The following is a 57671-nucleotide window of genomic DNA, read 5'->3' as shown; positions in this document are numbered from 1 at the left end:
CGCCGACCACATCCGGCAGCTCGGCGCCTGGGAGCCGGCCGCCGACCCCAGCGTGGAGATCCAGTTCACCCCGGCGCGGGTGCTGATGCAGGACTTCACCGGCGTACCCTGCGTGGTCGACCTGGCCACCATGCGTGAGGCCGTGCGGGACCTGGGCGGCGACCCGACCAAGGTCAACCCACTCGCCCCGGCCGAGTTGGTCATCGACCACTCCGTCATCGCCGACCTGTTCGGCCGCGAGGACGCCTTCCAACGCAACGTGGAGCTGGAGTACGAGCGCAACAAGGAGCGCTACCAGTTCCTGCGCTGGGGTCAGACCGCCTTCAACGAGTTCAAGGTCGTCCCGCCGGGCACCGGCATCGTGCACCAGGTCAACATCGAATACCTCGCCCGTACGGTGATGGAGCGCAACGGCCAGGCCTACCCGGACACGGTGGTCGGCACCGACTCGCACACCACGATGGTCAACGGCCTCGGCGTGCTCGGCTGGGGCGTCGGCGGCATCGAGGCCGAGGCGGCGATGCTCGGCCAGCCGGTCAGCATGCTCATCCCGCGGGTCGTCGGATTCAAGCTCTCCGGGGAGATGCCGGCCGGCACCACCGCCACCGACCTGGTCCTGACCATCACCGAAATGCTGCGCAAGCACGGTGTGGTCGGCAAGTTCGTCGAGTTCTACGGCCCCGGCGTCAGCGCGGTGCCACTGGCCAACCGGGCCACCATCGGCAACATGTCCCCGGAGTACGGCTCCACCGTCGCGATCTTCCCGATCGACGCCGAAACCGTGCGCTACCTGGAGCTGACCGGGCGCGACCCGCAGCAGGTCGCGCTCGTCGAGGCGTACGCGAAGGAACAGGGCCTCTGGCACGACCCGGCCACGGAGCCGAACTACTCGGAGCGGCTGGAGCTGGACCTCAGCAGCATCGAGCCGTCGCTCGCCGGCCCGAAGCGGCCCCAGGACCGGGTGCCGCTGGGCAACGCCAAGACCTTGTTCCGGGCCGCCCTCACCGACTACGTCGCCGTGAACGCTGCCGGTGGCGAGCCGGAGCAGGGCATCAGCGGCCCCGCCGACGAGGCCAGCGCCGAGTCCTTCCCGGCCAGCGACGCCCCCGCCAACGAGGTCACTGACCCCGCTGACGCCCCGCGCGACCTGGTGACCGCCGCGGTGGGCTCCGGCGGCCGGGCCACCAACCCGATCCGGGTTACCGGCGCCGATGGCACCGAGTTCGAGCTGGACCACGGCGCGGTGGTGATCGCCGCCATCACCTCCTGCACCAACACCTCCAACCCGCAGGTGATGATCGGCGCCGCGCTGCTGGCCCGCAACGCCGTTCAGCGGGGCCTGGCCCGCAAGCCGTGGGTGAAGACCACCCTCGCCCCGGGCTCGAAGGTCGTCATGGACTACTACGAGCGGGCCGGCCTCACCCCGTACCTGGAGAAGCTCGGCTTCCACCTGGTCGGTTACGGCTGCACCACCTGCATCGGCAACTCCGGCCCGCTGCCGGAGGAGATCTCCGCGGCGGTGAACGAGAAGGACCTCTCGGTCGTCTCGGTGCTCTCCGGCAACCGCAACTTCGAAGGCCGGATCAACCCGGACGTCAAGATGAACTACCTGGCGTCCCCACCGCTGGTGGTCGCCTACGCGCTCGCCGGCACCATGGACATCGACCTGGCCAACGAGCCGATCGGCGAGGACGCCCAGGGGAACCCGGTGTTCCTGCGCGACATCTGGCCGAGCAGCACCGAGATCCAGGAGGTCATCGCCGCCGCGATCGGCGCCGGCGGCTTCAGCTCGGCGTACGCGGACGTCTTCGCCGGTGACGAGCGGTGGCAGTCGCTGCCGACGCCGACCGGCGACACCTTCGCCTGGGAGGGCGAGTCGACCTACGTCCGCAAGCCCCCGTACTTCGAGGGCATGCAGCGCGAGCCGGCGCCGGTGGGCGACATCGGGGCGGCGCGGGTCCTGGCCAAGCTCGGCGACTCGGTAACCACCGACCACATCTCGCCCGCCGGTGCGATCAAGGCCGACTCCCCCGCGGGTCGGTACCTCGCCGAGCACGGCGTGCCGCGGCACGAGTTCAACTCGTACGGCTCCCGCCGGGGCAACCACGAGGTGATGATTCGGGGCACCTTCGCCAACATCCGGCTGCGGAACCAGCTGCGGGTGCCCGGTGCCGACTCCGCTGCCGGGGCCGCGCTTCCGGAGGGCGGCTTCACGGTCAACCACCTGACCGGCGCGCAGAGCACCATCTACGACGCCGCGGTGGCCTACCAGGAGGCGGGAATCCCGCTGATCGTCCTCGCCGGCAAGGAGTACGGTTCGGGCTCGTCCCGGGACTGGGCCGCCAAGGGCACGATGCTGCTGGGCGTCAAGGCGGTCATCGCCGAGTCGTACGAGCGGATCCACCGCTCCAACCTCATCGGCATGGGCGTCCTGCCGCTGCAGTTCCCGGCCGGCGAGACCGCCGAGTCGCTGGGCCTGTGCGGTACCGAGTCCTTCGCCATCAGCGGAGTCACCGCCCTCAACGAGGGCGACACCCCGCGGACCGTCCAGGTGACCACCGACACCGGGGTCGAGTTTGACGCGGTGGTCCGCATCGACACGCCAGGAGAGGCGGACTACTTCCGGCACGGCGGCATCCTGCAGTACGTGCTGCGCCGGATGATCGGCTGAAGCGGTAACGCCCGGGGCCCCCACACCGGTGGGGGCCCCGTCGCGTTTCCACCTGGCGGGTCGGGCCGGGTTACCTACCCGAAGCGGCTGACCGGGCGTTGCCCCGAGACAGCAGCCCGATCCCGGGTGTGATCTCGCCATGCTGTGCCAGGCTCGTGGTCATGGACGACAAGACCATCCTGAAGCGCATCTCCGAGCTGGTTGACGAGGAACACCAGCTCCGCGCCGCGGCCCAGGCCAACGAGGAGGGCACCGACAACGAGAGCCGCGACCGGCTCCTGGATCTGTCGGCCTCGCTGGACCAGTGCTGGGACCTGCTGCGCCGGCGGCGCGCCGCCCGCTCCACCCACGGCGACCCGGACGCCCAGGGCGTACGTCCGGCGCCGGAGGTGGCGCGCTACCTCCAGTAGGGCCCGGCTGGAGCAACGCCGGCCGCGCCACGCGGCGCGCACCGGGTTCAAGGCCGGCCCGCCGCTCGGAGCAGCATTTCACCGCAGGCCCGCCTCCCGGAGCAGGTGTTCGGTGAGGGCGAGCGGTTCCGCCTGCTCCGCCGGCAGGCCGCGGGCGACGAACCAGGTGGCAACCACCCGAACGTCTCGGGCCAGGTACTCCGGCCCCCGCGGGTTGACAACCAGATCCACGACCTGAGGCAGGTCGATGAGCACCAGCCGCCCCTCGTGCACCAGCAGGTTGTAGGGCGACAGGTCACCGTGGGCGTGGCCAGCCCGGGCGAGCACCACCAGCGCCTCGACGAGTTGTCCCCACAGGTCACGCAGGTCGGCCTCCGCCGGCCGTAGCTGCGCCAGCCGTGGGGCGGCCTGCCCCTCATCGTGGTCACCGAGAAACTCCAGCATCAACTCGGTGCCGCGGAGCTGGACCGGGTAGGGCACGGCGATCGTGCCGTACCGGGCACCGATCTCCCAGAGGCGGCCGAGCACGGCGAACTCCGCCGCCGCCCACTGCCCGGCGATCATCTGCCGCCCGAACGCGGTTCGCCGGGTCATCGCCCGCATCTCCCGGGAGCGTCGGACGCGCCGCCCCTCCAGGTATCCCGCGTCCCGGTGGAAGAGCCGGTGGTCGGCAGCTCGGTATCGTTTGGCCGCGAGCAGGCAGGACTGGTCGGTGTCGGGCACGGCGCGGCGGACGAGATGGACGTCCGCCTCCTTGCCGGTCTTGAGCACGCCCAGTTCGGTGTCCTTGGCGGCCAGCTCCGTTACCAGCCAGGCGGGGTACGGCTGGGGGCCCCGGATCGCGTCGTCCCAGGACGACCAGGTCTGGGCATCCGGCAGCGGGTCGGAGTCAGCAGGCTGCGGCCCGGCTCTCCGCCCGCCCTTGGTGAAGCGTGGTTCGTCATCGTCGAAGCGGCGTCTGCCGCGGGTCCGGCGTTCCGGCACCGGAGAGTCGTGATCGCGCACTGCGGTGAGATCCCTCGGTCGAGGTCAATGAAGACAGTGGGAAGTGACCTGTGTAGATGGCCATGACCGACCTCCTCTCCTCGACCGGGCCGATGGCCCGGGGTACGCCGTGCGGTCCCATGCTCGCCGTCGGATCGCGGCGCGGCAACCGGTATTACGCCGCGAGCACCGCGGCGAGGGCGGCGATCAGACCGTCGACCGTGAAGGTGGGGGCGAACCGTCCGTCGGTCCAGGTACGCCCTCGGTGCAGCCAGACGCTGGGCAGCCCCACGGCCGCGGCACCGCCGATATCCGCCTCCGGGCCGTCACCGACCACCCAGGCCCCGCGCAGCGGCATCCGAACCCGCTGGGCGGCCAGTGCGAAGATTCGCGGGTTCGGCTTGCTGACCCCGGCCCCCTCGGAGATCACCCAGTCGGCCAGGTAGCGGTCCAGCCCGGTCCGCCGGATCTTCTCCTCCTGCTGCCGTACCGCCCCGTTGCAGACCACCACCGGCATCCACCCGGCATCGCCGACGATCCGCAGCGCGCACGCCACCAGTGGATCAAGTCGGGTGTCGGCGAGCACCCCCTCGTGCAGCTCCTCCACCAGGTCGACCGAGCGGACCGCGAGCGAGTAGCGGTTACGGATCGCATCGGCCACATCCCACCGATCGGTCAACCCGTCCGCATCAACGGAGAGCAACCAATCGAGGTCACCTGGTGGCGCACCGACCTTGACCAGGAAGCGCTCGCCCCAGGAGCGGAACAAATTTTCTCGATCGAGCAGGGTGTTATCCAGGTCAAGAAGGAGCAGCGGCACTCCGGCACCTTACGGGACTGAGGTGTCCGCCCGACAGACCCGAGCAGCCAAATGGCCAGAATTTTATGACAAACGGATTTAGCGCTGGTAGAAGATTTGTCCGCAGAAGGCGGACTCGAGGCTGACGGCACTCAAGCTCGCCGATCGGGTCTCCCGCTGCCGCACCGGGCCGAGGCAACCAGCAAGACCGCAAGCCGTACGTACGGTTTGCGGGACGCCAGGTGGTTTGACACGATCGACCCGTGCCCAGAGTAAGTCAGGACCAACTCGACGCGCGCCGGCAGGAGATCCTCACCGCCGCCCGGGTCTGCTTCGCCCGACACGGGTACGAGGGCGCCACCGTGCGCCGGCTGGAGGAGGCGACCGGCCTTTCCCGTGGAGCGATCTTCCACCACTTCCGCGACAAGGACTCCCTCTTCCTCGCCGTGGCCGAGGACGATGCGGCGGCGATGGTCGAAACTGTCGCCCGCAATGGCCTGGTGCAGGTGATGCGCGATCTGCTGGCCCGGGCGGCCTCCCCCGACACGACGGGCTGGCTGGGCAGCCAACTGGAGGTTTCGCGCCGGCTCCGCACCGATCCCGCATTCGCCCGGCGGTGGACCGAACGGTCCGCGGCGATCGCCGAAGCCACCCGCGACCGTCTGCTCCGCCAGCGCGAGGCGGGTGTCCTACGCGACGACATCCCCGTCGATGTGCTCGCCCAGTTCCTGAAGCTGGCGTACGACGGTCTGGTCCTGCACCTGGCGATGGGCCGCCCCGCCGACGACCTCGGACCGGTACTCAACCTGGTCGAGGAGGCCGTCCGTCGGCGGTGACCGTCCCCGCCCGTTCCCGCTCTCCTTTCCGTTGGCATCGGTGACCCACAATGGGTTCCATCCCCACGACAGGAGTGTCCGATGGTCCTCCTCGCCGCCCCCGGCAACACCTGGGGCATTCCCGGCCCGCTTTTCCTCGGGCTCTACCTGGTGACCGCCGCCGTTCTCGTCACAATCGCACTCCTACGTCGAAACGAGATACTGAACGGATCGACGTACGACGCGAACCTGCTCAGCCCCCAGCAGGTCGCCTACCTCAGCGGTGGTACGCCGCTGACGGTCTGGACAGCTCTCGCGGGGCTCCGCAGCGCTGGTGCGATCAACGTGGACCGGGACCGACGGTTGACCGCCAGCGGTTCGCTGCCCATCGGCAGTTCCCCGTTGGACCAGGCAATTAACCTCGCCGCCAGCCGGGGCCTACGCGCCCAGGAGCTCAGCCGAGACCGAGGGGTGCGACAGGCCGTCCACCAGCTCCGCGCTGACCTGGTGCGACACGGCTTGGCGCTGTCCATCGAGCAGCGGGCTGCCCTGCGTAACACGGCACTGCTACTCACCGGCCTGTTCGCAGTCGGCATGCTGCGGCTCGCGGCCGGTCTGGCGAACGAACGTCCCGTGGGCTGGTTGTTCCTGACCCAGGTCGCGCTGCTGGTCGTGATAGTGCTGCTCTTCCGGCGTCCGTGGCGCACCCGCACCGCCGACCGGGTTCTACGCCGGCTACGCCACCGGCACACGCACCTGGCACCCCACCACAATCCCGCCTATGCCACCTATGGCGCCGCCGGGGCGGCGATGGGCGTCGCCCTCTTCGGCACGGCCGCTCTCTGGGCCATGGATCCCGGCTTCGCCGAGCAGGCGCAGATCCAGCAGCAGTTCCTGGCCGGCGGGTCGACGGCCGGAGGGGGCGGGACCCCCGGAGTAGGTAACGGTGGTGATGGCGGCGGCGGTGGGTGCGGCGGATGACCGGTCCGGTTGGGGTGGGCATCGGATGGCGGCCCGAGATCGCTGGCTTCGTCGCCGGGCTCCCCGGGCTACCCTTCGTCGAGGTGATCGCCGAATCGGTGCCGACCGCCGGTCCGCTGCCGACTGAGCTCACCGCGCTGCGGGAACGCGGCGTGGCCGTCGTGCCGCACGGGGTACGGCTCTCCCTCGGCGGCGCCGAACCGGTCGACCCCACCCGGGTAACTCACCTGGCCGCGGTGGCTGAGCTGACCGACGCAGCACTGGTGAGCGAGCACATCGCCTTCGTTCGGGCCGGCGGGTTGGAGGCTGGTCACCTGCTACCCCTACCGCGCAGCCGGGAGGCGGTGACGGCGGTCTGCGCCAACGTCGCCCGTGCCCAGGCCGAACTGCCGGTGCCGGTCGCGCTGGAGCCGGTCGCCGCACTCTTCGACTGGCCCGACGACGAACTGGACGAGGCGGCGTTCCTCACCGAGATCCTGGACCGCACCGGCGCCCTCCTGCTGCTCGACATCGCCAACGTCTACGCCAACGCCCGCAACCGCGGCGCCGACCCGCTCGACCTGCTGGACCGGCTGCCGCTGGAACGGGTCGCGTACGCGCACGTGGCCGGCGGGGCCGAACAGGACGGTTACTACCACGACACCCACACCAGCCCAGTGTCCCGGCCGGTACTCGACCTGGTGGGTGAGCTGTGCGCTCGTCACAGACCGCCGGCCCTGCTGCTGGAGCGGGACGGAAACTACCCCCCGGCCGCTGCCCTCCGCGCCGAGTTGGACGCGCTCGCCGCCGTCGGCGGCCTCCCGGTGGTCACGTGAACCCCGCCCGCCCGGCGAACGTACCGGCGACGCGGCCCACCGACCCGACGGTGACCACGCTGGCCGCCCGGCAGGCCGCCCTCGTCGCCGCTCTCGTGGCCGACGCCCCGCCGCCACCAGGTTTCGCGCCGGAAGCGCTGGCCGCCACGCGGACCGCCCTGCTGCGTAAGCGGGCCGGCGAGGTGGCCCGGTACTGGCCACTGCTCGCCACCGGCCTGTACCCACGGTGGCTTGAGGTGTTCCAGCACTGGGCTGCCGGGCGACCGCCCGCCGGTGCCCTTCGCGACGGTTGGGAGCTGGCCCGCCACCTACACGGCGTCGGCGAGCTGCCGCCGTTGGGGGCGGACGAGCTGGCCTGCTGGCAGGCCGGGTACCACTACCCGGAGCCGGGGCACCCGCCCCGGCCACGCCGGCTGCCGTCCTGGGGGCGGGTCGGCGGCGCCGTCGCGATTCAGTTCGGCGGGCGGGTGCGCCTCCTGCGTTCCGCCCGCCGCCGAATCTAGCTCGCCCCGCGTGCCGGCGCCGGATACGGCAGGATCAGGGCATGGAGCTCGGCTTGAACGACCGCGTGTACGTGCTCACCGGCGCTTCCCGGGGCCTCGGCTACGCGACCGCCGAGGCGCTCGTAGCCGACGGGGCGCGCGTCGTCCTCGCCGCCCGGGACGCCGCGGCGGTGACCGCCGCCGCCCACCGCCTCGGTGGCCCCGGGTGCGCCGTCGGCGTGCCCGCCGACCTGGCCGACCCGGAGCTGCCCGAACGGCTGACGGCGACCGCCCGGGAGGCGTTCGGGCGGCTGGATGGCGCGCTGGTCTCGGTCGGCGGCCCACCGCCGGGTAGCGCGGCCACCGTGAGCGACGAGCAGTGGCGCAGCTCCTTCGAGACAATCTTCCTCGGCACCGTCCGAATGGCTCGTACCGTCGCCGGCGCGCTGCCCGACGGCGGGGCGATCGGGCTGGTGCTGTCCATCACGGCGCGGGCGCCCCTGGCCGGCCTGGGCATCTCCAACGGCCTCCGGCCCGGACTGGCCGGGGTCGCCAAGGACCTGGCCGACGAGTACGGCCCCCAGGGCGTCCGGGTGGTGGGGCTGCTGCCGGGGCGGATGCTGACCGACCGGAACGCGCAGCTCCTCGCCACCGCCGGGGATCCCGAACAGGCCCGCGCCATGGCGGAGGCGGAGATCCCGCTCCGCCGGCTGGGCGAGCCGGCGGAGTTCGGCCGGGTGGCGGCGTTCGTGCTCTCCCCCGCCGCCAGCTACCTGACCGGAATCACGCTACCGGTGGATGGTGGCACGCTGCGCGGGCTGTAGTCACCCAGTCCCACCGCAGGCATTAGTCGGGACCAGCGCTGGCTAGTTGGCGGCGGCCGGTGGCAGCGCCTCCTCGGTGACGTAGGAGCGCATCGGCAGCGTCACCGGTTCCGGCCCGGTCGCGTCCTGGTACGGCGTCGGCGAGTCGGCGACGGCGAACTGCGTCCGGTACAGCTCGGCGTAGAGCCCGCCCAGGACGACCAGCTCCTCATGTCGCCCCCGCTCGACGATCCGCCCCTGATCGAGTACGAGAATCTGGTCGGCCTCCCGCACCGTGGAGAGCCGGTGCGCGATGACCAGCGCGGTCCGCCCCGTCAACGCCACCGAGAGCGCCCGCTGCACCGCTGCCTCGCTTTCCGAGTCCAGATGCGCGGTGGCCTCGTCGAGGATCACGATCGAGGGTGCCTTGAGCAGCACCCGGGCGATCGCGATGCGTTGCTTCTCCCCGCCGGAGAAGCGATAGCCGCGCTCACCCACCACCGTGTCCAGGCCGTCGGGCAACGCCCGCACGAGGTCCGCCACCTGCGCACCGGCGAGGGCAGCCCAGAGTTCGTCGTCGGTGGCCGCCGGCTTGGCGTACCGCAGGTTCTCGGCGATGGTCTCGTGGAACAGGTGTGAGTCCTGGGTGACGACACCGATCTCGTCGCGCAGGGAGTCCAGGCTGGCGTCCCGGACATCAACCCCGCCGACGAGTACCTGACCGTCGGTAACGTCGTAGAGCCGCGAGATCAGCATGGACAGGGTCGACTTGCCCGCGCCGGAGGGCCCGACCAAGGCGACCATCTGCCCCGGCTGGACGGTGAACGACACGCCCCGGAGCACCGGCTCGGTGGCCGTCCGGTCGAGGGCCGCGACCTCCTCCAGCGAGGCCAGCGAGATCTCGGCGGCGCTCGGATACCGGAAACGCACCGACCGGAACTCGACCCGACCGTCGCCCCGCGGCACGGTGACGGCAGCCGCCTGCTCGGTGATGGCGGGTTGGAGGTCGAGCACCTCGTAGACCCGGTCGAACGAGACCAACGCGCTCATCACGTCAACCCGTACGTTGGACAGCGCGGTGAGTGGGCCGTAGAGCCGGGTGAGCAGTAGCGCGAGCGTGACGACGGTGCCGGCACTGACGCTGCCGGTGACCGCCAGCCACCCGCCCAGCCCGTAGGTGAGCGCCTGCGCGAGCGAGGCGACCAGCAGCATCGCCACGAAGAAGGTCCGCGAGTACATCGCGGACTGGATGCCGATGTCCCTTACCCGCTCGGCCCGCGCGGCGAACCGGCGTGCCTCGTTGTCGGGCTGGCCGAAGAGCTTGACCAGCAGTGCCCCGGAGACACCGAAGCGCTCGGTCATCGTCGCGTTCATCTTCGCGTCGAGGTTGTAGGACTCGCGGGTGATCTCGGCGAGGCGCCGCCCGACCCGGCGGGCCGGAATGATGAACACCGGTAGCAGCACCAGCGACAGTGCGGTGATCTGCCACGAAAGGGTGAACATCACCGCTGCGGTGAGCACCAGCTGGATGACGTTGCTGACCACACCGGACAGGGTCGAGGTGAACGCCCGCTGGGCCCCGAGCACGTCGTTGTTGAGTCGGCTGACCAGCGCGCCGGTCTGGGTCCGGGTGAAGAACTGCAACGGCATCCGCTGGACGTGGTCGTAGACCCGGGTCCGCAGGTCGAGGATGATGCCCTCACCGATGCGGGCCGAGTACCACCGCTGGGCGAGCGAGAGCAGCGCATCTGCCACCGCGAGCGCGGCGATCACCAACGCCAGCCGAACGACCAGGGAGGACGCTTCGGTGCCGCCCCGCGTGATGGCGTCGATGACCTTGCCGGCGAGCACCGGGGTGGCGACCCCGATCATCGCGGCCAGCACGACGGTGGCCAGGAAAACGACGATGTCCCGCCGGTACGGCTGGGCGAAGCCGACGATCCGACGCGCCACCCCGCGCTGGAGCCGGTGCGCCGAGATCTCGTCGTGGCTCCGCATCGACCGGAGCATGCTCCAGCCGCCCATGCCGCCGCCGGACATCGGATTGGACACGCTCACCTCCGGGTCGTCGGGCCGACCACCACCTCCGGGTCGATTCTCCCGACGCCTGTGACAACCCGGAAAGTAACCCGAATCTTCCCGTACGGCCCTTACTACTCTCCCCGGCCGGCGAGTTCCCGCAACCGCCGGGTCTGCGCCTCCCGTTCGGCCCGTTGCTGCTCGGCCGGGGTCCGGCCGGACGCACCGGCGAGCAGCGCCTTGATCTCCACGACCGCGTCCCGGTCGTTGGCGAGCAGACCCGCTGTGAGGTCGCTGACCGCCCCGGCCAGCTCCCCGGTCGGCACGACCAGAGTTGCCAGCCCGATCCGGTCCGCCTCGGCGGCGTCCAACCGCCGCCCGGTGGCGCAGAGCTCCAGGGCACGCGAGTAGCCCACGAGCTCGACCAGGCGCTTGGTGCCGGCCAGGTCGGGGACCAGGCCGAGCGTCACCTCGGCCATGGAGAACCGGGCATCCTCGGCGAGAACCCGCAGGTCACAGGCGAGCGCCAGCTGAAAGCCCGCGCCGATCGCGTGCCCCTGCACCGCCGCGATCGACACCAGGTCGGGTCGGTGCAGCCAGGTGAAGGCGTCCTGGAACTCGGCGATCCGGTCCGCGCACTCCTGCTCGGGCAGGGTGGACAGCTCGGCGAAGGAACCCGGCCCGGAAGCACCCGCCACGGAAAGGTCAAGGCCAGCGGAGAAGGCCCGGCCCGCACCGCGGACAACCACGACGCGCACGTCACCGGGAAGCTTCCGGGAGAAGTCGCGCAGCGCCTGCCACATCGCCGGCGTCTGCGCGTTGAGCACGTCGGGCCGAGCCAGCGTGACCGTGGCCACCGCCCCGTCACACTCCAGCCGGACCCCGGTCGCCTCGGCAGTCACCGGGCGGCCCGGGGAACGGTGCTGATGGGTGACGCCGCTCGGTGGCTCACGCCTTCTTGCGACGCCGGGCGCCGCCGCGCTGCCGCAGCTGCACCCCGGACTCGGTGAGCACCCGGTGGATGAATCCGTAGGAGCGGCCGGTCGAGGCCGCGAGCGCACGGATGCTCTCCCCCGAGGTGTACCGCTTGACCAGGTCCTTGGCGAGCGTCTGACGCTCGGCCCCGACGATCCGGCGACCCTTCTCAGTGCTGGTGGCTGTGCCAGTGGCTGCCATGCTGTGTCCTCACGTCCCAGACTGTGCGGTTCGGATACGGTCCCACCTATTAGACCGCCTCGAACGATCATGCGCCAGATATCAACTATTCGCCAACCGACACGCTATGTAATGTCGGCTTCCCGATAGGGGCGAAGTCAGGGCCCGGGGTCGGTCAGGCCAGCTCGACCAACTCCAGGAGGTCGTCGCTCCAGGCGTCCTCGTCCCCGTCGGGCAACAGGATGGCCCGATCCGGCTTGAGCGCGGTCACCGCGCCCGGATCGTGCGTGACCAGCACGATCGCACCGGGATAGCGGGCGATGGCGTCCAGCACCTGCTCCCGGCTGACCGGGTCGAGGTTGTTCGTCGGCTCGTCCAGCAGCAACACGTTCGCACCGGAGCAGACCAGAGTGGCCAGGGCCAGCCGGGTCTTCTCCCCGCCGGAGAGCACCCCGGCGGGCTTCTCCACGTCCTCCCCCGAGAAGAGGAACGCACCGAGGATCCGGCGCAGATCAGTGTCACTCTGCTCCGGCGCGGCGCTGCGCATGTGTTCCAGGATCGTCCGCTGGACGTCCAGGGTCTCGTGCTCCTGGGCGTAGTAGCCCAGCCGGAGGCCGTGCCCGGGCCGCACCCCGCCGGTGTCCGGTTCCAGCAGGCCACCGAGGATCCGCAGCAGGGTGGTCTTGCCGGCGCCGTTGAGGCCGAGGATCGCCACCCGGGAGCCGCGGTCGACCGCGACATCCACATCGGTAAATATCTCCAACGACCCGTACGACTTCGACAGCCCGCTCGCGGTCAGCGGGGTACGACCGCACGCCGCGGGGGTGGGGAAGCGCACCTTCGCCACCTTGTCGGAGACCCGCACCTCCTCCAAACCGGAGAGCAGCCGCTGGGCCCGTCGGGCCATGTTCTGGGCGGCCACGGTCTTGGTGGCCTTGGCCCGCATCTTGTCCGCCTGCGCCATCAGCGCGCCGGCCTTCTTCTCCGCGTTGGCCCGCTCCCGGCGGCGACGCCGCTCGTCGGTCTCCCGCGCCTCCAGGTACGCCTTCCACCCCAGGTTGTAGACGTCCACCACCGAACGGGTGGCGTCCAGGAACCAGACCTTGTTGACCACCGCCTCCAGCAGCGCGGCATCGTGGGAGATCACGATCAGGCCGCCCTTGTGGTTGGCGAGGAACCCGCGCAGCCAGGTGATCGAGTCGGCGTCCAGGTGGTTGGTCGGCTCGTCGAGCAGCAGAATGCCGCCGCCGTTCTCGCCCGCGTCACGGAACAGGATCCGTGCCAGTTCGATCCGGCGACGCTGGCCACCGGAGAGGGTGCCGATGGTCTGGGCCAGCGCCCGGTCGGGAAGCCCGAGGTTGGCGCAGATCCGGGCCGCCTCCGCCTCGGCCGCGTACCCGCCGAGGGAGGCGAACTGGTCCTCCAGCGCGCCGTAGCGGCGGACCAGCTTGTCCTCCGGCGCCTCGGCGAGCTTTGCCTCCAGCTCCGCCATCCGGGCCATCAGCTGGTCGAGGCCGCGGGCGGAGAGGACCCGGTCGCGCCCGGTCACGTCGAGGTCACCGGTGCGTGGGTCCTGCGGCAGGTAGCCGATGTTGCTGCGACGGTCGAGCTGACCGGCGTACGGCTGCCCCTCGCCGGCCAGCACCTTCAGCGTCGTGGTCTTGCCGGCGCCGTTGCGGCCGACCAGGCCGATCCGGTCCCCCGGCTGTACCCGCAGCGTGGTGTCGGAAAGCAGGATTCGGGATCCGGCGCGGAGTTCCAGGCCGGTGGCAGTGATCATGTCGGATGACTCGCTCTCGGGGTGGAAAGGCTGACTCAGGGCACGCGAAAGCACCGGCGGGCCGGAGGACCGTCGGTGCGGGGCGGTTCAGCCTTCGCAGAGCAGCACGCGGCAAGTGTACCGGGACACGCCCCGCCCGGTCCTGCGGATTACCCCCGCCAAGATCACTTACCGGCCCGGTGCCGCCCGTCGTTGGCCGGCACCGACCACCGGTCAGGTGGCGGATCCGGCGTTGCGCGCGGTCCCCATCTCGGGATCACGGACGAGGATGTGGACGGCTCGGGCCGCGGGAATGGCGTCGAGCAACACGGCGCGGCGGGGCTCCGGCACGGTCAGCAGACGCTCGGCACGCAGCCCGACCAGCGGAACCAGCCGACGATCCGCGAGCACCGTATCCACCGTCCGGCGATCCCCACCACAGACCAGGGCCGCGAGCGTCGGAGCCGCCGGCAGCAGCAGGCGCACGGCCAGTTCAACCGCGTCCGACACCGCCGCCTTCGCCTGATTCTCCCGCCGCCGGGCGAACCGCTGCTGCGACCAGCCGCCGGCAGCCGTCCGACCCTGCACGTAGTGCGTGTCCACCTTCGACACGACCAGCTCCGCTCCCTCGGCGACGCCGAGGGCCACCGCACCCTTACGGGCGAGCAGCAGGCCGATCCGCCGGGGCCGGGACACGGCCGCCAGGAACCCGTCCAGGTCGGCCGCGCCGGGTACGCCGGGCGGGGTATGCACCTCGGCGGTCGCACCGTCCGGGGCGGTCAACAGCAGCCCGTACTCCTGCGGGGTGGAGATCGACGGACCGTGCCGGTCGGTGAAGCCGGCAACCCAGCGCGCGACCCGGCCCGGGTCCACGTCGACCCACCGGCCGCCTCCCGCTGCGGGCCTACTACGCACACCCCGAACCTACCCCTACCCTCCGGCCCCCCTTCGTCGGGTCAGGCCGCCGCGAGCGTGACGACGACGGCGAGCGCTCCGATGGTGCTGGATATCACGAGCCGGCCGCGCGGACCGGCGAGGATCCGGCCAGCCAGCATGCCAACCCTGGCGACCACTAGTTGGCAACTCGCCGAGGCGAGAAACACCCCGAGCAGCAACACCGCAGCGGCCGGCAGAACCGGGACAGCTGGGTCCAAGCCGAGTACAAGCACCGCGAGATAGAACATGGACATGGGATTCAACAAGGTCAACATCAACATCGGTATCCAGACGAACACCCGCCGCGGCGGCGGCGCCAAGTCCCCACGGCCCGCGACCGGCTGGCCAACGACCTCGGGGGCGCCGGCCGTGGATGTAGCTTCGGCGTCCGGGCTGGCAACCGCACCCGAGCGGGCGGAACGCCGCGCCGCGGCGTGGGTTGCCAAGGCGAGCAGCACCACCGCGGCGACCACCCGCAGGGGGCCGGCGGCCGGGGCCAGCACCCAGGCCAACGCGGCACTGCCGAGGATCGCAACGGTCACGTACAGACCGTTGGCGAGGGCGACGTTGAAGGCCGCGGCCGTCTCCACCCGCGACGCGTTCCGCGCGACCGGCAGGGCAAGTACCGCGAAGACGCCGACCGGGATGGCCACGACCAGGTAGCCAAGACCCTCGGATACGGCCAACACGGCTGCGAACAGGCCATCGGCCAGCACGACGCCGAGGGCCACGGCCGCACCCACCCGCAACGCGGTCCGCGTGACCAGCCACAGGATGAGTACCGCGAAGACGCCGACCGGGATGAGCAGGCCGAAACCGTAGGCCAGACCAGCCAGAAACGCATGGATCACACCGTGATCCTGCGTCGCCCCCACCGCCCGCGGCTATCGGCTTTCCGACGGAGGCGACGCAGCGCCTGGCACAGTGGATGCAGCGGAGGGCACCGTGGTCAGACGTTGAAGCCCAGCGCCCGAAGCTGCTCGCGCCCCTCGTCGGTGATCTTGTCTGGGCCCCACGGCGGAAGCCACACCCAGTTGATCCGCATCTCGTTGACCAGGCCGCCCCCCGGACCGGTGGTCAGGGCCGACCGCGCCTGGTCCTCGATGACGTCGGTCAGCGGACAGGCCGCCGAGGTGAGCGTCATGTCCAGCGTGGCGACGTTGTCGTCGTCAACGTGGACGCCGTACAGCAGGCCCAGGTCGACCACGTTGATGCCCAACTCGGGGTCGACGACATCCTTCATCGCCTCCTCGACGTCGGCGACGGCGGCCTTGCCGCCCTTCGCGGCCGGCACGCCCGCCGGAGCCGCCGCACCGGTCGCGCCGTCGCTGGCGGCCGGCGTGGCCTCGGTGGCAGTGTCCTCGCTCATCCCTGAACCTCCGTCGGACTCGTGTCCACACCGGCGCGTGCCGCGGCGTCCTTGAACGCCATCCACGGCAACAGCGCGCACTTCACCCGGGCGGGGTAGCGGGCGACGCCCGCGAAAGCCACCCCGTCCCCGAGTACCTCCTCGTCCGGCGTGACCTCGCCCCGGCCGGACATCAACTCCACGAACGCCGCGTGCACCGCGAACGCCTCGGCGGTCGGACGACCGGCGAGTAGCTCGTGCAGCACACTCGCCGAGGCCTGGCTGATGGAACAGCCGTACCCGTCGTACGAGACGTCGTGCAGCACCGCACCGTCGGTGGCGACCCGGACGGTGACCTCGTCCCCGCAGGTCGGGTTGACGTGGTGCGCCTCGGCGACGGATGCCGCCGGGTCGTCCGCGTCGCGCAGCCCCCGGCCGTGCGGGTGCTTGTAGTGGTCCAGGATGATCTCCTGGTAGAGCTGGTCAACCTGCATCAGGCGAACACCTTCCGCACCTGCTCCAGCCCCGCCACCAGGGCGTCGATCTCCTCCGTGGTGGTGTAGAGGTAGAACGAGGCCCGGGTCATGGCCGGCACCCCGAACCGGGTGCAGACCGGGCGGGCGCAGTGGTGGCCGACCCGCACCTGCACGCCCAGCGAGTCGAGCACCTGCCCGACGTCGTGCGGGTGGATGTCACCCAGCGCGAACGAGATCGTCCCGCCGCGGCCCACCGGAACGTTCGGCCCGAAGATCCGCAGCTCGGGCACCGTCGCCAGGGCATCCAGGGCGTACGCGGTGAGTTGCTTCTCGTGCCACTGGATGGCCCGCATGCCGACACCGGAGAGGTAGTCCACCGCCGCGCCCAGCGCGACCGCCTCGGCGATCGGCGGGGTGCCCGCCTCGAACCGGGTCGGCGGCGGGGCGAAGGTCGACCCCGACATCGCCACCGTTTCGATCATTGACCCACCGCCGAGCACCGGCGGCATCGCCGCGAGCAGCTCGGTACGGCCCCAGAGCACTCCGATGCCGCTCGGGGCACACATCTTGTGCCCGGTGAAGACGATGAAGTCCGGGTCGTAGTCGACCACGTCCATCGGCATGTGCGGCACCGACTGCGAGCAGTCGAGCAGCAGCAGCGCGCCGACCTCCCGGACCCGCTGCGTGATCCGGGACGTGGCGTTGATGGTGCCGAGAATATTGGACATGTGCACCAGCGAGACGATCTTCGTCCGCTCGTTGACCAGGTCCGTCAAGCCCGACTCGTCCAGCCGACCGTGGTCGGTGACCGGGAACCAGCGCAGCGTGGCGCCGGTACGTTCGCAGAGCAACTGCCACGGAACGATGTTCGAGTGGTGCTCCATCTCGGAGATCACCACCTCGTCTCCCGGGCCCAGCCGGAACCGCGGGTCGGCGTCGGGACGCAGCGACGCGTTCGAGAAGGCGTACGCCACGATGTTGATCGCCTCGGTGGAGTTCTTGGTGAACACCACCTCGTCCGGGCTCGGGGCGTTGATGAAGGCGGCGACCTTGGCCCGCGCGCCCTCGTACGCCTCGGTCGCCTCGGTGCCCAGCGTGTGCACCGAGCGCGACACGTTCGCGTTCCGCCACTCGTAGTGCTCCCGCAGCACGTCGAGCACCTGCCGTGGCTTGTGGGACGTGTTCGCGCTGTCCAGGTAGACCAGCGGGTGCCCGTTGACCTTCCGGTCCAGGATCGGGAAGTCGGCGCGCACCGCCGCCACGTCGTAGCTTGGCACGTCGCCGTACTGCGGCATACCCGGTGGTATCGCGATGGTGGTCATCGTGACCGGCCTTTCCTTGAGGTCGTCAGGCCCGCGCCGAGCCGGCCCCGGCGACGTACCGCTCGTAACCCTCGTCCTCGAGCTTGTCGGCCAGCTCCGGGCCGCCCTCCTCGACGATCCGGCCGGCGACGAAGACGTGCACGTGGTCCGGCTTGATGTACCGCAGGATCCGGGTGTAGTGGGTGATCAGCAGCAGGCCGGTGTCGCCGGTCTCCCGGACCCGGTTGACGCCCTGGCTGACCACGCGGAGCGCGTCCACGTCGAGGCCGGAGTCGGTCTCGTCGAGGATCGCCACCTTCGGCTTGAGCAGCTCCAGCTGCACGATCTCGTGCCGCTTCTTCTCGCCGCCGGAGAAGCCCTCGTTGACGTTGCGCTGGGCGAAGGCCGGGTCCATCTGCAGGCGCTCCATGGAGCCCCGCAGGTCACCCGCCCAGGTGCGCAGCTTCGGCGCCGTACCGTCGATCGCGGTCTTCGCGGTGCGCAGGAAGTTCGCCACCGACACCCCGGGCACCTCGACCGGGTACTGCATGGCCAGGAAGAGGCCGGCGCGGGCCCGCTCGTCCACGGACATCTCCAGGACGTCCGCGCCGTCGAGGGTCACCGAACCACCGGTGATCTCGTACTTCGGATGCCCGGCCACCGAGTAGGCCAGGGTGGACTTGCCGGAGCCGTTCGGGCCCATGATGGCGTGCGTCTCCCCCGACCGGACGGTCAGGTCGACACCGTGCAGGATCGGCTTGAGCTCACCCTCGGGCAGCTTGACCGACACCTGCAGGTCACGGATCTCAAGGGTGCTCATTATCGGGTCACTCCATTGCTTGGCGTCGGGCGGCCGTCGGCGCCCACTGGGATGTAGATGTCGCCGTCGCGGATCTCGACGGGGTAGACGGGAACGGGTTCGGTGGCGGGTAGCCCGGTCGGCTCGCCGGTGCGCAGGTCGAACCGCGAACCGTGCAGCCAGCACTCCAGGGTGCAGCCCTCGACCTCCCCCTCGGAGAGGGCCACCGCGGCGTGCGAGCACTCGTCGTAGACGGCGTAGAAGGCGCCGTCCTCGCCGTGCACGATCGCGATCTTCAGACCGTCAATGTCCGCACTGACCACACTGCCCTTCGGCACGTCCTCGGCGGAGCAGATGCGGATCATCACGCGCCGGCCTTCGCGGCGATGTCCCCGCTCGCGTGCGTCGGGTCGGCGAACTCGCTCCCCCCGCTGGCCAGCCGGGCCTCGATCGCCGCGCCGAGACGCTCCCGCAGGGACTCGACCGGGATCTTGTTCAACAGCTCGGCGAAGAAGCCGCGGACCACGAGCCGCCGCGCCTCGGCCTCCGGAATGCCCCGGGCCATCAGGTAAAACAGCTGCTCATCGTCGAAGCGACCGGTCGCGCTCGCGTGACCGGCACCGGCGATCTCCCCGGTCTCGATCTCCAGATTGGGTACGGAGTCCGCCCGCGCACCCTCGGTGAGCAGCAGGTTCCGGTTGATCTCGTAGGTGTCGGTGCCGGTCGCCTCGGCCCGGATCAGCACGTCGCCGACCCAGACGGTACGGGCGCTCTCACCCTGTAGGGCGCCGCGGTAGCCCACGTAGCTGCGGCAGTCCGGGACCGAGTGGTCCACCAGCTGCCGGTGCTCCAGGTGCTGCCCCTCGTCGGCGAAGTAGACACCGTACAGCTCGGCCTCGCCGCCCCGCTCGGTGTACTCCACCGTGGTGTACTGCCGGACCAGGTCGCCGCCGAGGCTGACCTGGACGTGCAGTACCCGGGCGGCGCGCCCCAGCCGCACCTTCAGGTGCTGCGCCTGCACCGCGTCGTCGGCCCAGTCGGCGACCGTGACCAGGGTCAGCTTGGCGCCGTCGGCGACCGAGACCTCGACGTTGTCGGCGAGCGTCGCCGAACCGACGTGCTCGAGCACCAGCGTCGCCTCGGCGAACCGGCCCACCTCGACGAAGGTGTGCCCGAAGGCGACCTCGTCGGCGCCCTCGCCGACCACCCGCAGGGTCACCGGCTCGGCCAGCACGGCCTCATCGGCGACCCGCACCAGCTGCGCCTGCGCCGCACCGCGGTACGCCAGCGCACTGATCCGGTCCACCGGCACGAGTACGCTGCCGATCCGCGGATCGTCCTTCGCGACCGGCTCGATGGTGACGCCCGCGGGCAGGTCGCCGTACTCGTGCCGGACCGCGCCCGCGCTGGCCGGCACCTCGCCGGTCAGGCCCCGCAGTCGGTTGAGTGGGGTGAAGCGCCACTCCTCCTCCAGGCCGGTGAGGGCCGAGAAGTCGGTGACATCGTATGAGCGCAGCGCCTGCGACTTGGTGCTGGGCGGCGCGGAAGCCTGGGTAGTCATCTCTTCCTTGGTTCTGTTCTGCGACGACGGTGTCAGTAACAGGGGACGGGTCGGGTCCGCCACGGCCTCAGCCGACCGCGCCCTCCATCTGCAGCTCGATCAGGCGGTTGAGCTCCAGCGCGTACTCCATCGGGAGCTCCTTGGCGATCGGCTCGATGAAGCCACGGACGATCATCGCCATCGCCTCGTCCTCGCTCAGCCCCCGGCTCATCAGGTAGAAGAGCTGGTCCTCGCTGACCTTCGAGACGGTCGCCTCGTGCCCCATCGACACGTCGTCCTCGCGGATGTCGACGTACGGGTAGGTGTCCGAGCGGGAGATCGTGTCGACCAGCAACGCGTCGCACTTCACGGTGCTCCTACTGCTGTGCGAACCCTCCAACACCTGCACCAGACCGCGGTACGAGGTGCGACCGCCACCGCGGGCGATCGACTTCGAGACGATGGTGCTGCTGGTGCGGGGTGCGGCGTGCACCATCTTGGCACCGGCATCCTGGTGCTGGCCTTCACCGGCCATGGCCACCGAGAGCACCTCGCCCTTGGCGTGCTCACCGGTCATGAAGACCGCCGGGTACTTCATCGTGACCTTGGAGCCGATGTTGCCGTCGATCCACTCCATGGTCGCGCCCTCGTGGCACACCGCGCGCTTGGTGACCAGGTTGTAGACGTTGTTCGACCAGTTCTGGATGGTGGTGTAGCGGCAGCGGGCGTTCTTCTTGACGATGATCTCCACGACGGCGCTGTGCAGCGAGTCCGAGGAGTAGATGGGGGCGGTGCAGCCCTCGACGTAGTGCACGTACGCACCCTCGTCAACAATGATCAGGGTCCGCTCGAACTGGCCCATGTTCTCGGTGTTGATCCGGAAGTAGGCCTGGAGCGGGATCTCCACGTGCACGCCCTTCGGCACGTAGATGAAGGAGCCACCGGACCAGACCGCGGTGTTCAGGGCGGCGAACTTGTTGTCGCCGACCGGAATCACCGTGCCGAAGTACTCCTTGAAGAGGTCCTCGTGCTCCTTGAGCGCGGTGTCCGTGTCGAGGAAGACGACGCCCTGCTCCTCCAGGTCATCACGGATCTTGTGGTAGACGACCTCGGACTCGTACTGCGCCGCCACCCCGGCGACCAGCCGCTGCTTCTCCGCCTCGGGGATGCCCAGCTTGTCGTAGGTGTTCTTGATGTCCTCCGGCAGCTCTTCCCAGCTGGTCGCCTGCTTCTCGGTGGAGCGCACGAAGTACTTGATGTTGTCGAAGTCGATCCCGGTGAGGTCGGCGCCCCAGGCCGGCATGGGCTTGCGATCGAACAACCGCAGCCCCTTGCGCCGCAGGTCGAGCATCCAGGCCGGCTCAGCCTTCTTGGCCGAGATGTCCCGCACGACCGCCTCGTTGAGGCCACGCTGCGCGACGGCCCCGGCCGCGTCGGGGTCGGCCCAGCCGTACTCGTAGCGACCGAGGGCCGCGAGCTGCTCCTCCTGGGTCAGGGGCTGAACGGTCTGCTCGGTCATCTACCTGTCCTCACAGTGGTGACGGTCTTACTGGACTGAACATGCCCCGGTTGGGCCGGAATGTGCGTCGTACACACCCCATCGCCGTGCGCGATGGTCGCGAGGCGCTGAACGTGGGTGCCGACCAGACGGGAGATCACCGCGGTCTCGGCCTCGCACAGCTGGGGGAACTCGGCGGCCACGTGCGCGACCGGGCAGTGATGTTGGCACAGCTGCCCCCCCGAGGCGATCGTGGAGGCGTTGGCAGCGTAGCCCTCCGCGGTCAGCGCGGCGGCGAGTGCCTCCGCGCGGGCGAGCGGGTCGTCGCCGGCGTCTTCCATGGCGGCCAGGCAGCGGCTCTCCAGGGCGGAGACCTGCTCGGCGGCGAAGGCCGCCACCGCCGCAGATCCCTCGCCCCGGGCGATCCAGCGCAGCGCGGCGGTGGCCATGTTGTCGTAGTGGTGGGTGCCGCAGCGACCGCGGGCCGCCTCGGTCAGCAGGAAGACCTTGGCCGGACGGCCGCGCCCGCGGTGACCCCGGACCGCCGGATCGCGGGCGAGGACATCTCCCTCGGCGAGCATCGCGTCCAGGTGCCGCCGAATCGCGGCGGGGCTGAGCCCAAGCTCGCGCCCCAGCTGCGCGGCGGTGGTGGCACCCCGCTCCAGCAGAAGCTGGGTAACCCGGTCGCGGGTTGACGGGTCGGCGACGGCCGACCCACCGGCGAGCCCGACAGGCGCCGGCTGGCGCCCCGAGAGCCCCGCCACGTTTTTCACAACGCCAACGTTACGTAATTCGCCGGAGGCCTGCAAACTCGGGGTCCGGTGATCCAAAACACCGTTGTGGCGAAGCCGCCCGAGGAGGCACCACTACGATGCGTAGGATTTGCGCCGTGACTGTCGCCGCCCGGTTCCCGGTCTCCACCACCATGCTTCGCCGGCTGGCGTTCGCCAACATTCTCGCGAACGTGCTGATCGTCGTTACCGGCGGGGCCGTCCGGCTGACCGCCTCCGGCCTGGGCTGCCCCACCTGGCCCCGATGTACCGACACGTCGTACACGGCAACGCCCGAAATGGGCCTGCACGGGGCGATCGAATTCGGCAACCGGCTGCTCACCTTCGTGGTCGGCATCGTCGCCATCGCCGTGGTGGTGGCCGTCCTGCTACACCGACCACGCCGACGCGGCCTGCTGCCACTCGCGGTCGCGGTCCTGCTCGGCATCCCGGCGCAGGCCGTGATCGGTGGGATCACCGTCCGCACCAATCTCAACCCGTGGGTGGTCGGGCTGCACTTCCTCGCCTCGATGGTCGTCATCGCCCTCGCGTACGCCCTCTGGCGGCGGATCGCGGAACCGGACGGCCCGACCGTGCCGGTGGTGCCCGGGCCGCTGCGCACCCTCGCGGTGATCACCACCGTGGTCTGCGTGGCGGTACTCGTGGTCGGCACCTGGGTCACCGGCAGCGGCCCACACGCCGGTGACGGCGGGGCGGCCCGCAACGGCCTCGACCCCGAGCAGCTCTCCCAGATCCACGCCGATGGCGTGTTCCTGCTGATCGGCCTCTCGGTGGCCCTGGTCTTCGCGTTCCGGGCGGTCGGCGCCGCCGGCCCCGCCCGGGCCGCGCTGGTGTTGGTCGGGGTGGAGGCCGGGCAGGGCGTGATCGGCTACGTGCAGTACTTCACCAACCTGCCAGCGCTGCTCGTCGGCGCCCACATGCTCGGCTCCTGCCTGGTGCTGCTGGCCACCCTCGCGGTGCTTCGGTCGACCCGGGAGCGCCGGCCGGAAACCGACCCCACCCCGAGCGCCACCACCGCCGGCGACACCACGACCGAGCCCTCGGTCCCCGTTCCCGCCTGAGCCGTCGACCCCCGGGGTCGAGCCTGAGCCGTCGACCCCCGGGGTCGAGCCTGAGCCGTCGGCCCCGCCCGAGCCTGAGCCGTCGGCCCCGTTCGGACCGCCCTGGCATGCTCCCCCAACGCCAACGTCGTCGGACGCGAAACCGCGTCCGACGACGTTGAGCGAGGATGTTCAGGGTTGGTTTTGCAGGCGGGTCAGGATGGCATCCGCGAGACGATCCGGGGCGCCGTCGGCGTACCCGAGGAAGAGTGACGGCTCGGTCAGTTCCAGCTCGACCAGGAGCGGCACCTCGCCCTCGCCCGGAATCAGGTCGACCCGGGCGTAGAGCAGCCGCTCCGGTCCGCCCGGAATCTCGGCGAGGATCTTCTCCGCCAACGCCACCTGCTCCGGGGTCGCGGCGCGGGGGGTGATCTGCTCGGTTTTACGGGGCTCCTCCGGCCCCAGGTCCGGGCCGGTCAGCATCGCGCCCTTACGGATCGCGTGGCTGAAACGCAGGCCGTCGGGGCCAGCAAGGAAGAGCAACGCGGTCTCCCCGTCGGTGTCAACGGCGGAGAGGTACGGCTGCACCATGGTCACTCGCCCGTCCGCGCCGATGCGCCGCACATGTGCCTGGGCGAGTTCCCGGTGCTCGGGGTCGGCCAGGTCGTACCGGCCGGTGTCCCGACTGTCCGCGCCGACCGAGGGCTTGATGACGAACTGCCCACGCTCCGCGGGGAGCGACCACTGCTGCCCCGGTTCGATCCAGGAGGTGGGGACGACGGCCACTCCCGCGGCGGAGAGCTGCTCGAGGTAGCGCTTGTCGGTGTTCCAGCGGACGATGTCCGCCGGGTTGGCCAGCGCCGGCACCGTCGCCGCCCAGGCGACGAAGGCATCCCGGCGGGCGGTGTAGTCCCACGGCGAGCGGAGGACCACCAGGTCATAACCCGCCCAGTCCACGCCGGGATCATCCCAGATCACCGCCTCGGCGGTGATGCCGCGAGCCGCGAGCGGCGCGTGGACGAGGCGGTCGTCACTCTCAAGGTCAGGAAAGGCCGCGCAGGTCACGATGGCGACCCGGGGCTCCCGCCGGGCCGACTCGGGCGAAGTGATCACCATGGCCGGGAGCCTAACGAGCCATCGTGCGTCGGGCCATCGACCGCCAGAGATCATTACTCGGACGCATCTGGTCCATCAGTTCACGCTCCCACGCGTTCTCGACGGTGACGCCCGCCTTGGCGCACGCCTGCCGCGCGACGACGGTGTCGTCGGCGAACTGGTCGCCCCAGACTCCGTCGGAGCCGACGAGGACGATGCGCGCACCACGCTTGCCGACATACTCGATGACCGCCTTCGCCCCACCATGCCCGGCGGCGAACGACTTGATGCCGGCCACCAGGCCGCTGGGGGCCGGACCGTTGGCGGCCTGCTCGGCCGTCAGCGTCGTATCGGAACGATCTGCCATGACGCGAAGCCTAAGCAGAGTTCCCCCCATGCGGGCGAGTTCGGTGAACCTTTTGTGATGCCAGTTACCCCGAAAGCGTGACCAGAGATGCCCCTTTTGACCCGATTTACCTGCATAATTTTCGCATTAACGGCCAGGGGATTTCCAAAACATAAACCAGGGTGACGGATTTCCGACCAACCAGGGATTCCCGCAGATCAATGACGAAACCCGACAAAACCCAATATCTTCGCCCCCGACCAGGGCAGGACGGTCAGATCACCGCGTCCAGCGCAACCGCCGCGAAGACAACGGTCAGGTAGGTGGTGGACCAGTGGAACAGCCGCATCGGCTTGACCGCCTCCCCCCGCGCCGCCCGACGGCACAGCCGGTGCGCCTCGACCAGGAAGATGACCCCCACGACGAGGGTCGGCAGCCCGTAGACCGGCCCGATCCCCGCCCCGAGCGGCCAGGCCACCAGCGACACCAGCACCGTCAGCCAGGCGAAGACGAGAATCTCGGCGTTGACCCGCCGGGTGGACGCCACCACCGGCAGCATCGGGATGCCCGCCCGGGCGTAGTCGTCCTTGTATTTCATCGCCAGCGGATAGAAGTGCGGCATCTGCCAGAAGAAGACGACCCCGAAGAGCGCCCAGGCGGCCGGCGCGAGGGAACCGGTCACCGCGGCCCAGCCGATCAACACCGGCGCCGCCCCACAGGCCCCGCCCCAGAAGGTGTTCGCCGTGGTGGTGCGCTTGAGCCAGGCGGTGTAGACCAGGTCGTAATAGAGAATCGCGGCCAGTGTCAACCCGGCGGCCAACGCATTGGTGAAGACGGCCAGCAAGGTGACCGAGACCACTGCCAGCACCAGGCCGAAGATCAATGCGTTCCGCGGTGTGACGGTGTGCGCCGGCAGCGGGCGACGCTTGGTGCGCCGCATCACCTGATCGATATCACGGTCGATGTAGCAGTTCAGGACGCTCGCCGCGCCGGCCGCCAGCGACCCGCCGACCAGCACCACCGCCATCAGCCAAAGCGACGGCAGACCGCCGTGCGCGAGCATCATCGCCGGCACGGTGGTAACCAGCAGCAGCTCCACGATCCGCGGCTTGGTCAACGCCACGTACGCCGCGACCACCGCCCGCAGGTCCCGCCGCGAGCCGACCGCCCCATCCCCCGTCGTGCTGACCGACTGCCCGGCGGTGTCGCTGACGGGGCGCTCGGTGATCATGCTCACGGATGCCACCTTCCGGCATGGGCGGGGGAGGTCGGAATGATCGGGCCCCACTCCGGGACCATCACCGCCCCACCCTACGCGCCGCCGTAATGGCTGCCCTGCTGACCCAGCAACGGTGCGGGGCGTCACACCCGTACGCGACTAAGCGGCCGGAACCGGGAGAACAGCATGCACGGATCCCCGGGCGGACGTTTAGGACCGCTCGATAGGGTCACCGGTGAGGGTTCCGCCCATCTGCCGAGGAGCACACCGAACGTGGCTGACAACCGACCCGAGCTTCCTGCACTCAACTGGTCCGACCTCGACCGTCGGGCGGTCGACACGGTCCGCGTACTGGCCATGGATGCCGTCGAGAAATCCGGCAACGGCCATCCCGGCACCGCGATGAGCCTGGCGCCCGCGGCCTACCTACTCTTCAACCGGGTCATGCGCCACAACCCCGCCGACCCGACCTGGCCCGGCCGGGACCGCTTCGTCCTCTCCGCCGGGCACTCCAGCCTCAGCCTCTACATCCAGCTCTACTTCTCCGGCTACCCGATGAGCCTCGCCGACCTGGAAGGGCTGCGGCAGTGGGGCTCCCTCACCCCCGGCCACCCCGAGTACGGGCACACCCCGGGAGTGGAGACCACCACCGGCCCGCTCGGGCAGGGCCTGGGCAACGCGGTCGGAATGGCGATGGCCGCCCGCCGGGAACGCGGATTGTTCGACCCCGAGCCGGCGCGCGGCACCTCGCCCTTCGACCACGACATCTGGTGCATCGCCTCCGACGGCGACATCGAGGAGGGGATCAGCCACGAGGTCAGCGCCCTCGCAGCGCACCAGCAACTGGGCAACCTCTGCGTGATCTACGACGACAACGAGATCTCGATCGAGGACGACACCCGGATCGCCAAGAGCGAGGACGTCACAGCCCGCTACAAGGCGTACGGGTGGCACGTGCAGACCGTCGACTGGCGGCGCGGCGACGCCGACGCCGACGACTACCACGAGGATGTGGCCACGCTGTACCGGGCGTTCCTGGCGGCCAGGGCAGAGAACGGCCGGCCGTCGTTCATCGCGCTGCGCACCATCATCGGCTGGCCAGCACCGAACAAGCGGAACACCGGCAAAATCCACGGTGCGGCGCTCGGCGCCGACGAGGTCGCGGCGACCAAGGAACTCCTCGGCTTCGACCCGGAGCGCACCTTCGAGGTCGACGAGGACGTCCTCAAGCACGCCCGCCAGGCACTGGAACGTGGCATCGCCGCCCAACACGAATGGACCGAGACCTTCGCGGCCTGGGGGCGGGCGAACCCGGAACGCCGGACGCTCTGGGACCGGCTGGCCACCCGGACCCTGCCGGCAGACTGGACGGACGCCCTACCCACGTTCCCCGCCGACGCCAAGGGCCTCGCCACCCGCGCGGCCTCCGGCAAGGTCCTCGCCGCGCTCGCACCGGTGCTGCCGGAGTTGTGGGGCGGCTCGGCCGACCTGGCGGACAGCAACAACACCACCATGAAGGGCGAGCCGTCCTTCATCCCGGCCGAGCACGCCACCAAGGACTTCCCGGGCAACGAGTACGGCCGAACGCTGCACTTCGGCATCCGTGAGCACGCGATGGCCGCCATCCTCAACGGAATCGCACTGCACGGTGGCACCCGCCCGTACGGCGGCACCTTCCTCGTCTTCAGCGACTACATGCGCCCGTCGGTGCGGCTCGCGGCGATGATGAAGCTGCCGGTGACCTACGTCTGGACGCACGACTCGATCGGCCTCGGTGAGGACGGTCCGACCCACCAGCCGGTGGAGCACCTCACCTCGCTGCGGGCGGTCCCCGGCCTGGACGTGGTACGCCCCGCCGACGCGAACGAGACCGCCTGGGCGTGGCGGCAGGTCCTGACGCACACCGACCGACCGGCCGCGTTGGCGCTGAGCCGCCAGCCGTTGCCGACCCTGGATCGGTCCGTGCTCAACAGCGCGGAAGGGGTGGCCCGCGGCGGGTACGTGCTGGCCGAGGCCGGCGGCGGCAAGCCGCAGGTGATCCTCATCGGCACCGGCTCGGAGGTGCAGCTCTGCCTCACCGCCCGGGAGCGGCTGGAGGCCGACGGCACCCCCACCCGAGTCGTCTCCATGCCCTGCCAGGAGTGGTTCCGGGCCCAGGACGAGGCGTACCGGGAATCGGTCCTACCCCGTGGGGTGCGGGCACGGGTGAGCGTGGAGGCGGGTGTCGCGATGTCCTGGCGGGCCTTCGTCGGTGACTGCGGCGAGACCATCAGCCTGGAGCACTTCGGGGCGAGCGCCCCGCACACCGTGCTCTTCGAGGAGTTCGGTTTCACCCCGGACCGGATCGTGGGTGCGGCGCACGCCGCACTGACCCGGGTCGGCGACATCACCGGTAATCCGACCGGCAACTGAGGGGAGCGCGACGGCATGACGGACAGGCTGGGTGAGCTCACCGCCGCGGGTGTGGCGGTCTGGCTCGATGACCTTTCGCGGACGCGACTCAGCTCCGGCGAGCTGGACCGGCTGCGCCGGGAGAAGCACCTGGTCGGGGTGACCACCAACCCGACGATCTTCGCCAAGGCCCTGGGCGACGCCAAGGAGTACGACTGGCAGCTACACGACCTCGCGACGCGCGGGGTGAACGTCGAGGAGGCGGTCCGCACCCTCACCGCGTACGACGTGCGCTGGGCCTGTGACGTGATGCGACCGGCGTACGAGGCGTCGGCGGGAGTGGACGGACGGGTCTCGCTGGAGGTGGACCCGCGGCTGGCGTACGAGACCGCGCAGACCATCGCCGAGGCGCGGGCGCTCTGGTGGCTGGTGGACCGGCCGAACCTGTTCATCAAGATCCCGGCCACCGAGGCCGGATTGCCGGCGATCACCGCCGCCCTGGCCGAGGGGATCAGTGTGAACGTCACCCTGATCTTCGGGCTGGACCGCTACTCGGCGGTCATGGAGGCGTTCCTGACCGGCCTGGAGCGGGCGAAGGCGAACGGCCACGACCTGTCCAGGATCGGCTCGGTGGCGTCCTTCTTCGTCTCCCGGGTCGACACCGAGGTGGACCAGCGGCTGGAGAAGATCGGCGCGGAGCAGGCCAGGGCGCTGCGCGGTCGGGCCGCTATCGCCAACGCCCGACTGGCCTACGAGCGCTACAGCCAGGTCTTCGCCTCTGACCGGTGGCAGGCCCTCGCCGACGCCGGGGCACATCCGCAGCGACCGCTCTGGGCCTCCACCTCGACCAAGAACCCGGACTACCGGGACGTGCTCTACGTCGAGGAACTGATCGCCCCCGGCACCGTCAACACGATGCCGGAACCGGTGATCAACGCCTACGCCGAGCACGGCGAGACCAGCGGCGACACCGTCACCGGCGGCTACGACGAGGCACGGAAGGTCTTCGCGGGCCTGGCGGCGGCCGGGGTTGACCTGACCGACGTGATCGACACCCTGGAGCGCGAGGGGGTGGAGAAGTTCGCGGCGAGCTGGAACGAGCTACTCGAAGGGGTCCGCCGTTCCCTCGCCGCCGCGAACCGGGGCGTCGACCACCCCGGTGACGCCGCCACGAAGAACGCGCGGGCCGCCGAGCAGGCGGGAGGCAACGCGTGAGCGAGCTTCTCGGACCGCCCGTCGAGGCCGCTGCCGGCCTCTCGGTGCGCGGGGCAGACGCGGTTGACCAGGCCGCGGCCGCCTCCACCCGGACCGCGGTAACCACGGCCGGTGTTCCCGGCAAACTGGCGGCGAAGGACCCCACGCTCTGGGGGCCGGAGGCGGAGGCCGAGGCGCGGATCCGGCTGGGTTGGGTCGACACCCACACCCGCAGCCGGGATCTGCTTCCGCAACTCGCCGAGCTGACCTCGGAGCTGGCCGACCTGGATCACGTGGTGCTCTGCGGGATGGGCGGCTCGTCGCTGGCTCCCGAGGTGATCTCCCGGACGCTCGGCCGGCCGCTGACCATCCTGGACACCACCGATCCGGGCCAGCTCCGGGCGACGCTCGCCGACCGCCTGGAGCGGACCGTCGTCGTGGTGGCCAGCAAGTCCGGTTCGACGGTGGAGACCGACAGCCAGCGACGCGCGTACTGGCAGGCGTTCCTCGACGCGGGGATGTCCGAGGCGGAGGCCGGGCGGCACTTCGTGATCGTCACCGACCCGGATTCGCCGCTGGCGGCGACCGCTGCCGAGATGGGCGCGTTCACCGTGCTGGCCGATCCGAATGTCGGCGGGCGCTTCGCCGCGCTGACCGCGTTCGGACTCGTTCCGACGGCGCTGGCCGGGGTCGAGGTGGCCGAGCTACTGGACCAGGCCGAGGCTTTCGCCGGGTCGTTGGCCGGCGAGCGAGACAACCCGGCGCTGGCGCTGGGCGCCGCGCTGGGTGCGGCGGCCACCGCCGGCCGGGACAAGGTGGCGCTGGTCTCGGACGGCAGCGGAATCGACGGGCTCGGTGACTGGGCCGAGCAGTTGATCGCCGAGTCGACCGGAAAGTCCGGGAGCGGCATCCTGCCGGTCGTCGTCGAGTCGCCGACCAGCCCGGGCGCCACCGGCGAGGGCATCCTCACCGTCAGCTACGGCGGGGCGCTGACCGCCGGGGAACTCAGCGGCGGGGAAGGGCCCGGGGGCGCGCCGGACGTGGCGGTCAACGGGCCGTTGGGGGCCCAGTTCCTCGCTTGGGAGTATGCGGTCGCGGTTGCCGGCGTGGTGCTCGGCATCGACGCGTTCAACCAACCGAACGTCACCGAGAGCAAGGAGAACACCAACCGGATCCTGGCCTCGGGCGCGCCGTCGGAGCAGCCGTCCTGCACTGAGGGCGCGATCGAGGTGTACGCCCCGGCGGGTGTACCGGGCGACCTGGCCGGCGCGATGCGCTGGCTGATCGACGGCGTGGATGAGGACGGCTACCTCGCGGTCATGGCGTACCTCGACCGCGGGGCCGATGCCGACGCGGCCCGGCTCCGCTCCGCGTTGGCCGAGGCTCTCAGCCCGCCGGTGACCTTCGGCTGGGGCCCCCGGTTCCTGCATTCCACCGGGCAATATCACAAGGGCGGCCCACAGGTGGGTAGCTTCCTCCAGCTAACCGGTACGGTCGACGTTGATCTGCCGGTGCCCGGGAAGCCGTACAGCTTCGGGGAGTTGCAGGCGGCACAGGCCGCTGGCGACCGGCAGGCCCTGGCTGACCGGAAGCGTCCGGTGCTGCGGCTCCACCTGACCGACCGGTCGGCGGGGGTGACGCAGCTGTTGGAGGCGGCTGGCGCGCTACCCAGGCGACGATGACGGACGAAACAAGGCGGAGCGAGGAGACGGCGTGACCAACCCGTTACGCGACCTGCAGGACCGACGGCTGCCCCGCATCCCGGAACCCTGCGCTCTGGTCATTTTCGGCGTTACCGGGGACCTGGCCCGCAAGAAGTTACTACCCGCGGTGTACGACCTTGCGAACCGAGGGCTGCTGCCCCCGAGCTTCGTCGTGCTCGGCTTCGCCCGCCGGGACTGGGATGACGGCGACTTCGAGTCCGTCGCCCAGGCCGCGGCGAAGGCACACGCCCGCACTCCCTGGCGCGAGGAGGTGTGGGCGCGGCTGGCCGGCAACATCAAGTTCGTCGGCGGGTCATTCGACGAGGACGCCGCCTTCGACCAGTTGGCGGGCACGTTGGACGGGCTACGCCAGTCGCATGGCATTCCCGGCAACGCCGCCTTCTACTTCGCCATCCCCCCGGCGGCCTTCCCGGTGGTGCTCAAGCAGCTCGCCCGCACCGGAATGTCGGATAACGCCAGCTCCAGCGGGTGGCGCCGAGTCGTGGTCGAGAAGCCGTTCGGGCACGATCTGCCCTCGGCGAAGGAACTCAACGACCTGGTGGACGATGTCTTCACCCGTCGGGACGTCTTCCGCATCGACCACTACCTGGGCAAGGAGACAGTCCAGAACATCCTCGCCCTGCGGTTCGCCAACAACCTGTTCGAGCCGTTGTGGAACTCGAGATACGTCGACTCGGTGCAGATCACCATGGCCGAGGATGTGGGGATCGGCACCCGGGCCGGGTTCTACGACACCGCTGGCGCCGCCCGGGACGTACTCCAGAACCATCTCCTGCAGCTGCTCGCGCTGGTGGCGATGGAGGAGCCCACCAGCTTCGCCGCCGACGAGATCCGCGCCGAGAAAATCAAGGTGCTCAAGGCCATCACCCTGCCACCAGATGTGCACCAGGGGACCGTACGCGGCCAGTACCTGCCCGGCTGGGTCGGCGGCGAACGTGCCCTCGGCTACCTGGACGAGCAGGGCGTCCCGGCGGACTCGACCACCGAGACCTACGTCGCGGTGCAGCTTGGCATCCAGAACCGCCGGTGGGCGGGGGTGCCCTTCTACATCCGCGCCGGCAAACGGATGCCCCGCCAGGTGACCGAGGTCGCGGTCATGTTCAAGAAGGCCCCACACCTGCCGTTCAACGACGCCGATGTGAAGTCGCTGGGCAACAACCAACTCGTCATCCGGGTCCAGCCGGACGAGGGCGTGGTCCTCAAGTTCGGCTCCAAGGTGCCCGGGACCGCGATGGAGGTCCGCGACATCGCGATGGACTTCCAGTACGGCGAGGCGTTCACCGAGGCCAGCCCGAAGGCGTACGAACGGTTGGTGCTGGACGTCCTGATCGGCGACCGCACCCTCTTCCCGGACGCCGCCGAGGTCGAGCAGAGCTGGCGGGTGGTGGACCCGCTGGAACAAGCCTGGGCGGGCACGAAACCGGAGCCCTACCGATCCGGTGAGTGGGGTCCCCGCCGCACCGACGAGATGCTGGCCCAGGCGGGCCGCGCCTGGCGGCGGGCGTGACGACCGGGCAACGCGAGCGGACTGGGAGGCAGCGATGATCGGCCTGTGGGACACCACCGGCAACGAGGTGGTCAAGGCGCTCGCTGCCGAGCGGCGCAGCGCCGGCGGGGTGGCCAGTGGCATGGCACTCACCCTGATCGTCGTGGTGGACGAGAAGCGGGTCCGCGAGGCGGAGGCGGCGGCGACGATCGCCTCCGCCGCCCACCCGTGCCGGCTGCTGATCGTGGTTCGTTCCGACGTCGACCGGGATCGAAGCCGGCTGGACGCGGAGATCGTCGTGGGGGGCCGGCTCGGTCCCGGTGAGGCGGTGGTGGCCCGGATGCACGGGCGGCTGGCCCTACACGCCGAGTCGGTGGTGATGCCGCTGCTGGTGCCGGACGTACCGGTGGTGACCTGGTGGCACGCGGACCCGCCGGCCGAGATCGCCACCGACTTCCTGGGCGTGGTGGCCGACCGGCGCATCACCGACGCCGCGCAGGCCGACAACCCGATCGAGGCGCTGCGGCAGCGGGCGCACGACTATGCGCCCGGTGACACCGACCTGGCCTGGACCCGGGTCACGTTGTGGCGCACCCTGGTGGCGGGCGCCTTCGACACCACCGAGGCACGGGTCACCGCGGCGACCGTGGTGGCACCACCGACCGACCCGACGGCCGCGCTGATGCGCGGCTGGCTCGCCGCCCGGCTGGGGATCGATCCCGAGTGGCGGCACACCGACCAGCACTCCCGGATGCATGAGGTGCAATTGCGCTGCGCCAACGGCGACGAGCTGACGCTGACCCGCAACGACAGCATGGCGGTGTTCCGCCGCACCGGCCAGGAGGACCGCCTCCTGCCGCTGGTACGCCGGCCACTCGGCGACGAACTGGCCGAGGAGTTACGCCGACTCGACGCCGACCAGGTGTACGCGGAGGCGCTCGGTGCCGCGGCCGGGCTCTCCGGGCTGGAACGCCGCCCCGCCCAACGGGTACATGTCTGGAAGGACCCGGCCCAGGCCCGGCAGGCCGAGGCGGGGATCACTGCGCACGCGGGGGTCGCGCGGGCATGAGCGAGGCGAGTATCGCGGTCCACGCCGACGCCGAGCTACTGGCGCAGGCGGTGGCCGCCCGGCTACTGGTCCGAATCCTCGATGCGCAGACCGGGCGCGGTCAGGCGTCGGTGGTGTTGACCGGCGGGCGGATCGCCGCCGCCGTCTACCGGGCCTTGGCGGCGCTGCCCGCCCGCGAGGCGGTCGACTGGTCCCGGGTGGACGTCTGGTGGGGCGACGAGCGGTTCCTGCCCGGGGGTGACCCGCAGCGCAACGCGACGCAGGCCCGGGCGGCGCTCCTGGACGCGGTGCCGCTGAACCCGGCCCGGGTGCACCCGATGCCGGCTTCGGACGACCCGGCCGGCAGCGACCCGGAGGAGGCCGCCGCCCGGTACGCGGCGGAGCTGGCCCAGGCGGCCCGCCCCGGCACCGCCGCCCTCCCCCACTTCGACGTGCTCCTGCTGGGGGTGGGCGAGGACGGGCACGTGGCCTCGGTCTTCCCGGAGCATCCGGTGCACTACGAGAGCCGGCCGGTCAGTGCGGTCCGGGGCAGCCCGAAGCCGCCACCGATCCGGACCACCCTGACCCTGCCGACGATCAACACCGCGGAGGAGGTGTGGCTGGTCGCCAGCGGGGCGGACAAAGCCCGCGCGGTCGGCCTGGCGCTGGCGGGCGCGGGACCGGTGCAGCTACCGGCCGCCGGTGTGCGGGGCACCAACCGTACCCTCTGGCTGCTGGATCGCAGCGCCGCCGCCGACCTACCCGCCCGTTTCCGCAGCGTCCGCTGAGCTGCCGCCCGTGGTGGCACCGCGGACGTGGTGCCACCGCGGACGTGGTGCCACCGCGGACGTGGTGCCACCGCGGACGTGGTGGCACCCAGATGTAGCGGCACCGCGGACGTGGTGGCACCTGCGGCGGGATGGGGAAAACGAACCGCGCGCGGCTCGTCCGAAGACGAACCGCGCGCGGTGGTGACGCGAGGCGCTGGGCTCAGCCGATGCTGGACTGCTGAAGTCGCAACCAGAGCCCAAGACCGACGATGCAGGCGAACCAGACAATGCCCACCAGCACGGTGTAGCGGTCCAGGTTCTTCTCGGCGACCGACGACCCAGCCAGGCTGGAGCTGACCCCGCCGCCGAACATGCTGGACATCCCACCGCCCTTACCCCGGTGTAGCAGGATCAGCAGGGTGAGCATGACGCTCGTAATGACCAGCAACACGATCAACGTGTACGCGAACCAGATCGGCATGGCGGGGGACAGTCCTCTCGTTGCGATCCTCGCCCGAGCAGAACGGGCACGGTGGCACCGACCGGCGGACGGGCGGAGTCAAGGATAGCGAAGCGGTCAGCCGGTGGTGTGCTCCGGGAACCGGCAGATCTTCGCGAACTCCTCAGCGTCCAGGCTGGCGCCGCCGACAAGGGCACCATCCACGTCTGGCTGAGCCATGATGGCGGCCACGTTCGACGACTTGACCGACCCGCCGTACAGGATCCGCACCTGGTCGGCCGTCTCCTGGCCGAACTGCCCGGCAAGGCGCTGACGGAGCGCCCCGCAGACCTCCTGGGCGTCCTCCGGGGTGGCCGTCTTGCCGGTGCCGATCGCCCAGACCGGCTCGTACGCGACGACAACCTGGGTCACCTGCTCGGCGGAGAGCCCCTTGAGGGCGGCGTCGAGCTGGTCGTTGCAGTGCGCCACCTGGCCGCCCTGCTCCCGAACGTCCAGCCCCTCCCCCACGCAGAGGATCGGGGCGAGGCCATGGGTGAGCGCCGCCTGCACCTTCGCGTTGACGACCGCGTCATCCTCGCGGTGGTTCGCCCGCCGCTCGGAGTGGCCGACCGCCACGTAGGTGCAGCCCAGCTTCGTCAGCATCGGACCGGCGATGTCACCGGTGTGCGCTCCCGATGCGTGCGGCGAGAGGTCCTGCGCGCCGTAACCCACCAGCAGCTTGTCCCCGTCCACGGCGGTCTGCACCGTCCGCAGGTCGGTGAACGGCGGTAGCACCACCGTCTCGACGTCGGTGAGCTGCTCCGCGGTGAGGCTCGCGGCGAGCTTCTGCACCAGCAGGTTCGCCTCGAGATGGTTGAGGTTCATCTTCCAGTTGCCGGCCATCAGCGGCCGGCGGGTGGGGTTGGCCATTCAGCTCTCCAAGGCCGCGATGCCGGGGAGGGTCTTGCCCTCCAGGTACTCAAGACTGGCGCCGCCACCGGTGGAGATGTGGCTGAACGCCTGCTCGTCGAGGCCGAGCGCCCGCACCGCGGCGGCGGAGTCGCCGCCACCGACCACGGTGAACGCGTCCGACTTCGCGATCGCCTCGGCGACACCGCGGGTGCCGTGCGCGAAGGCCGCCATCTCGAACACGCCCATCGGGCCGTTCCAGAAGATCGTCCGAGCGTCCCGCAGCGCGGCGGCGAAACCAGCCACCGTCTCCGGGCCGATGTCGAGCCCGACCCGCTTGCTGGGGATCCCGTCGGCCCGCACCGTGTCGTGCGGGGCGTCCGGGGCGAACGCGTCCGCCGCCACCACGTCAACCGGCAGCATGATCTTGCCGTCGGCGCGGTCCAGCAGACTCCGGCAGGTCTCGACCATCTCCTCCTCCAGCAGCGAGGAGCCCACCTCGTGGCCCTGCGCCTTCAGGAAGGTGAAACACATGCCGCCGCCGACCAGCAGCCGGTCGACCTTCGGCAGCAACGCCTCGATCACCGCCAGCTTGTCGGAGACCTTCGACCCACCGAGCACCACCACGTACGGGCGGTCCGGCTCCCCGGCGAGGGTGCCGAGCACCTCCACCTCGCGCAGCACCAGCCGGCCCGCCACGTGCGGCAGCCGGGCCGGCACGTCGTACACGCTGGCGTGCCGACGGTGCACCGCGCCGAACGCGTCGTCCACGTACGCGTCGGCGAGCGCGGCGAGCTGGTCGGCGAAGGCGCCCCGCTCCGCCTCGTCCTTGCTGGTCTCACCCGGGTTGAACCGCAGGTTCTCCAGCAGGGCGACCTGGCCGTCGGCGAGGCCCGCCACCGTGGACCGGGCCGAGTCGCCAACCGTGTCCTCGGCGAAGTGCACCGGTGCACCGAGCAGCTCACCGAGCCGCCCGGCGACCGGACGCAGGCTGAACGCCGGGTCGGGGCTGCCCTTCGGCCGCCCCAGGTGGGAGCAGACGACCACCTTCGCGCCGGCTTGGACCAGCGCGCCCAGGGTCGGCAGCACGGCCCGGATCCGGCCGTCGTCGGTGATCTGACCAGTCTGCTTGTCGAGCGGGACGTTCAGGTCCGCGCGGACCAACACCCGCCGACCCGTTACCTCCTCGGCGAGCAGGTCGTCGAGGGTGCGGATAGTCACCGGACCGACCTTCCCTTCGTCACCAGGCCCCCCGCGAGCTGCCTACGCGCACTCACAGCGACTGACCCACCAGCTTCACGAGGTCCACCAGGCGGTTCGAGTAGCCCCACTCGTTGTCGTACCAGCCGACGATCTTGACCTGGTTGCCGATCACTTTGGTCAGCGGGGCGTCGAAGATGCAGGACGCCGGGTCGGTGACGATGTCGGCCGAGACGATCGGGTCCTCGTTGTAGGACAGGACGCCGTTGAGCGGGCCGTTGGCGGCCGCCTTCATCGCGGCGTTGACCTCGTCCACCGTGGTCTCCCGGCCGACGGTGACGGTCAGGTCGGTGGCGGACCCGGTCGGGATCGGCACCCGCAGCGCGTAGCCGTCCAGCCGGCCCTTGAGCTCCGGCAGCACCAGGCCGATCGCCTTCGCCGCACCGGTGGAGGTCGGCACGATGTTCAGCGCGGCGGCACGGGCGCGACGCAGGTCCTTGTGCGGAGCGTCCTGGAGGTTCTGGTCCTGGGTGTAGGCGTGGATGGTGGTCATCAGACCCTGCTCGATGCCGAACGTGTCCTGCAGGACCTTCACCATCGGCGCCAGGCAGTTGGTGGTGCAGGAGGCGTTGGAGATGACGGTGTGCTTGGCCGGGTCGTACTCCGCGTGGTTGACGCCCATCACCACGGTGACGTCTTCGTTCTTCGCCGGCGCGGAGATGATCACCTTCTTGGCGCCGCCGTCGACGTGCGCCTTCGCCTTGGTGGCGTCGGTGAACAGGCCGGTGGACTCGATGACCACGTCCACGCCCAGCTCGCCCCAGGGCAGGTTCGCCGGGTCCTTCTCGGCGTACACCTTGATGCTCTTGCCGCCCACGGTGATCTCGTCCGCGCTGGCCTTCACCTCGTGCGGCAGCCGGCCGAGAATGCTGTCGTACTTGACAAGGTGGGCGAGCGTCGCGTTGTCGGTCAGGTCGTTGACCGCCACGATCTCGATGTCAGCGCCGGACGCCAGTACTGCCCGGAAGAAGTTACGGCCGATCCGGCCGAAGCCGTTGATGCCAACCCGGATGGTCACAGGTCCCATCTCCTCGCGTTCTAGTCCGCCGGCGTGATGACCCACGGGCCGGCGACGAGTCTGCGCCAGCCGGTGGAACCGGCCGTTTGACGGTTCATCTCGGCCGCCCCGCCGCGGTCCGAGGGACCGACCGCCCGAGGCGGTGCGCACGGCGAGGAATGCCGAGTGCCGGCTCCCTTGCCGTACGCAGCGACCCTATCCGAGCATGGGGGGTCTTGCTCCGGCGGGTGGTTCCCGCCGCCGTCCTATCAGACCACGAGCATGTCCGGCGTGACTGCCGCTTCGGTATCCGGGATGCCGAGATCGCGGGCTCGCTTGTCGGCGAGCGCGAGCAGCCGCCGGATCCGGCCGGCGATCGCATCCTTGGTCAACGGCGGGTCGGCAAGGGTGCCCAGCTCCTCCAGCGATGCCTGGCGGTGTTCCAGCCGCAGCCGCCCGGCCGAGGTCAGGTGGTGCGGCGCGTCGTCGGCGAGGATCTCCAGGGCACGGGTGACCCGGGCGGCGGCGGCGACCGCCGCCCGCGCCGACCGACGCAGGTTCGCGTCGTCGAAGTTCGCCAACCGGTTCGCGGTGGCCCGCACCTCCCGCCGGACCCGACGTTCCTCCCAGGCCAGCACGCTGGCGTGGGCACCGATCCGGGTGAGTAGGGCGGCGATGGCGTCGCCGTCCTTGACGACCACCCGGTCCACCCCGCGCACCTCGCGGTTCTTCGCGGCGATGCCGATCCGGCGGGCCGCGCCGACCAGGGCGAGAGCCGACTCCGGGCCGGGGCAGGTGATCTCCATCGCACTGGAGCGACCCGGCTCGGTCAGCGAACCGTGTGCCATGAACGCGCCGCGCCACGCCGAGACCGCGCAGCAGACGTTGGCGGCCACCACATGCGGTGGCAGGCCCCGCACCGGACGACCGCGGACATCGAGCAGGCCGGTCTGCCGGGCCAGGAACTCCCCGTCCTTGACCACCCGCACGATGAAGTGACTGCCCTTGCGCAGGCCGCCGGAGGCGAGGACGTGGATCTCGCTGGGGTAGCCGTAGACATCGGCGATCTCCCGCCGCAGCCGCCGGGCCACCGCCCCGGTATCCAGCTCGGCCTCCACAACCACCCGACCGGAGACGATGTGCAACCCACCGGCGAAGCGCAGCAGCGCCGCCATCTCCGCCCGCCGGCAGCAGGGCTTGGGCACGTCAACCCGGCTCAGCTCGTCCTTGACCGCCGCCGTCATCGCCATTGTGCGTCCTCTCACGGACCGGTTCCGGCGTGTCGCCGGAGATTACGTACGTGTCTAACGAGCGGCGCCCAGGACCGGCACCAAAGCAGCGGCGAGAGCCGCCGAATCATGACAGGGCGTGCCGTCGTTGACCGCAACCGGGGCGAGGATCAGCCGAGCGCCCAGCGATTCTGCCGCACGCTCGACCGGCTCGGGGTCACCCACCGCCTTGACGTCTCCGAGCACGCAGTCGACCCGCAGCTTCGGCAGGTACCACCGCAGCTCGGCCAGGTGATCGGCGACAGAGAGCCCGAACGTCTCCTTCTCGGCGGCCAGGTTGAGGGTGACCAGCCGACGGGCGGGGCTTGCGGCGATGGCCGCGGACAGCTCCGGCACCAGCAGGTGCGGCAGTACGCTGGTATACCAACTGCCCGGGCCGAAGAGGAGCCAGTCGGCGGTGCCGATGGCGGCCAACGCCTCGGGGCAGGCCGCCGGCGCCTCCGGGTTCAGCCGCAGCGACTCGACCCGACCGGTGGTGACGGCCACCTGATGCTGGCCGCTGACGATGCTGACCTCCGCCGGCCGGCCGGGGTCAACGCCCCGGACCCGCGCCTCGATCCCGACCGGCTCGCAGGACATCGGCAGCACCCGCCCGACCGTGCCCAACATCGCGCCGGCATGCTCCAGCGCCGCCACCGGGTCGCCGAGCAGCTCCATCAGCCCGCAGAGCACGAGATTGCCGACGGCATGGCCGGTCAGTCCGCTCGCGGTGGCCCCCCGGTCGCCGAGCGTGGACGTCGGGATTGTGGCGAAGCGGTGTTGGAAGAGCCCGGCGCTGCGCTGCGTGGCGGGATGATCTCCGGCCAGCGCGACGAGCGCTTGCCGCAGGTCCCCTGGCGGCAGGCCGCCCCGCTCCGCCCGCAGCCGGCCGCTGGACCCGCCGTCGTCGCCGACCGTCACCACCGCGGTCAGATCAAGGTCGAGTTCGGGAGCGCAGCGCCGCAGTGCCCGCAGCGAAGCGGAGAGTCCGTGCCCACCGCCGAAGGTGACCACCCGGATAGCCGTCACTCTCGCCCCAGGTCACGGTGCTGCGCGTTGACGGCGAGGCCGGTCTGACGCAGCCGCACGGCCAGCTCCTCGGCGATGGCGACACTGCGGTGCTTGCCACCGGTACAGCCGACGGCGGCGGTCAGATACCGCTTACCCTCCCGCTCGAAACCAGCGGTGGTGGCATTGATCAGGTCGGCGTAGGTCGCCACGAAATCCTCGGCGCCCTCCTGGCCCAACACGTACGAGCTGACCGCCGCCGCCTGCCCGGTGTGCTCGCGCAGTTCCGGAACCCAGTACGGGTTCGGCAGGAACCGGGCGTCGCAGACGAAGTCGGCATCCGGCGGCACGCCGTACTTGAAACCGAAGGAGACCACAGTCACCCGCAGCCGGCGGGCGTCCTCGGCACCGAAGAGCTCCTCGATCCGCCGACGCAGCTGGTTGACGTTGAGGTGGCTGGTGTCGAGGAACACATCGGCCTGGTCGCGAGCCCCCTCCAGCAGTCCGCGCTCGACCGCGATGCCGTCCGCGAGCCGCCCCTCCCCCTGCAAGGGGTGCGAACGCCGGACGCTCTCAAAACGCCGGATCAACACCTCGTCGTCGGCGTCGACGAAGACCACCCGCGGGGCGAAGCCCCGCTCCTTGAGCTCCCGGATCGCACCGGCCAGGTCGGTGGAGAACGCCCGGGAGCGCACATCCAGCACCATCGCCGTACGCCGGGCGGCGCCACCGGCCTTCACCGCCAGCTCGGCCATGTCCAGCATCAGCGCCTGGGGCAGGTTGTCGACCACGTAGTAGCCGACGTTCTCCAGGGCCCGGGCAACAGTGCTGCGCCCACCGCCGGAGACCCCGGTCACCACCACGAGCGTGGTGTCGGTGCCCGACGGGTCAAGCCCATCCGGCACGCTCGGCTGCCCCTCGATCACCTGGTACCCCCAACCTGTGACACCGCGCCCCGAACTGGGCCACGGGTTCGAAGAGCGACTCTAACCCGCCGAACCACCCAGATCTCCCGCGTCACATTCCCGACACCGGGACAGCTCGCCCAGCATCGACCACCAGACTTCTGCGCCCGCGACAATCGCAGGTCGCCCCGGCCGGTGGGTTGACGTAATGCCGTCCGGGTATCAGCTGGCCGGCCAGGGCTACCACCAGTCCGAACGGCCGATTCAGCCGATCCATTTCCACAGCTCGAAATGAGCCACGAAGCTGAGCAACAGCAGCGCTCCGGCAGCGCTGAGAATCGACGACCACAGCTCGGCGGCCTGCCGCATCAACCACCCGCCGGCGGCCTCCAACAGTTGCCGTATCCGGTCGCCCAGCACCCGGTAGGCCACCAGCATCAGTAGGGGTGGCAGCACCATGACACCGTTGTACGCGGTCAGCAGCGCCACCGCCTCCGGCACTGATGTGTCCGCGCCGACCAGGATTCCGATCGCCCCGAGGTAGGGCAGCGCGGGCCGAACTCGGCCACCGTCACCACCACGCCCAGGAGCGCGATCGCCCCATAGGAGTGGGAGCGGGGCCGCTTCGGTGTGGGGCTGGCCCGGCGGCGACGACGCTCGGTCAACCAGCCGTAGATCAGCAGAGCCGCTCCCACCGCACCCTGCAGCACATAGCCGGCATCACTGCCGAGGAAACCGCTCACCCGGTGGAAAGTGGACTCCGCACCCAGGAAGAGCAGCAGGCCCAGGGTGAGATAGGCGGAGAAGATCGCGCCCACATACACCAGGACCCGTGGGACGTACGGCTTCGTCGACAGCAGCAGATAGACGGTTACCGCGAGAGCCGACGGGTTAAGGCTGTCCAGTAGAGCGAGGCCGAAGAGACCGGTGATCATCAAGATCTCCACGTCATGGCGGGTGCCTACCCAGTGGAGGAACTAGGGGCCGGAAGACGGCCATTGTAGGACCGTGCCCCAGCCCGACACCGGCCTCCTCGCGCACCCCCGTCAATAGCGCAACACCATGCCGCCGGCCGATCGCGCCCGCCTCGTTGGCAGGCTGGTCCACCTCAAACCGGCGGGAGGAATCAGCGGCCTTTCGTGGTCAGCCGCGCGGCGCGCTCCGCAGCCCGGCAACGAAGGACGCCCAGGCGAGGGGCCCGAAGACCAGCACCGGCCCAGCCGGATCCTTCGAGTCCCGGACTGCCAGCCCTTCACCCAGCCCAGCTACCTCGACACAATCAGACCCATTGGCGCTGCTGCGGGAACTCTTGCACCAGGTCAGAACCGCAGCGTCGGACGTGCTCATCGCAAGGCTCCTCTGGCCAGAACTCAAGGTTGAAGATCAGCGGCCACCATGGCGAGGAAGTCGGCAGACCGGTCGGGATCGAGCGCCTTCGCACGCAGGTGGTCAAAGGCGAGTCTATATCGCGACACCTGCTCGCCTGTTTCGAGCAGGAGTGTGTTGGTGTCGTTGTCGACGTAGACGATGGTCGGGTCGAATGCCGGTTCCGCGTAGTCGAGGATCGTGAAGGCACCACCCATCGAAGCGTGCGCTCCGGCGGAGAAGGGCAAAACCTGCACCTCAACCGCTGGCATCTGGCACGCCTGGATGATGCGCGCCAACTGGGCGGCCATGACTTCCGGTCCGCCGACATGCCGACGCACCGCGGCTTCGTCAAGGACGATCCACAACTTGGGCGGGACATCGCGAGCAAGGAGCACCTTCCGGGCTTGACGTGCCGCGACGACCCGGGCTACCTCCTCCGGATCGGCCGTCGTCCGACCCGCGTGGATGATCGCTTGGGCGTACTCCTCGGTTTGCAGGAGACCGGGAACGTACAGGCTCTGGAAGGTGCTGATGGCGACAGCTTCGGCTTCGAAGCCGACGTAGTCGTCGGGTAGCACGTCACCGTAGGCGCTCCACCAGCCCTTCTGGCGGGCTTGTCGGGCGAGAGCCGTCAGGGTTTCCTGCTCCTCCACGGAAGCCTCGTAGAGGTCGAGGAGTTTACGTAGGCCATCAGCTGAGACCCCGCTGTGCCCCTGCTCGACGCGAATCACCTTTGCCCGGTGCCACCCCACCAGCCGGGCCACCTCGTCAACGGTCAAGCCGCGCTGATCACGCAGTCGACGCAGCTCACGACGAAGCCGGCGGGCGCGAATTGTTGGACTGGCCGAGATCGCCATGGTTGCACCTTTCACGCACACACGGACAACGAACCGGATTGACCTTACACAACACCCAACATTGCCAGTTGCTACGTTGCAACTATCATTGCGACCTGTCACCATTGATGAATCCCGCTACACGGGCCAACTGACCATCGGGAGTAGCAGTGACTGATGACCAGGCGTCGAAGCGGACGTGGCAGGACCGGATCGCGGCCAGGCACTATGCGGACCTCGCCGAGCTTCTCGAGCAGGCGGATGTCTCCGAACGGGTCCGCGCCGCCGTCACGCAGGCGTTGACGGACTCAATCACCTCGACCGCGTACGTCGATGCCCTGGTCGCCCGCTATGCAACCGAGCGCGAGCGGCGCTCGGCGTCGGTGATACCGCCCGCCTGTGTCGCTGACGCGCACCGCCGGTGGACACTGCACCTGACCTACCGAGCCGATGATCTGCCGGCGGCCCGGGACCAGGCGGTCATCTACGTCGAAGGGTTGACGTTGCTACGACCGGAGCTATCGGCAAACACCGTCCTGCTGTCCCGGGCCGATGCCTGGAATCAGGTCGAGCCGCTGTTCTGCGGCCAGCTCGGCCCGGACCGGGAGGTCTGCGCGGATACCCTCGGACATGCCGGCTTCCACCAGGCCGCCGGCCTGGGCGGGTTCCGCTGGGGCGACGGCGACGACGGGTGCGGCCGGTGACCGCGTCGACCTACCCCCGGGTGTCGCCGTGCCGGCACTGCGGCCTGGCGGTGCTCCGGGACAACGATGGCGTCTGGATCCACTCCACTCTCAGCTATGTCTGCCGGGACCGGTACGGCGCGCTGCGGGGCTCCTACGCCAATCCCGAGCCACCGGCCACAACGCGGCTGGGGCCACCATTCGGGGTCCAGCCGGCGAGGTAAGCCAGCAACGCGCCCCGCAGGGCCCGGGCGTGGGCCGGCGCGTCAGGGGCCACTCGTAGACTGCGCCCCATGCCCTCCGCCACCGACCAGCAGCCCGCCGCGCTGGAAACACTGCGGCGCGTCTTCGGCTACGACGCCTTCCGGGGCTTCCAGCAGGAGGTCATCGAGCACCTGGCGGCCGGCGGGGACGCCCTGGTGCTGATGCCCACCGGCGGCGGCAAGTCGCTCTGCTACCAGATTCCGGCGCTGCTGCGGGACGGCGTCGCGGTGGTCGTGTCACCGTTGATCGCGCTGATGCAGGACCAGGTCGACGCGCTGACCGCGGTCGGGGTCCGGGCCGGCTTCCTCAACTCGACGCTGGACCTCGACGCCCGCCGCGCCGTCGAGCGGGCCTTCGTCGCCGGGGAGCTGGATCTGCTCTACCTCGCCCCGGAGGCCCTGGGCACCCGGGGCGTGCAGCACCTGCTCGACCAGGGGCGGATCAGCCTCTTCGCGATCGACGAGGCGCACTGCGTGTCGCAGTGGGGGCACGACTTCCGCCCGGACTACCTGGCCCTGTCGATGCTGCACGAACGCTGGCCGGGGGTGCCACGGGTGGCGTTGACCGCCACCGCGACCAGCGCCACCCGGGACGAGATCGCCACCCGGCTCCAGCTCACCTCGGCCCGGCACTTCGTCGCCAGCTTCGACCGGCCCAACATCCAGTACCGCATCGCGGCGAAGCGCGAGCCGAAGCGGCAGCTGCTGGCCCTGCTCCGGGACGAGCACCCGGGGGACGCCGGCATCATCTACTGCCTCTCCCGGGCCAGCGTGGAGAAGACCGCGGAGTTCCTGGTCGACAACGGAATTGCCGCGTTGCCGTACCACGCCGGCCTGGACGCGGTCACCCGCGCCCGGCACCAGCAACGTTTCCTACGCGAGGACGGCCTGGTCATGGTCGCGACGATCGCCTTCGGGATGGGCATCGACAAGCCGGACGTACGGTTCGTCGCCCACCTGGACCTACCGAAGTCGGTGGAGGGCTACTACCAGGAGACCGGCCGCGCCGGACGGGACGGCCTGCCGGCGACAGCCTGGCTCGCCTACGGTCTGACCGATGTGGTGCAGCAACGCCGGCTGATCGACACCTCGGAGGGGGACCTGGCGCACCGGCGTAACCTCGCCGCCCATCTGGAGGCGATGCTCGCGCTCTGCGAGACGGTCCGCTGCCGCCGGGTGCAGCTGCTGGACTACTTCGGCGAGACCGCCGCCGCCTGCGGCAACTGCGACACCTGCCTGCAGCCGCCCGAGTCGTGGGACGGCACGGTCGCCGCGCAGAAACTCCTCTCCACGGTCTACCGGCTCGACCGGGAACGGAACCAACGCTTCGGCTCCGGGCACTGCGTCGACATCCTGCTCGGCCGCGCCACCGACAAGATCCAGCAGCACCGGCACGACTCCCTGACGGTCTTCGGCATCGGCACCGAGCTGAGCGAGGCGGAGTGGCGGGGGGTGGTCCGGCAGCTGCTCGCCGAGGGGCTGCTGGCGGTCGAGGGAGACTACGGCACCCTGGCCCTGACCGACACCAGCGCGGAGGTGCTGGGTCGGCGCCGCACCGTCATGCTCCGCCGCGAACCGGCCCGGAAGGCCCGACCGGCGAAGCCGCGCGGCGCGGCCACCGTGGTCGCCGAGCTGGCGCCGGCCGCCGCCGAGGCCTTCGAGCGGCTACGCGCCTGGCGGGCCACCACCGCCAAGGAGCAGGGCGTGCCGGCGTACGTGATTTTCCACGACGCCACGCTGCGGCAGATCGCCACCGACGCACCGGCCGCCCTGGCCGACCTGGCCCAGGTCAGTGGCGTCGGAGAGGCGAAGCTGGCGAAGTACGGCGAGCAGGTGCTGGCCGTACTCGCCGACGACGTACCCCCGGCTTGACCAACCGGGGTTGCCCGCTAGTCGGTACCCGGCCGTCGGCTGCGGGGCTGGAATGTTCGGCGCGGTCAGATCGTACGAATCATGACGAGGTCCTCGAGACCAGCGAAACCATGCGTGCGGCTAGTCGCGAGGACCTACCGGGCCGAGCACGGCTGCTGGCCGGCCGGCGACGGTAATCGTCACGCGTTCACCCGCTTGTGCCCGCCGTACCAAATCGCTGGCGTTCTGCCGCATCTCCCGTAGCCCGACCTCGTCCACGTTACCAAACGTAGCACATGTGCTACGATGCGGGATTCAGCTGTTGATCAACCTGAACCGGTGTTGCCGGTCAGCCGGGTGTGTGCAGGTCCCCGCTGGCGTCATCGGCGGTTCAGCCTCAGGCGATGAAGTCCGTCAGCACCGGGGCGAGGGTCTGCGGCGACGGCACGTGCCCCTCGCCGGGCAGCACCCGGTGCGTGCCCTGCGGCAGCGCCGCGGCGGCGGCGCGGGCCACCTCGATCATCCAGTCCGGGCTCTCACCGCCGCTGAGCACCAACGCGGGCACAGAAACCCGGGCGGCGACCTCCACCGGCAGGATGCCACCGCGGCTCAGGTCACCCATGACCGCCGAGTCGTAGGCGAGCGTCGGCGCGAGCGCCACCACGTCGGCCCACCACGGCTCGTGGCGCAGCTCGGCCACCGCCTCCGCCGGCACGCCGGTGGTCTGGAAGAACAGCGCCACCGCGTCGTCGCGTCGATCCTCCGCCAGCAGCGTGGTCAGGGCCTCGGCGTAGTCGCGGGCCTCCTGGCGGTCCTCGTCGGTGTCCGCGCCGAAGGGTGGTTCGTGGAGCACGACCGCCCGGGCCGGCACCCCGGCGGCCGCGGCGTGCAGCACCAGGGCGGCACCGGACGAGTGCCCGTACAGGATGACGTCGGCACTGAGGTCGTTGACGAGGGCGGCGATATCCTCGACCTCCCGCTCGACGGCGTACGGGCTGACGTCGCCGCTGTCGCCGCGACCACGGCGGTCGTAGTTGACGACCGGCAGGTGGGCGCCGAGTCCTTCGGCCAGTTGGCGGGTCTTCGCCCGGTCGCAGGTGGCGCCGCCGACCACGATCAGCGGACCTGCGCCGTGCTCCCCGCAGCGTTCGTACGCGATCACCGTGCCGTCCGCCGATGTCACCTTCAGCATGCCCGTGCCGGACCCTTCTGTCAGAAACGCTCCGATTGACAGGTACTACGTGCGTGGTTCATCTGGCTCCGTCGAGTCGCCGAGTGCGGCGAGGATCGCCTCGGCGGTCCGCTTGCCAACCCCGGGGACCTCGGTGATCTCCTCCACCGAGGCGGCGGAGAGCCGCTTCAGCGAGCCGAAGTGGCGCAGCAGCGCCGTGCGCCGCACCTCGCCGAGCCCCGGCACCCGGTCCAGCGCCGACTCGGTCATCCGCCGGGAACGCCGCTGCCGGTGGAACGTGATGGCGAACCGGTGCGCCTCGTCCCGCACCCGCTGCAGCAGGTAGAGGCCCTCCGAGGTGCGCGGCAGGATGGCCGGGAAGTCGTCGTCGGGCAGCCACACCTCCTCCAGCCGCTTCGCCAGCCCGCACAGCGCCACGTCATCGACGCCCAACTCGGCGAGGGCCTGCGCCGCCGCCGCCACCTGCGGCGCGCCCCCGTCCACCACCACCAGCTGTGGTGGGTAGGCGAACCTGCGTGGCCGGCCGGTGGTCGGATCGACCAGGGTGCCGACCCGCGGCTCGTCGGGCACGCCCGTCCCGGTCGAGGCCGGTACGGACGAAGCCGTCGCGGTCGGGGCCGGCACGGTCGGGGCGACCGGCTCACCGGCCGACTCGACACCGGCCTCCCCCGTCTCGGCCCGGGCGTCCAGGTAACGGGCGAACCGCCGCCGCAGCACCTCCGACATCGCCGAGAGGTCGTCGGTGGCGCCCCGGATGATGAACCGCCGGTACTCGCTCTTGCGCGGCAACCCGTCCTCGAAGACCACCATGCTGGCCACCACGTCGGTGCCCTGGATCTGGGAGATGTCGTAGCACTCGATGCGCAGGGGCGCCGTCTGCAGGCCCAGCGTCTCGGCGATCTCGTCGAGGGCCTTGCTCCGGGTGGTCAGATCACCGGCGCGTTTGAGCTTGTGCCGGGCCAGGGCGTCGGTGGCGTTGCGTGCGACCGTCTCCAGCAGGGCCCGCTTGTCGCCGCGCTGCGGCACCCGCAACGTCACCCGGCTGCCGCGATGGTCGGAGAGCCAGTCGGCGAGCGCCTCGACGTCGGTGGGAAGCTCGGGCACGAGCAGTTCCCGGGGGACATCGGCCTCACCCTGCTCCCCGCCGTACACCTGGGTGCAGAAGTGGTGGACGAGGTCACCGATGGTCAGCTCCTCGGTCTTCTCCACCACCCAGCCGCGCTGCCCGCGGATGCGCCCGTCCCGCACGTGAAACACCTGCACGGCCGCCTCGAGTGGATCATCGGCGAAGGCCACCACGTCGGCGTCGGTGCCGTCGCCGAAGACCACGGTCTGCTTCTCCATCGCCCGGCGCAGGGCGGCCAGATCGTCGCGGAGCCGGGCGGCCCGCTCGAACTCCAGCGCCGCGCTGGCGTCGACCATCTCCCGCTCCAACCGGCGGACCATGAGGTCGGTCCGGCCGCCCATGAAGTCGCAGAAGCCGTCCACGATCGCCCGGTGCTCCTCGGCGGAGACGCTGCCGACACAGGGCGCGGAGCACTTGTCGATGTAGCCCAGCAGACAGGGACGGCCGACCTGACCGGCCCGCTTGAACACCCCCGACGAGCAGGTGCGCGCCGGAAAGACCCGAAGCAGCAGGTCGAGCGTCTCGCGGATCGCCCAGGCGTGCGAGTACGGCCCGAAGTAGCGCACCCCCTTGCGCTTCGACCCCCGCATGACCTGGAGTCGGGGGAACTCCTCGGCGACGGTGACCGCCAGGTACGGGTAGGACTTGTCGTCCCGGTAGCGGACGTTGAACCGCGGATCGTACTGCTTGATCTCGGTGAACTCCTGCTGGAGCGCCTCGACCTCGGTGGCGACGGAGATCCAGTCCACCGATTCGGCGGTGAAGACCATCTGCCGGGTGCGCTGGTGCAGGTTGACCGGGTCGGCGAAGTAGGAGTTGAGCCGGTTACGCAGGTTGCGCGCCTTGCCAACATAGATCACCCGGCCGGTTCCGTCGCGGAACCGGTAGACCCCCGGTGACTCCGGGATCGTGCCGGACGCGGGACGGTAGGACGAGGGATCAGCCACGTTCCGAGCCTAGTCGCCGGCTCCGACAGCCTCCGAGCGCCAATGGGGTGTGGTCAAGCGCCAACGGGGCGGTCGGCGTGGTCGGCCCCGGTCGGGCCGACCACGCCGACCGCTGCAAGTCAGGCGAGCGAGATCTGGTCGCCGTTGACGGTGACATCCCGCGGTGCGAGGGGCTTGGTGGACGGGCCGCTCAGCACCGCGCCGTCCTCGATCGAGAACTTGCTCCCGTGACAGGTGCAGTTGATCGTGCCACCGTCCACGTTCCCCACCGGACAGTTCTGGTGCGGGCAGATCGGGTCGAAGCCCTTGAACTCCCCCGCGGACGGTTGGGTGATGACAACCCCCTGGGCGGCGTAGACGACACCGCCCCCGACCGGGATGTCACTGGTCCGGGCCAGCGACTGGGCTCCCTCCCGATCGCCGCCACCCGGGTCGCCGCTCTCGCTCAACGCCGGGCCGGGGCTGGCCTCGGCTTCGCCGGTGGAGTTGTCGCCGCAGGCGGCCAGGGCCATCGCGGCGCCGACCGCACCCGCACCGGCCAGCACGGCTCGCCGGGTCCGTACGCCGTCGCCGGTGCCGACCCCCGCACCGGTCCCCGTCTGCTCGTCACTCATTCCGCAATCTCCTCGGCCAACGACCGCCGCCATGATGGTGTGCCCCGGTCGGTCCCCCGAAACCAACGCGCCCGGTCGGTTCGCCCGGTCCGCGTCCCGGTGCCACCCGTGCGACCCTACCCGGCCGGCGAGGGTCACCGGCCCGGTCACCTTGGCGCCCTGATCATTCACCGGTCCGTGTCGCCCTCGGGTGACCCGGACCGGTGACGCCGGCCGCTCACCGAGCCTTGACGGCGGTCTTCCGGGGGGCACGGGTCGTCTTCGCCCCGGTCGCGCGGGTCTTCGCCCCGTTGGCCTTGGCCGCCCGGGAGGTGGCCTGCGCCGCGCCCTGCGCCGCACCGTCGAGCTTGAGTACCTGGCGCACAAACTGGCCGGTGTGGCTCTCGGGCACCTCGGCGACCTCCTCCGGGGTGCCGGCGGCGAGGACCGTGCCGCCGCGGTGGCCGCCCTCCGGCCCCATGTCGATGATCCAGTCAGCGGTCTTGATCACGTCGAGGTTGTGCTCGATGGTGATCACCGTGTTGCCCTTGTCGACCAACCCCTCCAGCACCATCAGCAGCTTCCGGATGTCCTCGAAGTGCAGCCCGGTGGTCGGCTCGTCGAGCACGTAGACCGTCCGCCCGGTGGAGCGCTTCTGCAGCTCGGAGGCGAGCTTGACCCGCTGCGCCTCGCCGCCGGAGAGGGTCGGTGCGGGCTGGCCCAGCCGGACGTAGCCGAGCCCCACGTCCACCAGCGTCCGAAGGTGCCGGTGGATGGCCGGAATGGCGGAGAAGAACTCTGCCGCCTCCTCGATCGGCATCTCCAGCACATCCGAGACGGTCTTGCCCTTGTAACGCACCTCCAGGGTCTCCCGGTTGTACCGAGCGCCCTTGCAGACCTCGCACGGCACGTAGACGTCGGGCAGGAAGTTCATCTCGATCTTGAGAGTGCCGTCACCGGAGCAGGCCTCACACCGGCCCCCCTTGACGTTGAACGAGAACCGGCCCGGCCCGTACCCCCGGACCTTGGCCTCGACCGTCTCGGCGAACAGCTTGCGAACGTGATCCCAGACGCCGGTGTAGGTGGCCGGGTTGGACCGCGGGGTGCGTCCGATCGGCGACTGGTCCACCCCGACGACCTTGTCCACGTGTTCCAGACCGGCGACCCGGGTGTGCCGGCCCGGCACCAGCCGCGCCCCGTTGATCTGATTGGCCAGCACCGCGTACAGGATGTCGTTGACCAGGGTCGACTTGCCCGAGCCGCTGACCCCGGTGACGGCGATCAGCTGACCGAGCGGGAACGTCACGGTCAGGTTCCGCAGGTTGTGTTCGCGGGCCCCCCGCACCGTCAGCTCCCGGCCCGGCGTCTGCGGACGGCGCCGCTGCGGCGTCGGGATCTCCTTCCGGCCGGCCAGGTACGCCCCGGTCACCGACTCCGGGTTCTCCAACAGCGCCGGGACCGAGCCGCTGTGCACGATCTGGCCGCCGTGCTCGCCCGCACCCGGGCCGATGTCGACGATCCAGTCCGCCGTCCGGATGGTGTCCTCGTCATGCTCGACAACGATCAACGTGTTGCCGAGCCCGCGCAGGCGCAGCAGCGTCTCGATCAGGCGGTGGTTGTCGCGCTGGTGCAGGCCGATCGACGGCTCGTCCAGCACGTAGAGGACGCCGACCAGGCCGGAACCGATCTGGGTGGCCAGCCGGATACGCTGCGCCTCACCCCCGGAGAGGGTGCCGGCCGGGCGGTCCAGGGAGAGGTAGTCCAGCCCGACGTCGAGCAGGAACCGCAAGCGAGCGTTGATCTCCTTGAGGACCCGTTCGGCGATCAGCCGCTGCCGATCGGTCAACTCGACGCCGGCGAGCAGCTCGGCGCACTCCCCGATGGACATCCCGCACACCTCGGCGATGCTCCGGCCGGCGACGGTGACCGCCAACACCTCCGGCTTGAGCCGGGCACCACCGCAGGCGGCACAGGGCACGTCCCGCATGTAGCCCTCGTACTTCTCCCGGGACCATTCCGACTCGGTATCCGAGTGCCGGCGCTCGATCCACTGCATCACGCCCTCGAAGCCGGTGTAGTACGAACGTTCCCGGCCGTACTTGTTGCGGTACCGCACGTGCACCTGGTCGTCGGCGCCGTGCAGGATCGTCTTCTGGATCCGGGCCGGCAACGCCCGCCACGGCGTGTCGAGATCGAAGTGCTCCGCCTCGCCCAGCGCCTCCAGCAGGCGCAGGAAGTATTCCAGGGTGTGCCCGCCGGACCAGGGCTGGATCGCCCCCTCCCGCAGGGTGCGCTCGGGGTCGGGGATCACCAGCTCCGGGTCGACCTCCTTCTTCGTGCCCAGGCCGGTGCACTCCGGGCACGCGCCGTAGGGGGCGTTGAAGGAGAAGACCCGGGGCTCCAGGTCCTCGATCGCGAGCTGGTGGTCGTTGGGGCAGGCCAGATGCTCCGAGTAGCGGCGCTCCCGCTCCGCGTCGTCCTCGGGCAGGTCGACGAAGTCCAGCAGCACCAGACCGCTGGAGAGCCCGAGCGCCGCCTCGACCGAGTCCGTCAGCCGCTGCTTGGCGGACGGCTTCACGGTGAGCCGGTCGATGACCACCTCGATGGTGTGCTTCTCCTGCTTCTTGAGCTTCGGTGGCTCGGTCAGCGGGTGCACCACCCCGTCCACCCGGGCGCGGGCGTAACCCTTCGCCTGCAGTTCGGCGAAGAGGTCCACATATTCGCCCTTACGACCCCGGACGACCGGCGCGAGCACCATGAACCGGGTGCCCTCCGCCATCGCCAGGACCCGGTCGACGATCTGCTGCGGGGTCTGCCGGGAGATCCGCTCGCCGCAGACCGGGCAGTGCGGCTGGCCGATCCGGGCGAAGAGCAGACGCAGGTAGTCGTAGACCTCAGTGATCGTGCCCACGGTCGACCGGGGGTTACGCGAGGTCGACTTCTGGTCGATGGAGACGGCCGGGCTGAGCCCTTCGATGAAGTCCACATCCGGCTTGTCCATCTGGCCGAGGAACTGCCGCGCGTACGACGACAACGACTCGACGTAGCGCCGCTGCCCCTCGGCGAAGATGGTGTCGAAGGCCAGGCTCGACTTGCCGGAACCGGACAGCCCGGTGAACACGATGAGCGCGTCCCGCGGCAAATCGAGACTGACGTCACGCAAGTTGTGCTCGCGCGCGCCACGGATGATGAGTCGGTCAACCACGGTGCGTGTACTCCCGGGGTGCGGATTGATGGCAGCTGTCGCCCGACGGCCCCACCCGGAAGGTTTGACCCGGATGACGGCCACGCGGTCGCGCTGTGCGGTTGTGTCGCCCATTGGGCAGGGTGGCTACCTGACCACTTGGTCACCTTTGTTACCTGGTTACCTTTGTCACCTGGTTCCCTGGTTACCTTTGGTCCCTGGTTACCTTTGGTCCCTGGCCACCAATGCCGCAAAGAGCGCCTCGGCAAGCCTAGCCCTGGGGTGTGACACTTCCCTTCGTCCGCGCATTCCCCCAGCTCAGTTCGGTCAGCCGGGCGCCACCCGTACCCCCGGGGTCTCCACCACCGCGCCACCGCCCGGCACCGCCACCAGCGCCCGCCCAGCCGAGTCGGGTCGGCCCCGGCCGTCCCCACGCCGGCTCGCCGACGTCGGCAGCGCCACCGCGCCGGACAGCGCGTTCACCAGACTCGACCGGCCCGCCCGGGGCGGGCCGAACAGGCCGAGGGTCCGACCCGGCGCCACCTCCGCACGTAGCGGGTCAAGCCCCGCACCCCGCCGCGCACTGACCGGCAGGACCGGCACCCCCGGCGCCACCGCCGCAACCTGCCGCGCCACCGCAGCCGGATCGGCGACCAGATCGGACTTGGTCAGCACCACCAACGGCCGGGCCCCCGACTCCTGCACGAGCGCCAGCAGGCGCGCGATCCGTCCGAGGTCGGGCTCGGGACGCATCGGCTCGACCACCGCCGTGGCGGTCAGGTTGGCCGCCAGGATCTGCCCGTGCGTCCCGGTGCGGGACGACCGGCCGCCGACCCTGCCGGCGGGTGGGCCCAGCAACGCGGTACGCCGGGGCAGTACCGCCTCGACCGTCACGTGCCGGTCGGGCCAGGTGGCGAGCAGCACCCAGTCACCCACGCACGGCAGGTACGTCCGGTCCCGGGCCGCGGTGGCCAGCACCGCCCCGCCGAGGGTGGCGCGGAGCGGGCCGGCGGCCGTCAGGACGGTGCACACCCCCCGCTCGACCCCGGCCACCCGGCCCGGCTGATAGTCGGCGCGCCGTCGTGCGTCGGACGCCCGGTCGGCGTCCCACCCCAGGGCCGTCAGATCGATGGTCACGAAATCCACTACCTCCTCCGACCTCCCGGCCTCGCGTTGCCGCCGACCGTAGGGCGCACCGCCGGGCACCCGAAACCAATTTCCCCGGCGACGAACGGACGGCCCGACCGCTAGGGTCGGGAAGTGACCTCCGATCCACTGCGGCTGACCGGCGAGGTGGACGACGCCACGGCCCGTCTCCTGCGCACCACGGCGGACCTCGACGAGACGAGCCTGGCCACCGCGTCCCTGCTCCCCGGTTGGACCCGGGGACACGTGCTGGCCCACCTTGCCCGCAACGCCGACGGGTTCGTCAACCTGCTCACCGCCGCCCGCACCGGGGAACCCATCCCGATGTACGCGAGCCCCGCCGCGCGCTCCGCGGACATCGAGGCCGGCGCCGCCCGCCCACCCGCCGCGCACCAGGACGACCTGCGTCGCAGCGCGGAGCGGTTCGCCGAGGCGGTGGCGGCGATGCCGACCCAGGCGTGGGGCGCCACGGTCACCACCCGACGCGGGCCCTGGTCTGCGGCGAACCTCGTCTGGGGCCGCCTCCGCGAAGTCGAGGTGCACCACGTGGACCTGGCCGTCGACTACCTGCCCGCCGACTGGCCGGAGGCGTTCGGCCACCGGCTCCTGCGCGAGGTCGCCACCGGCCTGGCCGGGCGCTCCGACGCGCCGCCGATGGTGCTGCGCTGCGACGGCAGAGCGCACGAACTGGTGGTCGGCGACCGTACCGCCGCCCCCACCGTGAGCGGCGCCGCACCCCACCTCGCCGCCTGGCTGATCGGCCGCAGCCCCGGCACCCGACTCACCGTCACCCCCGACGGCCCGCTACCGACCCCACCCGAATGGATCTGACCGACCAATGACCTACACCGGAGACGTCACCCCCGGCGGCCCGCCGGCCACCCGCGAGTTGGGCCGGCTCACCATCACCAAGGTGTCGGTGGGCCCGATGGACAACAACGCCTACCTGCTGCGCTGCCGGAGCAACGGCGAGCAGGTCCTGGTGGACGCGGCCAACGAGGCGCCCCGGCTACTCGACCTGATCGGCGACGCCGGCCTCGCCACCGTGGTCACCACCCACCAGCACATGGACCACTGGCTGGCGCTCGAGGAGGTGGTGGCCGAGACCGGGGCCCGGCCATTGGCGCACGCCGAGGACGCACCCGGGCTGCCGATCAAGGTGGAGCCCCTCGCCGACGGCGACCGAATCCCGGTCGGCGACTGCACGCTGGAGGTGATTCACCTGCGCGGGCACACCCCCGGCTCAATCGCCCTGCTCTACCAGGACCCATCCGGCACCCCGCACCTGTTCACCGGGGACAGCCTCTTCCCCGGTGGGGTGGGCAACACCCGGCAGGACCCGCAACGCTTCGCTCAGCTTATCGACGATGTCGAGCAGCGCCTCTTCGACCGGCTGCCCGACAACACCTGGTTCTACCCAGGCCACGGCAAGGACAGCACCCTCAGCGCCGAACGGCCCGCCCTGCCCCGGTGGCGAGCCCGCGGCTGGTAATCCACGAATCCCAGAGTCAGCGCGCACCTCGGAAATCACCATCGCCGCATTCGTGGCGCGCGGCACCGCCAACACCACCCGCGGAGTGACCCGCGCCGGCACTTCGCGGGCATCCAGTCTCCCCCACCGTCACTGGTAGCCAGCCCACCCAGGTTGCGGCAGCCCAACAGTGTTTTGCCGACGACCCGAACGGTGCGGCGCCGAACACGGTCAGCCGGGTGGCGGCGAACCCGAGGTACGTCCACCGGCCGGTCTGCACCCTGCTGCCGGAGTCGGTCCTGTCTGGGCCTCGGGGCAACTGTGCCGGATGTTGCAGGTTCAGGCCATATTGACGCTTGTATCCGTAACAGTTTGACAAGCGTAACTTCGAGGGCTTCCGGGACCGTTTGTCGACCCAGTACGCTCCGCCAGCACAAGCCGTAGCAGGTGCGCGGGCTCACATCGAGGCAGGGAGGCTGACGTACTGGTGCGGTCGCTGCCTCGGGCGTGCTCGGGCTCCTGCAACTGGAGGAGGTCTTTAGCCGTGAGGCGTAGTTACGTACGGGCGCTCGGCGCCATTGGATTGTCCGCAGCCCTCATCGGCGCTGCGGGCTGTCAGGCGGAGAAGGACAACACCGCCGGTAGCAGCGACTGCGGTGGCAAGATCGCCATGTTCGGTGCCTACACCGGACCGAACTCGGGTCTGGCGATCCCGGCGCTCAAGAGTGCCCAACTCGCGGTGAAGCAGCACAACGCGGCGAACCCGGACTGCAAGGTGACCCTGCAGGAGTTCGACACCAAGGGTGACCCGACCGAAGCCACGCCGGTCGCGAACAGGGTGGCCGGCGACGCGTCCTTCCTGGGCGTCATCGGTGGTGGGTTCTCCGGTGAGAGCAAGGCGACGATGGCGGTCTACGAGGCGGCCGAGATGGTGATGCTCAGCCCGTCGGCGACCGCGATCGAGTTGACCGCGGGCGGCAACGAGGTGTTCCACCGGGTGGTCGGAAACGACGCCGTCCAGGGTGCCGCCGCTGCCGTCTACCTTCGAGACGTCGTGCAGGCCAAGAAGGTCTTCGTGATCAATGACGGCACCACCTACGGCGCCGGCATCACCGACGAGCTGACCGAGTCCCTCGGTGCGTTGGCGGGCGGCACCGACCAGGTGCAGGAGAAGCAGGTCAACTTCGCCGCCACCATCTCGAAGATCAAGGCTGCCGAGCCGGACGCGATCGCCTACGGCGGCTACACGAACGAGGCCGCTCCGCTGGTGAAACAGATGCGGGAGGCCGGCATCACGACCCCCTTCCTCGGCCTCGACGGAATCTACGACCCGTCCTTCCCGAAGGGCGCCGGAGCCAGCGCCGAAGGTGCGATCATTACCTGCCTGTGTCTGCCGTCAGAAAAGGCAGGCGGCACCTACGCGGCCGACTTCGAAGCGGAGTACGGCGCCCCTCCGGGGCCCTTCGGTGCCGAGGGTTTCGACGCCGCGAACGTGTTGATCGAGGGCCTGGCCGAGGGCAACACCACGCG

54 protein-coding genes and 1 pseudogene (1 of these 55 cut by a window edge) are annotated in these 57671 nt (G+C 70.5%); 20 read left to right on the top strand and 35 right to left on the bottom strand.

Going from position 1 to position 57671, the window contains the following annotated elements:
• Both H0524_RS18575 and H0524_RS18570 read left to right on the top strand, forming a co-directional pair.
• Positions 1-2671 carry the 3' portion of an aconitate hydratase gene (locus tag H0524_RS18575; RefSeq protein WP_180199782.1) on the top strand. The gene continues 179 nt to the left of window position 1, outside the view, so 2671 of the gene's 2850 nt are visible here — the last part of the coding sequence; its start codon lies beyond the left edge, outside the window; it ends in the stop codon at positions 2669-2671.
• A 161-nt stretch (positions 2672-2832) separates the two neighbouring features.
• Complete coding sequence (locus H0524_RS18570; protein WP_180199781.1) at positions 2833-3081, top strand: DUF2630 family protein; 249 nt, start codon at positions 2833-2835, stop codon at positions 3079-3081.
• 78 nt (positions 3082-3159) lie between these two features.
• Here H0524_RS18570 and H0524_RS18565 read toward each other — a convergent pair whose 3' ends face one another.
• Complete coding sequence (locus H0524_RS18565; protein ID WP_180199780.1) at positions 3160-4086, bottom strand: serine protein kinase RIO; 927 nt, start codon at positions 4084-4086, stop codon at positions 3160-3162.
• A 154-nt stretch (positions 4087-4240) separates the two neighbouring features.
• Positions 4241-4885 carry an HAD family hydrolase gene (locus H0524_RS18560; protein WP_180199779.1) on the bottom strand — a complete coding sequence of 215 codons (645 nt, stop codon included), beginning with the start codon at positions 4883-4885 and terminating at the stop codon, positions 4241-4243.
• Positions 4886-5127: 242 nt separating this feature from the next.
• Between H0524_RS18560 and H0524_RS18555 the strand changes: the two genes are divergently transcribed.
• The 5 genes from H0524_RS18555 to H0524_RS18535 all read left to right on the top strand — a co-directional run bounded on the left by H0524_RS18555 (position 5128) and on the right by H0524_RS18535 (position 8781).
• A complete protein-coding gene (locus tag H0524_RS18555) occupies positions 5128-5700 on the top strand; it encodes a TetR/AcrR family transcriptional regulator (RefSeq protein ID WP_018727348.1) in 573 nt (190 codons plus the stop codon).
• Between the two features lie 81 nt (positions 5701-5781).
• Entirely contained in the window at positions 5782-6660 is an 879-nt protein-coding gene (locus tag H0524_RS18550; RefSeq protein ID WP_180199778.1) for a TIGR04222 domain-containing membrane protein, read from the top strand.
• Positions 6657-7475, top strand: coding sequence for a DUF692 domain-containing protein (locus H0524_RS18545; RefSeq protein ID WP_180199777.1), 819 nt, complete (start codon positions 6657-6659; stop codon positions 7473-7475). Before H0524_RS18550 ends, H0524_RS18545 begins: the two co-directional genes overlap by 4 nt.
• Positions 7472-7978 carry a hypothetical protein gene (locus H0524_RS18540; protein ID WP_180199776.1) on the top strand — a complete coding sequence of 169 codons (507 nt, stop codon included), beginning with the start codon at positions 7472-7474 and terminating at the stop codon, positions 7976-7978. The genes H0524_RS18545 and H0524_RS18540 overlap by 4 nt, the downstream gene beginning before the upstream one ends.
• Positions 7979-8019: 41 nt before the next feature.
• Positions 8020-8781, top strand: coding sequence for an SDR family oxidoreductase (locus H0524_RS18535; protein WP_180199775.1), 762 nt, complete (start codon positions 8020-8022; stop codon positions 8779-8781).
• A gap of 42 nt (positions 8782-8823) precedes the next feature.
• On the opposite strand, the gene H0524_RS18530 is transcribed toward H0524_RS18535, so the two are convergent.
• From H0524_RS18530 to H0524_RS18465, 14 genes are all read right to left on the bottom strand, one after another.
• Entirely contained in the window at positions 8824-10800 is a 1977-nt protein-coding gene (locus H0524_RS18530) for an ABC transporter ATP-binding protein (protein ID WP_180199849.1), read from the bottom strand.
• A 113-nt stretch (positions 10801-10913) separates the two neighbouring features.
• Positions 10914-11681: an enoyl-CoA hydratase/isomerase family protein gene (locus tag H0524_RS18525; protein WP_180199774.1), complete on the bottom strand. Its 768-nt coding sequence runs from the start codon at positions 11679-11681 to the stop codon at positions 10914-10916.
• A 46-nt stretch (positions 11682-11727) separates the two neighbouring features.
• Entirely contained in the window at positions 11728-11955 is a 228-nt protein-coding gene (locus tag H0524_RS18520; protein WP_007462679.1) for a helix-turn-helix domain-containing protein, read from the bottom strand.
• Positions 11956-12109: 154 nt separating this feature from the next.
• Complete coding sequence (locus H0524_RS18515) at positions 12110-13714, bottom strand: ABC-F family ATP-binding cassette domain-containing protein (RefSeq protein ID WP_180199773.1); 1605 nt, start codon at positions 13712-13714, stop codon at positions 12110-12112.
• A 213-nt stretch (positions 13715-13927) separates the two neighbouring features.
• Positions 13928-14608 carry an acVLRF1 family peptidyl-tRNA hydrolase gene (locus H0524_RS18510; RefSeq protein ID WP_309225159.1) on the bottom strand — a complete coding sequence of 227 codons (681 nt, stop codon included), beginning with the start codon at positions 14606-14608 and terminating at the stop codon, positions 13928-13930.
• Positions 14609-14649: 41 nt separating this feature from the next.
• Positions 14650-15480, bottom strand: coding sequence for a hypothetical protein (locus tag H0524_RS18505; protein WP_375372013.1), 831 nt, complete (start codon positions 15478-15480; stop codon positions 14650-14652).
• Between the two features lie 98 nt (positions 15481-15578).
• Positions 15579-15998 carry a metal-sulfur cluster assembly factor gene (locus H0524_RS18500; RefSeq protein ID WP_180199772.1) on the bottom strand — a complete coding sequence of 140 codons (420 nt, stop codon included), beginning with the start codon at positions 15996-15998 and terminating at the stop codon, positions 15579-15581.
• Positions 15995-16471, bottom strand: a complete 477-nt coding sequence (gene sufU / locus H0524_RS18495) for a Fe-S cluster assembly sulfur transfer protein SufU (RefSeq protein ID WP_180199771.1) — start codon at positions 16469-16471, stop codon at positions 15995-15997. The genes H0524_RS18500 and sufU overlap by 4 nt, the downstream gene beginning before the upstream one ends.
• Positions 16471-17775 (bottom strand): cysteine desulfurase, encoded by a 1305-nt coding sequence (locus tag H0524_RS18490; protein WP_180199770.1) that lies wholly within the window; start codon positions 17773-17775, stop codon positions 16471-16473. The genes sufU and H0524_RS18490 overlap by 1 nt, the downstream gene beginning before the upstream one ends.
• 25 nt (positions 17776-17800) lie before the next feature.
• A complete protein-coding gene (sufC, locus tag H0524_RS18485) occupies positions 17801-18574 on the bottom strand; it encodes a Fe-S cluster assembly ATPase SufC (RefSeq protein WP_018727335.1) in 774 nt (257 codons plus the stop codon).
• On the bottom strand, positions 18574-18918 hold the full coding sequence (locus H0524_RS18480) for a non-heme iron oxygenase ferredoxin subunit (RefSeq protein WP_026322774.1): 345 nt from the start codon (positions 18916-18918) through the stop codon (positions 18574-18576). The genes sufC and H0524_RS18480 overlap by 1 nt, the downstream gene beginning before the upstream one ends.
• Positions 18918-20114 (bottom strand): Fe-S cluster assembly protein SufD, encoded by a 1197-nt coding sequence (gene sufD / locus H0524_RS18475; RefSeq protein WP_180199769.1) that lies wholly within the window; start codon positions 20112-20114, stop codon positions 18918-18920. Before sufD ends, H0524_RS18480 begins: the two co-directional genes overlap by 1 nt.
• A gap of 67 nt (positions 20115-20181) precedes the next feature.
• Complete coding sequence (sufB, locus tag H0524_RS18470) at positions 20182-21612, bottom strand: Fe-S cluster assembly protein SufB (protein WP_018727332.1); 1431 nt, start codon at positions 21610-21612, stop codon at positions 20182-20184.
• Positions 21609-22364, bottom strand: coding sequence for an ArsR family transcriptional regulator (locus tag H0524_RS18465; protein ID WP_180199768.1), 756 nt, complete (start codon positions 22362-22364; stop codon positions 21609-21611). The genes sufB and H0524_RS18465 overlap by 4 nt, the downstream gene beginning before the upstream one ends.
• A gap of 98 nt (positions 22365-22462) precedes the next feature.
• Between H0524_RS18465 and H0524_RS18460 the strand changes: the two genes are divergently transcribed.
• The gene (locus H0524_RS18460) at positions 22463-23443 is read left to right on the top strand and encodes a heme A synthase (protein ID WP_180199767.1); all 981 of its coding nucleotides are present in this window, start codon (positions 22463-22465) and stop codon (positions 23441-23443) included.
• A gap of 171 nt (positions 23444-23614) precedes the next feature.
• Here the strand turns inward: H0524_RS18460 and H0524_RS18455 are convergent, their stop codons facing one another.
• The 3 genes from H0524_RS18455 to H0524_RS18445 form a co-directional block, all read right to left on the bottom strand.
• A complete protein-coding gene (locus H0524_RS18455) occupies positions 23615-24538 on the bottom strand; it encodes a RimK family alpha-L-glutamate ligase (RefSeq protein WP_180199766.1) in 924 nt (307 codons plus the stop codon).
• A 10-nt stretch (positions 24539-24548) separates the two neighbouring features.
• Positions 24549-24884, bottom strand: coding sequence for a hypothetical protein (locus tag H0524_RS18450; protein WP_018223379.1), 336 nt, complete (start codon positions 24882-24884; stop codon positions 24549-24551).
• A gap of 253 nt (positions 24885-25137) precedes the next feature.
• Positions 25138-26100, bottom strand: a complete 963-nt coding sequence (locus H0524_RS18445) for a heme o synthase (protein ID WP_180199765.1) — start codon at positions 26098-26100, stop codon at positions 25138-25140.
• Between the two features lie 255 nt (positions 26101-26355).
• On the opposite strand from H0524_RS18445, the gene tkt reads away from it, so the two are divergent.
• From tkt to pgl, 6 genes are read left to right on the top strand one after another with little or no spacing between them, the layout of a single operon-like run.
• Positions 26356-28494 (top strand): transketolase, encoded by a 2139-nt coding sequence (gene tkt / locus H0524_RS18440; RefSeq protein WP_180199764.1) that lies wholly within the window; start codon positions 26356-26358, stop codon positions 28492-28494.
• A gap of 15 nt (positions 28495-28509) precedes the next feature.
• Positions 28510-29688, top strand: coding sequence for a transaldolase (gene tal / locus H0524_RS18435; RefSeq protein WP_180199763.1), 1179 nt, complete (start codon positions 28510-28512; stop codon positions 29686-29688).
• Positions 29685-31349 (top strand): glucose-6-phosphate isomerase, encoded by a 1665-nt coding sequence (locus H0524_RS18430; protein ID WP_180199762.1) that lies wholly within the window; start codon positions 29685-29687, stop codon positions 31347-31349. The genes tal and H0524_RS18430 overlap by 4 nt, the downstream gene beginning before the upstream one ends.
• Positions 31350-31380: 31 nt before the next feature.
• Entirely contained in the window at positions 31381-32898 is a 1518-nt protein-coding gene (gene zwf / locus H0524_RS18425) for a glucose-6-phosphate dehydrogenase (RefSeq protein WP_180199761.1), read from the top strand.
• A gap of 34 nt (positions 32899-32932) precedes the next feature.
• Positions 32933-33946, top strand: a complete 1014-nt coding sequence (locus H0524_RS18420; RefSeq protein WP_180199760.1) for a glucose-6-phosphate dehydrogenase assembly protein OpcA — start codon at positions 32933-32935, stop codon at positions 33944-33946.
• Entirely contained in the window at positions 33943-34713 is a 771-nt protein-coding gene (pgl, locus tag H0524_RS18415; protein ID WP_180199759.1) for a 6-phosphogluconolactonase, read from the top strand. Before H0524_RS18420 ends, pgl begins: the two co-directional genes overlap by 4 nt.
• A gap of 202 nt (positions 34714-34915) precedes the next feature.
• On the opposite strand, the gene secG is transcribed toward pgl, so the two are convergent.
• From secG to H0524_RS18365, 10 genes and pseudogenes are all read right to left on the bottom strand, one after another.
• Positions 34916-35176 carry a preprotein translocase subunit SecG gene (gene secG, locus H0524_RS18410; protein ID WP_018727321.1) on the bottom strand — a complete coding sequence of 87 codons (261 nt, stop codon included), beginning with the start codon at positions 35174-35176 and terminating at the stop codon, positions 34916-34918.
• A gap of 96 nt (positions 35177-35272) precedes the next feature.
• Positions 35273-36064 carry a triose-phosphate isomerase gene (gene tpiA, locus H0524_RS18405; RefSeq protein ID WP_180199758.1) on the bottom strand — a complete coding sequence of 264 codons (792 nt, stop codon included), beginning with the start codon at positions 36062-36064 and terminating at the stop codon, positions 35273-35275.
• On the bottom strand, positions 36065-37264 hold the full coding sequence (locus H0524_RS18400; protein WP_018727319.1) for a phosphoglycerate kinase: 1200 nt from the start codon (positions 37262-37264) through the stop codon (positions 36065-36067).
• 52 nt (positions 37265-37316) lie between these two features.
• Positions 37317-38321, bottom strand: coding sequence for a type I glyceraldehyde-3-phosphate dehydrogenase (gene gap, locus H0524_RS18395; protein ID WP_018727318.1), 1005 nt, complete (start codon positions 38319-38321; stop codon positions 37317-37319).
• A 248-nt stretch (positions 38322-38569) separates the two neighbouring features.
• The gene (gene whiA / locus H0524_RS18390; protein WP_180199757.1) at positions 38570-39550 is read right to left on the bottom strand and encodes a DNA-binding protein WhiA; all 981 of its coding nucleotides are present in this window, start codon (positions 39548-39550) and stop codon (positions 38570-38572) included.
• A 54-nt stretch (positions 39551-39604) separates the two neighbouring features.
• Positions 39605-40597 carry a uridine diphosphate-N-acetylglucosamine-binding protein YvcK gene (gene yvcK / locus H0524_RS18385; RefSeq protein ID WP_180199756.1) on the bottom strand — a complete coding sequence of 331 codons (993 nt, stop codon included), beginning with the start codon at positions 40595-40597 and terminating at the stop codon, positions 39605-39607.
• Positions 40594-41502, bottom strand: coding sequence for an RNase adapter RapZ (rapZ, locus tag H0524_RS18380; protein WP_180199755.1), 909 nt, complete (start codon positions 41500-41502; stop codon positions 40594-40596). Before rapZ ends, yvcK begins: the two co-directional genes overlap by 4 nt.
• A 243-nt stretch (positions 41503-41745) precedes the next feature.
• A pseudogene (locus H0524_RS18375) lies at positions 41746-42416 on the bottom strand (GAP family protein).
• Positions 42417-42624: 208 nt separating this feature from the next.
• A complete protein-coding gene (locus tag H0524_RS18370) occupies positions 42625-42828 on the bottom strand; it encodes a DUF397 domain-containing protein (RefSeq protein WP_180199754.1) in 204 nt (67 codons plus the stop codon).
• Between the two features lie 23 nt (positions 42829-42851).
• Positions 42852-43706, bottom strand: a complete 855-nt coding sequence (locus H0524_RS18365) for a helix-turn-helix transcriptional regulator (RefSeq protein WP_180199753.1) — start codon at positions 43704-43706, stop codon at positions 42852-42854.
• A 149-nt stretch (positions 43707-43855) separates the two neighbouring features.
• On the opposite strand from H0524_RS18365, the gene H0524_RS18360 reads away from it, so the two are divergent.
• From H0524_RS18360 to recQ, 3 genes are all read left to right on the top strand, one after another.
• Positions 43856-44389: a hypothetical protein gene (locus tag H0524_RS18360; protein ID WP_180199752.1), complete on the top strand. Its 534-nt coding sequence runs from the start codon at positions 43856-43858 to the stop codon at positions 44387-44389.
• Positions 44377-44592, top strand: a complete 216-nt coding sequence (locus H0524_RS18355) for a hypothetical protein (RefSeq protein WP_180199751.1) — start codon at positions 44377-44379, stop codon at positions 44590-44592. Before H0524_RS18360 ends, H0524_RS18355 begins: the two co-directional genes overlap by 13 nt.
• Before the next feature lie 69 nt (positions 44593-44661).
• Positions 44662-46503: a DNA helicase RecQ gene (gene recQ / locus H0524_RS18350; protein WP_180199750.1), complete on the top strand. Its 1842-nt coding sequence runs from the start codon at positions 44662-44664 to the stop codon at positions 46501-46503.
• A 120-nt stretch (positions 46504-46623) separates the two neighbouring features.
• Here the strand turns inward: recQ and H0524_RS18345 are convergent, their stop codons facing one another.
• From H0524_RS18345 to rsgA, 6 genes are all read right to left on the bottom strand, one after another.
• Complete coding sequence (locus tag H0524_RS18345) at positions 46624-46761, bottom strand: type II toxin-antitoxin system prevent-host-death family antitoxin (protein WP_309225158.1); 138 nt, start codon at positions 46759-46761, stop codon at positions 46624-46626.
• Between the two features lie 118 nt (positions 46762-46879).
• Positions 46880-47674 (bottom strand): alpha/beta fold hydrolase, encoded by a 795-nt coding sequence (locus tag H0524_RS18340; RefSeq protein ID WP_180199749.1) that lies wholly within the window; start codon positions 47672-47674, stop codon positions 46880-46882.
• Positions 47675-47719: 45 nt separating this feature from the next.
• The gene (gene uvrC / locus H0524_RS18335) at positions 47720-49747 is read right to left on the bottom strand and encodes an excinuclease ABC subunit UvrC (protein WP_180199748.1); all 2028 of its coding nucleotides are present in this window, start codon (positions 49745-49747) and stop codon (positions 47720-47722) included.
• A gap of 119 nt (positions 49748-49866) precedes the next feature.
• Entirely contained in the window at positions 49867-50361 is a 495-nt protein-coding gene (locus tag H0524_RS18330; protein WP_018727311.1) for a Rieske (2Fe-2S) protein, read from the bottom strand.
• A 217-nt stretch (positions 50362-50578) separates the two neighbouring features.
• A complete protein-coding gene (gene uvrA / locus H0524_RS18325) occupies positions 50579-53545 on the bottom strand; it encodes an excinuclease ABC subunit UvrA (protein WP_180199747.1) in 2967 nt (988 codons plus the stop codon).
• Between the two features lie 306 nt (positions 53546-53851).
• Positions 53852-54670 carry a GTPase RsgA gene (gene rsgA, locus H0524_RS18320; protein WP_180199746.1) on the bottom strand — a complete coding sequence of 273 codons (819 nt, stop codon included), beginning with the start codon at positions 54668-54670 and terminating at the stop codon, positions 53852-53854.
• Positions 54671-54784: 114 nt separating this feature from the next.
• Here rsgA and H0524_RS18315 point away from each other — a divergent pair, with 114 nt between their 5' ends.
• The 3 genes from H0524_RS18315 to H0524_RS18305 all read left to right on the top strand — a co-directional run.
• Positions 54785-55501 carry a maleylpyruvate isomerase family mycothiol-dependent enzyme gene (locus H0524_RS18315; RefSeq protein ID WP_180199745.1) on the top strand — a complete coding sequence of 239 codons (717 nt, stop codon included), beginning with the start codon at positions 54785-54787 and terminating at the stop codon, positions 55499-55501.
• Positions 55502-55508: 7 nt separating this feature from the next.
• Positions 55509-56162 carry an MBL fold metallo-hydrolase gene (locus tag H0524_RS18310; RefSeq protein ID WP_180199744.1) on the top strand — a complete coding sequence of 218 codons (654 nt, stop codon included), beginning with the start codon at positions 55509-55511 and terminating at the stop codon, positions 56160-56162.
• Between the two features lie 523 nt (positions 56163-56685).
• Positions 56686-57671 (top strand): branched-chain amino acid ABC transporter substrate-binding protein (locus H0524_RS18305; RefSeq protein WP_180199846.1); only part of this gene is annotated, 986 nt, incomplete at its 3' end.

The organism is Salinispora sp. H7-4, assembly GCF_013416675.1.
Lineage (GTDB): Bacteria > Actinomycetota > Actinomycetes > Mycobacteriales > Micromonosporaceae > Micromonospora > Micromonospora vitiensis.
The sequence above is the reverse complement of the archived record's forward strand: the minus strand, read 5'-3'. Positions and strand labels throughout refer to the sequence as shown.

Excerpts from the sequence above, each read along its gene's own strand:
- H0524_RS18570 (WP_180199781.1), top strand. The coding sequence starts at position 2,833 with ATGGACGACAAGACCATCCTGAAGCGCATCTCCGAGCTGGTTGACGAG.
- H0524_RS18550 (WP_180199778.1), top strand. The coding sequence starts at position 5,782 with ATGGTCCTCCTCGCCGCCCCCGGCAACACCTGGGGCATTCCCGGCCCG.
- H0524_RS18545 (WP_180199777.1), top strand. The coding sequence starts at position 6,657 with ATGACCGGTCCGGTTGGGGTGGGCATCGGATGGCGGCCCGAGATCGCT.
- H0524_RS18535 (WP_180199775.1), top strand. The coding sequence starts at position 8,020 with ATGGAGCTCGGCTTGAACGACCGCGTGTACGTGCTCACCGGCGCTTCC.
- H0524_RS18530 (WP_180199849.1), bottom strand. The coding sequence starts at position 10,800 with ATGTCCGGCGGCGGCATGGGCGGCTGGAGCATGCTCCGGTCGATGCGG.
- H0524_RS18520 (WP_007462679.1), bottom strand. The coding sequence starts at position 11,955 with ATGGCAGCCACTGGCACAGCCACCAGCACTGAGAAGGGTCGCCGGATC.
- H0524_RS18515 (WP_180199773.1), bottom strand. The coding sequence starts at position 13,714 with ATGATCACTGCCACCGGCCTGGAACTCCGCGCCGGATCCCGAATCCTG.
- H0524_RS18500 (WP_180199772.1), bottom strand. The coding sequence starts at position 15,998 with ATGAGCGAGGACACTGCCACCGAGGCCACGCCGGCCGCCAGCGACGGC.
- sufU (WP_180199771.1), bottom strand. The coding sequence starts at position 16,471 with ATGCAGGTTGACCAGCTCTACCAGGAGATCATCCTGGACCACTACAAG.
- H0524_RS18490 (WP_180199770.1), bottom strand. The coding sequence starts at position 17,775 with ATGACCACCATCGCGATACCACCGGGTATGCCGCAGTACGGCGACGTG.
- sufC (WP_018727335.1), bottom strand. The coding sequence starts at position 18,574 with ATGAGCACCCTTGAGATCCGTGACCTGCAGGTGTCGGTCAAGCTGCCC.
- H0524_RS18480 (WP_026322774.1), bottom strand. The coding sequence starts at position 18,918 with ATGATCCGCATCTGCTCCGCCGAGGACGTGCCGAAGGGCAGTGTGGTC.
- sufD (WP_180199769.1), bottom strand. The coding sequence starts at position 20,114 with ATGACTACCCAGGCTTCCGCGCCGCCCAGCACCAAGTCGCAGGCGCTG.
- sufB (WP_018727332.1), bottom strand. The coding sequence starts at position 21,612 with ATGACCGAGCAGACCGTTCAGCCCCTGACCCAGGAGGAGCAGCTCGCG.
- H0524_RS18460 (WP_180199767.1), top strand. The coding sequence starts at position 22,463 with ATGCGTAGGATTTGCGCCGTGACTGTCGCCGCCCGGTTCCCGGTCTCC.
- H0524_RS18455 (WP_180199766.1), bottom strand. The coding sequence starts at position 24,538 with ATGGTGATCACTTCGCCCGAGTCGGCCCGGCGGGAGCCCCGGGTCGCC.
- H0524_RS18450 (WP_018223379.1), bottom strand. The coding sequence starts at position 24,884 with ATGGCAGATCGTTCCGATACGACGCTGACGGCCGAGCAGGCCGCCAAC.
- tal (WP_180199763.1), top strand. The coding sequence starts at position 28,510 with ATGACGGACAGGCTGGGTGAGCTCACCGCCGCGGGTGTGGCGGTCTGG.
- H0524_RS18420 (WP_180199760.1), top strand. The coding sequence starts at position 32,933 with ATGATCGGCCTGTGGGACACCACCGGCAACGAGGTGGTCAAGGCGCTC.
- pgl (WP_180199759.1), top strand. The coding sequence starts at position 33,943 with ATGAGCGAGGCGAGTATCGCGGTCCACGCCGACGCCGAGCTACTGGCG.
- secG (WP_018727321.1), bottom strand. The coding sequence starts at position 35,176 with ATGCCGATCTGGTTCGCGTACACGTTGATCGTGTTGCTGGTCATTACG.
- tpiA (WP_180199758.1), bottom strand. The coding sequence starts at position 36,064 with ATGGCCAACCCCACCCGCCGGCCGCTGATGGCCGGCAACTGGAAGATG.
- whiA (WP_180199757.1), bottom strand. The coding sequence starts at position 39,550 with ATGGCGATGACGGCGGCGGTCAAGGACGAGCTGAGCCGGGTTGACGTG.
- H0524_RS18370 (WP_180199754.1), bottom strand. The coding sequence starts at position 42,828 with ATGAGCACGTCCGACGCTGCGGTTCTGACCTGGTGCAAGAGTTCCCGC.
- H0524_RS18365 (WP_180199753.1), bottom strand. The coding sequence starts at position 43,706 with ATGGCGATCTCGGCCAGTCCAACAATTCGCGCCCGCCGGCTTCGTCGT.
- recQ (WP_180199750.1), top strand. The coding sequence starts at position 44,662 with ATGCCCTCCGCCACCGACCAGCAGCCCGCCGCGCTGGAAACACTGCGG.
- H0524_RS18340 (WP_180199749.1), bottom strand. The coding sequence starts at position 47,674 with ATGCTGAAGGTGACATCGGCGGACGGCACGGTGATCGCGTACGAACGC.
- H0524_RS18330 (WP_018727311.1), bottom strand. The coding sequence starts at position 50,361 with ATGAGTGACGAGCAGACGGGGACCGGTGCGGGGGTCGGCACCGGCGAC.
- H0524_RS18310 (WP_180199744.1), top strand. The coding sequence starts at position 55,509 with ATGACCTACACCGGAGACGTCACCCCCGGCGGCCCGCCGGCCACCCGC.